The sequence below is a fragment of the Nostoc sp. genome (genome assembly GCF_036917675.1).
Classification (GTDB): domain Bacteria; phylum Cyanobacteriota; class Cyanobacteriia; order Cyanobacteriales; family Nostocaceae; genus Nostoc.
In genome coordinates, this window is record NZ_JBALCT010000051.1 from 115,344 (window position 1) to 173,014 (window position 57,671).

Below are 57,671 nucleotides of genomic sequence, written 5' to 3' on the forward strand. Positions count from 1 at the left end.
AAAAGTCACAAGCCATAGCTTCCATCAATGGCATATGAGAAATCTTACCGATCCGACAGACTGGGCAGGGGTAAACTCCATAATAGTCCAAAGATTGGGCTAAGATTTTGGAACTGGGCATAATGAAACTGATGATCCTAAAAAGTTGATCTGGTCAATGAGATTTGGGTAAGAATAATATATGGCGATCGGCAATTGTCTGCAATCAGTTTTCGCAAGGTGAGGTGACAAGTCAGGAGAATTATAATTTTAACTTCTCAATGCTGGCTTTTTGAACTTCTCAGGGACGGAAGTCACCGCTTACAGTTTTCTCTGATTACCTTGAGTTAGCTGTATTCTATTCATTAAAGAATGGTCATATTTTGAATTTTTAGATTTTTCATAATTGATTTTTGAGGATTTACACTATCCATTAGTCATGACACAACAATATTTGTTAACTTATATAACTATGGTGATATCTAATGACAAGTCACTTTCTTCGTCTAGGCAAACAACTAACTAGTACTTCAGCACACAATCAGAACAAGGCGTGATTTTGAATTGGGCCAAGCGTTACTACTACTTTGTCAAGCTAGTAATGAAGAGTTTGTAGTCAGGACTTTAGTGCTTACTACGAACTTGCTTAACCATCAATTTAAACTTGACAGAGTACTAGTCTTGACTCCCACAGTTGTAATGAGTCTATCGCTTTTTTATCGTTTGTGGGGGTCTTGACACCGCCTACTCTTCCTGTTTATATTACATAATATCGGTATATTTCTTAAGTTTTCCAGCAAAATCTCCGCAAATGCTTAACACAAATTCCTACTTTTATTTTTGGTTTAGGGTGGTTCACTGGGGATGAATCGAGTTTCCTAACGGAAACCGCCCGGTGAACCGCAGAGCCAACTCTGCGGTTTTTGTTTTTTTAAGGAGAATTTCATGGTCATGACTTATTTCAGTAGCTGGTTTTATGGCTTTTACTTTTGGCCTAGAGTAAGTTCCGGGTAAATAGCGTCATGCCAATGAATCAGAACGCGCCCGGAACTCTTCAAAGGTTCCGGGCTTTTTTGTTGCCAGTGGGGAGTGGGGAAGGAAGAATTTTAGATTTTAGATTGAAATTTAATCCAAAATTTAAAATCCAAAATCCAAAATTGAATTGCCCAATGTCCAATACTTAATTTTTTAGGAGAATAAAACCATGATTAATGCCAAACTTGCTGCACAATCTCATCCGAACCACCAGACAATCGTTAAACTTTCAGAAAAAGTCGCTTTTGGGGGCGAAGAACTGGTAATTATTGGTGGACCTTGCACCGTTGAAAGCTTAGAACAAATGGAGATAGTCGCCCAAAAGCTATCTACTGCATCCGTTCAGGGGTTACGTGGCGGTGTCTACAAACCCCGCACTTCTCCCTACGCGTTTCAAGGTATGGGAGAGTCAGGATTGAAGATTTTGGCTAAGGTGCGATCGCATTACAATATGCCAGTTGTCACTGAGGTGATGTCAATTTCCCAAATTGAAGTAGTCGCCGCCCACGCTGATATGCTTCAGGTTGGTAGCCGCAATATGCAAAACTTTGATTTGCTGAAAGCTTTGGGACAAGCTGGTAAACCAATACTGCTCAAGCGTGGTTTAGCAGCGACAATTGAAGAATTCGTCATGGCTGCTGAATATATCCTCAGCCACGGTAATCCTGATGTGGTGTTGTGCGAAAGAGGTATCCGCAGCTTCGATAATTACACCCGTAATGTCCTGGATTTAGGGGCAGTGGCAGCACTTAAACAAATAACTCATCTGCCTGTGATTGTAGATCCTTCCCATGCCGTCGGGAAACGGGAACTAGTGGCACCTCTGGCGAGGGCGGCGATCGCTTGCGGTGCAGATGGATTAATTATTGAATGTCACCCAGAACCAGAAAAATCTGTTTCTGATGCCCGTCAAGCACTTTCTTTAGAAGATATGGTGCATTTAGTTGAGAGTTTAAAGCCTGTAGCCCTAGCCGTTGGGCGCAGTATATCAGAAGCGATCGGGGCGGGTTTGTCACCTGCCCCGATTTTTTGTGCTGCTTAAATTTCAGTTGAGAGCGTAGTTTACCGCCGTAAGCATCGCTTAAATCTCTGAGTCAAAAGATTTATAGCGGTTCTCACTTGAGTGAGGTACAAGAACCCCACCCCCAACCCCCTCCCCGCAAGCGAAGAGGGGGCTATGATGTACTTCATGTCATTAGGAAACGCTATATTTTGGCTTAAGGACAAACTGCGATCGCTTTTACGAATACCTCCAGCTATTTAATAGTCGTAGCTTTCTTCAAGGCAGAAGCTGCTACAGATTGCGCGAAACACTTAAACGTCAAGGCAGAAGTTACTACAGGGAAGGCGGAAGCTGCTACAGACTACGCCAAACACCTAAACGTCAAGGCTGAAGTTACTACAGGGAAGACGGAAGCTGCTACAGACTACGCCAAACACCTAAACGTCAAGGCGGAAGCTGCTACAGACTACGCGAAACACTTAAACGTCAAGGCTGAAGTTACTACAGGGAAGGCAGAAGCTGCTACAGACTACGCCAAACACCTAAACGTCAAGGCAGAGGTTAATTTTTAATCACTAACTCTTGACTCCTTTCATTTTAGTTTCCCATAATTGCGATCGCCTGGGTTGGGTGCTTGGTGCGATCGCAAATTCCCAATCTCCAAACATCGAAGAGCCGTAGTGTGACACTTGAGAATGAAGGAAGTAAAATATTCCGTACAAGAGCTAGGTTAATGAGTATCAAAGGTGGATTCATCCAGTTTAAAGACTCGTTAACGGAGTTCAAAGGCTGAACAAGCCTTAGAATTGCAATACGCTTAAAATAAGTCTTTTTTCTCCCTCCGCTTCCCCTAACTCCTGCCTCCTTCATGCTCATATCAGTGTTGCTTAGAGAAATAAAGCCATGACTCAAGCTTTACGCAAACTAGTTACATTCGATGAATTTGTTACTCAGTACCCAGACAACCCACAAAGACATTATGAACTCCATGATGGAGTAATTGTTGAGATAGCACAACCAACAGGCGACCATGAAGAGGTTACAGGATTTTTGGTCAGAAAACTGAGTGTCGAATTTGACCGCTTAAATCTTCCCTATCTCATCCCCAAAACAGTATTCGTCAAACCACTTGAAAACGAATCAGCTTATTCACCAGATGTGCTTATACTAAATCAGCCTAATTTAATAAATGAACTTCTATGGAAAAAAGCATCTACTGTAAGTCAAGCCGCATCCATTCCTTTAGTGGTAAAGATAGTGAGTACTAATTGGCGTGATGATTACCACAAAAAATACGCTGACTATGAACAAATGGGAATTCCCGAATACTGGATTGTGGACTATGCCGCATTGGGCGGTAGGGAATTCATTGGTAAGCCAAAACAACCTACTATCTTGGTTTGCTGTTTGGAGGAAGATGAGTATCTAATTAATAAATTTCGAGGTAATGACCGCATCGAATCACCAACTTTCCCAGAGTTTAATTTAACCGCAGAACAAATTTTTCGCGCTGGTGTGGTCAGCTAATACCATTTTAAATTTTGGATTATCAAAGAAATAAATTTATACTTAATTTCAGCAACACTATCTAGAATTTCAATTATGTCTGACGCAATTATTCAATCTGAATTATTGGATGGCAAAGCTGATAACGAGCAAAACCTCTGTCAGATTCTCAGTGTACAGGAGTTAAGTCTTCTAAACGATCGCTCCAACAGCAAAGGGCTAGTTCAACTGGCTTTTCATCTCACTGTTATGGTTTGCAGTGGCTACTTGTGGGCAACGAATTTTGGTAATTGGTCGGTGGCTATACCAGCACTGGTAATCTACGGCTTCAGTCTGGCTTCGATGTTTGCACCGATGCATGAATGCGTTCACAGAACAGCTTTCGCTAACAATCGGTTGAATGATGCTGTAGCTTGGTTTTCCGGCTTGCTCTCATTTTACAACAGCACGTTTTTTCGTCGTTATCATAAGTGGCATCATCGCTACACTCGCGTTCCTGACAAAGATCCGGAACTAACTGATCTCAAACCGAGCAACCTGGGTAAATACTTGTTGATCATTAGCGGTTTACTGTGGTGGTGGGGTAAAATAGATGGGCATTTTCAGGTTGCAACTGGTCAATTTGATGATTTTCCATTTGTGCCAGAAGCAGCACGAGCCGAAGTTATTCGTTCTACACGTTGGCAGTTAAGTATTTATGCTGGTGCGATCGCTCTCTCAATTTTAGTTGGTCAGCCTTGGTTTTTACTCTATTGGCTGCTCCCCCTGTTTGTCGGTCAGCCGATTCTCCGGTTTATTCTGCTAGCAGAACATACAGGTTGCACTCTCGATGCCAATCTGCTTACAAACACGCGCACAACCCTAACCCTCTGGCCTGCACGATTTTTCATGTGGAATATGCCATTTCATGCAGAGCATCATTTGTATGCATCAATTCCGTTCCACGCCCTACCAAAAGCACATCAGCATTTGAGCAAACATCTTACCCGCATTGAATCTGGTTATCTGAAAGTCAACTGGCATATCATAACTAATTCGTAATTGGGTATTGGGCATTGGGCATTGGGCATTGGGCATTGGGCATTGGGCATTGGGCATTGGGCATTGGGCATTGGGCATTGGTTATTCTAGACTCGACCTTAACGCACCTTTATTAGATCATAAAGAATGATTAAGAAAAACGAGTATAGACAAAGATGATAAAAATGCTAGCTGAAAACTTAATGGGAATTGAGACAAGATTACAAATTAATTGGGTTTGGCTAAATGCCAGCTTACAGTTTGCTAGTTGGGGACTTATTTCACTTTTACTTGCTGAGATATTGAGAGACAGTTACCATGCTTTGTGTCACCAAGTCAATTGGCTTGCTAAATGGCACAACAAGCACCACATGGCCTATCGCCGCGATTTATCAATAGTTTCCCTGAAAGTTTATCAAGAATCCCAACTCTATCACGACATTTTAGAGTCGAGTCTACTGCTGGTGGTATTGGTAGTCATTGCCTTAATTGTCCAGCAAATGGGGTTATGGCTGGGAGTAGCTTATGCTTGCACCTTCTTATATGGCGCGTCTATACGGTATTTCCAGGGAAAAATTGATACCGACTATAACCACCTACCCGGACCTTTAGAAACAATTCCATCCATTTGGTGGGTGAATCGGTCTTACCATTGGCGGCATCATTTTGATGATGTCAACGCTTACTACAGTGGTGTCTTTCCCTTGGTGGATAAAATTCTTGGCACAGGACTATCTCTCAAGGGTAAAACCGTGGCTTTAACCGGAGCGTCAGGAGCGCTGGGACAAGCGTTAGCGGCTGAACTTGTAAAAAATAATGCTAAAGTCGTGGGATTAACTACTAATCCAGAAAAATTAGTAGAGCAAGTTGGGGTGAAAGTGGTTCCCTGGCAGTTGGGCAATGAAGCCAATCTGAGGGATAGTTTAGAGAAAGTAGATATTTTAATTATCAACCACGGAGTCAATGTCTATACCAGCCGCACACCGGAGGCTATCAACTCCTCCTATGAGGTGAATACCTTTTCAGCATTGCGGTTGATGGATATATTTTTGACAACTGTAACCGGACCACAAGCAAAAGCAACTAAAGAAATCTGGGTGAATACTTCTGAGGCTGAGGTGTCTCCAGCGCTGAGTCCGCTTTATGAACTCAGCAAACGAGCGCTAGGGGATATTGTTACCCTGAAGCGATTAGACGGGGATTGTGTAATTCGCAAGTTAATTCTTGGGCCATTTAAGAGTCAATTGAATCCCTATGGAGTGATGTCTGCACAGCAAGTTGCTCGTGGGATCTTATTTTGGGCACGGCGCGACTTCCGAAATATTATTGTGACAATAAATCCTCTTACCTATCTGCTGTTTCCCTTAAAGGAAACTAGTACATGGCTATACTATCGAGTTTTTAGCCGAACAGCGAAAAGATAAGATGCGTTATGGTACTGGTTTGGGGCTAGCGACGCCGAATAGCCCGCCGTAGCGATCGCATATCAGATTGTGGTAGAAAAACATCAGGGTAAAATTACTTGCCAATCTGAGTTAAATCCAGGTACGTTTTGGCAAGCTTTTTGAGAATAAAGAGAGAAACAAACTTATGGGACTTTTCGATCAAATTCTTGGTGCGATCGCTAATCCTAATCAACAGGGTAGCTTAGGTCAACTGGGAAGTATTGTTAACACTGTACAGCAGTTGAGCGAGCGCACAGGCACAGATCCGTCAACCATCCAATCAGTTTTGTCAATAGTGGGTGGTCAAGTGCGTTCTGCTTTACAAGACAAGCAAGCCACAGATGGTAATGAAGCCACACAAACTCTAGTGAATCAATATGCTGGTACTTCACCTAACCCCGAAGCCGTCGATTCGCTGTTTTCTCCTGAGATACAACAGCAGGTAGCTGAAATTGCTGCCCAGCGAACTGGGTTGGATGCTGGTATAGTTCAACAATTGCTCCCTTCAGCAATACCTTTGGTACTACATTTTTTACAATCAGGTGCAAATACTCAGAATCCTCAAGGTGGCCCAAATCCGGTACTGAATTCCTTCTTGGATGCTGACGGCGATGGTAATGTCGATATCGCTGATGCCATCCAGATGGCTAGTCGGTATATGAGATAGTAACAGTTCCTAACTCCTTCCTGTAGAGACGCGATTAATCGCGTCTCTACTCCTAATTTTTGTACAGACGCGATTAATCGCGTCTCCCCACTCCCCATATAAATCAGACAGTCTATGTCTAAATTTTTTGACTCTATTACTGAGGAGATGCAAGACTTAATTGCAGCCCAACACCTTTTCTTTGTTGGCTCTGCACCCTTGAGTCCTATGGGTCATGTTAACGTGTCTCCTAAAGGTCTAAGCTGCTTTCGCATCCTTTCTCCCCACCGAGTAGCTTACGTAGACCTTACAGGCAGTGGTAACGAAACCTCAGCCCATTTGCAAGAAAACGGGCGGATAACCTTTATGTTTTGCGCCTTTGAGGAACCCGCGTGTATCCTGCGTCTTTACGGTCAAGGAAGCACGATTTTACCGAGTTCTCCAGATTGGGACTCTCTGTACTCTCTGTTTTTGCCAATGCCTGGAACTCGTCAAATTATCGTCGCCGACATTGAAAAAATACAGATTTCCTGTGGTTTTGGTGTACCACTCTATGAATATCGAGGTCAGCGCCAGACTTTAGTAAACTGGGCTAGTAAAAAAGGCGAAGAGGGAGTTCGGGAATATCAACAGCAAAAAAATCTTGTTAGCATTGACGGTTTAGCAACACCACTCAGTAAATTATCTTAAATTTGACTCATGGATTATTTTATTCGTCCACTCACACACTCATTTTTCCTTAGTACGCGTAGGCAGACTTTGTTTGTGTAGCCGCGTTCGCGTCAGCGTGCCGGAGGCTCTATTCCATTCGCCAAGGCTTAAGTTGACACTCATGAGCATTGCTGTGCCCCTACGAGAAATTTATATATATCAGGGTTTGTGTGAAATGGTGTCACGACCAATTATTGCTTGGAACAAGTTTCCTAGTAAAGAGAAAAATGCCGAAACTAACACTAATAGCATTAAACTAGCAAGGGCAGCAAAGGGAGAGATGATGAATAAGAGTAACAGGGCAAACATCAAAATCGTTAGTAAAGTCTTATTCATCTTTTTTCACCTTTAAGAGTTGCTATTCTCAAGCTAACCAACTAAGTCATGAACTTGATCACACTCCATAGAAGGAATTAGTCTTACTTCTCTGGTTAGATTTTGCAACAAAATTGAGTACCAAAGTTTAATTTCTAAATCAACTATCTGTCACCTGCCCTCTGTTAGACTTAACCTGTCCGCGCTTACTTTTATAGTCAAGCCGCTTTCTTTGAGAACTACGAGTCGGTTTAGTAGGTTTGCGTTTTCTCGTCACCATAACTGCGCTTTGAATGAGTTCTTGAAGTCGTCTCAACGCTGACTCCCGATTGTTCTCTTGGCTTCGGTGTTCCTGTGCTTTGATTACCACAACTCCTTCTTGGGTGATGCGTCGATCATTCAGCTTTAAAAGCTGTTGTTTGTAATAATCTGGTAATGATGAAGCCACAATATCGAAGCGCAAGTGAATCGCAGTGGAAACCTTATTCACATTTTGGCCTCCCGCTCCTTGCGAACGAATCGCACTAATTTCAATATCACTCTGTGGAATAATAACTTTGTTGGAAATTTGCAGCATTACTCACAAGGCAAAAGAGGAACTTTGAAATTTGAGATAAAAATCCTTTACTCGGTTTGTTCAGGAAAATCTATTACTACATCTTGGTCTTCATTGTTGTTCAAATCCACCTCTAAAGTCTGTCCTTCTATTGTCACTTTATCACCCGGTACTAGTCGCCGCCCTCGTCGGGTTTCCAGCATACCGTTTACTTGGACATCGCCACCTTGAATCATCAGCTTGGCTTGCCCTCCAGTTGGCACTATACCCATCAACTTTAAAAATTGATTTAACTTAATTGTGTTGTCTCTAATTTTCTTCATAGTAAATAAAACTACATCACCTTAATTGTATCGTGGCGTTATCAAGGTAAAGATAAGATATTTCTTCAAATTTCTACCCAATAATTAAAGGCATCATTCGCTTTCGTTTTGGAAACGTCAAAGAGTAAGCCTAATATTTCAAAAATTGGTTTTTGTCGAAGATAAACTAGGCATAGGCATACCCCCTCTTTCCGAGATAGATCATAACAATATGTAAACATTTTTTGCAAATACTTGACATAAAGAAAAATTACGGCAAGCCGTACTAAAAACAGTCGAACATACCGTATGTGTGTTCGTGTCGTGTTTTGCTGATGGGAGAATTGCTTCTGGCAATTGAAGGAGCATTGGTCAAGGCTTTTACCCAATCCGATGTGAATATGTTGCTTCTATGCCCGCAGGTTGGTTATTAGTAATACACTCAATAAACTCAAGGCTGCACTAATGATAAACATAAACGTATATTCGGTAGCGCTGGCGATCGCACCGCTAAGAACCGAAGCAGCGATCGCTAATATTATCAATCCAAATGACTACAGAGCTTACTATAATCGGGGTTGTGCTTGTGGTATAAGTGGCGATAACTCTTGTGCCATTCGGGATTTTACTGAATCACTCAAACTGAACCCAACCAATGCTCAGGCTTATCTTAATCGGGGTATAGCCTACCATCAACTTGGTCACCAACAAGCGGCGATCGCAGACTTACAAAAAGCGGTTAAATACTTTGCCCAACAGGAAGAAACTACAACCTATGAAAAAAATTTCTTGTTACTGAAAAATTTACAGCAACAACTTTCATCCTTATCAGAAATTGCCCTGATTTCAAAATGGCAGCTTTTTCCAATCTCAACAAATTGATGAATTTTAGCGAGGAAAATCTACTGCTATTCAAAAAATTTTAAATTAATGTAAATAGTTGGTAGATTCGGTCGTAACTTTTTATAATGCCGAGCGTCATGTACCCAGTACAAAGCTATGTCTGAGAGTATTGCTGTACCCGTAGGGCGTCGTCTATTTACCTGAAAATTGCTGATTTTACTAATTGGCTGTGGTGGAGCGACGCCGAATAGCCCGCACTTCTCTACGAGACGCTACGCTCACCAGCCGCTCAGTGACCATCGTAGAAATCGCAATGACAAAACTGTAATACCAGTTTATTATCTATAATGTTGATCTACAAAATTGCCAGATATGGATTAACAAACTAGTCTGGAAGGTTCTTTTAGTGTGTTCAGGGGACTGGATCTATGATTAAGCTTGGTTTATTGGTACAGTCCCAGAATAACTCTTTGGGTATCGGAAAAGTTATGGAAATATCTGATACCAATGCAAATGTTGAGTATTTCTGCTCAATCGGGCAACGTCTCCAAAAAACTTTACCTTTAAATTCGCTCTCTCAAGTCAAGCTTGAACCCCAGTCTCGATGCTATATCAAGTCCGAAAGCCAGGATAAATGGCTAGTTGGCAGAATTTTCATCTGGGATGAAGATACAGAAATGTATCAAATTGATTTACCAGATAAGAAAACTGCAATTGTTACTGAAGAAGAAATTTACGTTCGTTGCAATTTACCCAACACAGACCCCATCCAAACTCTGGCGATGAAGGGTCATGAAACGCCCTACTTCCACGACAAAAGATTGGCTTTCATGAAATCCTTGATTAAGCAACGCGCTGTCAGTCGGGGGATGACGGGACTGATTTCGGCAAATATTAATCTTTATCCTCACCAAGTTGAAGTAGTCAGGCGGGTACTAGAAGACCCAATTCAACGCTACTTGCTAGCAGATGAGGTGGGACTAGGAAAAACTATCGAAGCGGGTGCGATTCTGCGTCAGTTCCTTCTTGATGAACCAAAAAAAGGTGCGGTGGTAATAGTTCCGCAATATTTGCTCAAACAATGGCGGACTGAGTTAGAAAACAAGTTTTACATCTCCCATTTTGGCAAACGGGTAGCGGTCCTGGCGGTTGAAGATATCCATAAAATCAACCTGAAAGCGAAGATAGGCTGCTTAATTTTAGATGAAGCTCATCACATCGCAGCAATGGCAACCTCTAAGGATGCAACAGTGCGCCAGCGTTTTCAGACTTGCAAAGAACTTGCTCATAAGAGCGATCGCTTACTTTTATTATCCGCCACTCCTGTTCTCAATCATGAGCAAGATTTTCTGGCAATGTTGCACTTGCTCGACCCGACAACCTATAAACTTGATGATTTAGCAGGTTTTCGTGCCAAAGTTGAAAGCCGTCAGGAAATTGGGAAAGTTCTGCTTTCTTTTAAAGAAGGTGCGGAGCCTCTTGTTCTCAAAAGCAACTTGCAGCAATTGCGAAACCTCTTTGCTGAGGATAAGTATTTACTGAAGCTGGCGGATGATTTAGAAAATTGTTTACAAGCAAATTCTAGTAACCAAGAGCAAATCGTCCAAGGGATTCGCATCCACGTCAGCGATACCTATCGACTACATCGGCGAATGCTTCGCAACCGTCGCGCTGCGGTGGAAGATGTGATATTTGACCGCAATTTTACGCCGAAAGAAGAGTATGATTTAGACGAGCGATCGCCTGATATCCACGAACTGATTAATCAATGGCGTAGTGCTGCTCCCCAGGAATTGGAGTATCAGCGAATTTTTCTGCTGTTATTCCTAGCTGCTGGTACTTGGTTAGGCATTTTAGAGCAGGTAATTGCCGCCCGTTTAACTGGTAAACCTCATGCTAAACTCATCCAGGAGTTTAAAGAAGATGATCTTCGCCTATTAAATACAACCCCCAAATTCTCAGGGGAAGAAGAGATTCTGCAATCCTTACTAAAAGTTATTCGTCAACCTCAAGAGGACGGAGAACGGACGGAAAATTTGAAAACTGTGCTGCTGAATCAGCTAGGTACTTACTTCAAAATTCCCGCAAACATTCGGAAGAATCAAAACGAATTCCTAACGAGAATACAGCAGAGAATTCGGAGGCCAATTACTGGCGATATTCTACCCAAATTTATTGTATTTACCAGTTTTGGGCAAACTTGTGCCGAAATTGTCCGGTATTTGTCTAATACCTTTGGTGCAGAGACAGTAGGCAGCCATCAATTTGGAGAATCACCTGACAAGGTTGAGGAAGGCATAAATAGGTTCAAGAATAACCCAAACTGCTTTATTTTAGTATGCGATCGCTCTGGAGAAGAAGGACGTAACCTCCAGTTTGCCGACTGGTTAATTCATTTTGACCTTCCTTGGTCGCCTAATCAATTAGAACAGAGAATTGGCAGACTTGACCGCATTGGCAGCAAAATTGGCATCCAATCCTGTGCCTTAATTGGCCCCTATTTGCCAGATAGCCCTCACAATGCTTGGTATAAAGTATTAAAAGATGGGTTTGGTATTTTCCAACAATCAATTGCCAGTCTCCAGTTTTATGTGGATGAAAAACTTACAGAATTAGAAACAGTTTTGTTTCAATCAGGAGCGGCTGGATTGTTAGAGATGATTGAGCCAATTCAGTCGCAAATTGAAGCGGAAATAGTAAAAATTAGCGAACAAAATACTCTAGATGAAATTGACGCTAATGATGAAATTGCCACCCAGTATTTTCAAGATTTAGATAATTACGATGCTTGTCATCTAGAAATTAAGCGAGCAATTGAAGGCTGGATTTGTGACGCGCTGGGATTCAGGGGACAAAATAACCCAGATTCATCAGAGATGCGACGTTATCAACCGACGACGCGTACCTTGGTTCCCATAAATGAGTTAAAAAACCGTTTTGCTGATAGTTATCTAGACCAATTTGGTACTTATAATCGCCGGGTAGCAAATCAGAATTCTGATATTAAACTCTTTCGGATTGGGGAAGGATTTGTAGAAGCACTCTTGAACTATATAAACTGGGATGACCGAGGGGAAGCCTTTGCGATGTGGCGCACTGATGCCTCTTGGGATGCTAAAGAAGGGATGGAGTGGTTCGGTTTCCAATGCAATTATGTAGTCGAGGCAAATTTAAGAATTGCCAAACAAGTTTTACTAGATAACAAACTAGATAATTCTCAATTCAAAAACTTGCAGCGACGTGTTGATGCTCTATTTCCGCCAATTATAGAAACTATCTATGTTGATGGTCGCAACGAGCAAATACGTGTTGTTGAGGATAGAGCAATCTTAAGTATTCTGCAACGTCCATATAAAGATAAAAACAATAATCAAGGACGAGATTACAATCTAGCAAAAGAACGCTTAGGAATTATTGATGATTTTGTTGACCCTAGTAAATGGCAAAATTTTTGCTATCAAGTGCGTAACACTTCTTCGGAATTGCTCTCCAATCGTCCCGATTTTATTGAATTGTGCCAAAGTTCTGCTACTGTTGCCCAAAAGAAATTAGCCAATCGAGTAGAACAATTACGCCTACGCCTGAATCAGCAAAGTTGGGATAATGCATTAGCTGAAGAATTAAAAATAGAAACTGCTTTAAATGCAGCCATTCTAGAGGGAATTCGCCAGCCGCTTCTGAGGCTTGATTCTGTGGGTTTCATTATTGTATCTGGGCGATCGCTTGTGCAATTTGAGTAATATAGTCTCTGCAATAATACCCACGCTAACCCCGCCTGCAAAGAGGGGTTAGATGGGTTTTTATTCTCGTTATCGTTCACACTTGTGGTTAAATTAACGTAAGCAGTTGACAATTGCAGCTAAAACTCGTGAGTTAGTTATAATAGGTAGCCTAACGCCTTTGCGTATTTCTACTCAGTCAAGTAAGGCAGAATTATGTTGGTCACTCACAAAATATGGAGATTCAGATAGTTCTTTACATTTATTCATTTCCCTCGTATCTGCGGGAACAGCCACGAGTTAAAATTGGCAGAACTTCTGGGAGTATTGATGCTGATCCTAAAGAATTAGCATTGCAGCGCATACGTGGACAGATTAGAACTTCACATGCAGAAGAACCAAAATTATTGGGTGCAGTCAAAGTTCCGGGCGAGTGGGTGGAAACAACAATTCATTCCCAATTGAGAATTCAGGGATATCATATTTCAGAAGCACCTGGAATCGAGTGGTTTAGATTTCCCAATCAAAAAGAATTACAGGATTTCCTAGATAGGATTTATCGAGCTGTAATCATTGATGATTTCTCAGAATTAGGTGGGGGACGAAGAGATATTGAAGGAGACTCATTCGATTCTATCGTTTCTGCATTTGGGGTAAGAAAGCTTAATGGTAGGGAGTTTAGGCGTGAGATCGAATTAGTCAGAGTCCTTGATGATGAACTATCTCCGCTTTATCCAGGCTTTCCTGAATGGTTCGATAGAACAATGAGCAGTTCAGATGCTGTTTTTAACGTAGCTTATAGAGATAGACAAGCTATTGGAGTTGCTATTTGGAAGCCGAAAGGGAATGGAATAGCTAAACTATCAACTCTTTTTGTTACTGAGAATTATCGACGTAGTGGTATTGGAAGAAACTTAATCTTAACTTGTTTTGAGCAATGGAAATCAGAACGAATTAGAAGAGCCTTTGTTACCACAGCCAGAGTCGAACTCGTTAAATTCTTTGAACGTTATGGGTTCTGGGTAGAAGGTATAGGGCGGGAAATATACCAACGTGAAGCTCATCAACCGGAATGGTTCTTAACGAAACTATTCTTTTACGAATCTGATAAGAGTAGTTTGGACGCAATAAATAAGGCAAAGATTCTATTTCCATCAATAATATCGACTTCTTATAATCCTGCTGGTAGAGAAGAAGTTGAACAAATTCAGCTTCACGATGCAACAGTTCAGCTAAGTGCTTATAATGGTAGTTTAATTAATCAATTCCCTCTCGATTCTTGGCTAAACTTGACTTATCCAGCAGAGTCAGTCTACACTCCTAAAACAGCTTATGTTATACCAATTCGCCCTCAATTCTTGATTCAGATATTTCAAGCTGGCAAGACGGTTTACTATGGACGATGTAGTTGTAAACAAGATGACATGAGAGGATCATTAATATTGTTTTATGCCAGCCATCCTATATCTGGTATAGTAGCGATCGCCAGAATTGTTAATCGATACATTGGAACACCCACTAAACTGTATAGTGATTTCGGTATGAAGGGTGTTCTCACCTTAGAAGAGATCGGTAGTAAGGAACAAGAACGACAGGCTGTTGAGTTCGACTTCCTAATGCCACTTAGTCAAGTAGTTCATCTAAATGACTTACTCAGTAATGGTGTTCTCAATGGCCCACCACAAACAATGCACAGCCTTGGTATAGAACGTTATAGAATAGCCGTTGAACTTGGAGGTTTTTATGCAGGTTAAATACATCAAAGCTCTAAGCATAAAGCGAATTTACGCTGAACGCATTATTGATGGTACTAAAAAAATTGAGTTGCGAAAACGCTCAATTGGGATGGAATTAGGTGATCTAATTCTTTTGTACGAAACAACACCTGATTCTATTATAAGGGGAGGTTTTGTGGCGGATAAAACTATATCCTTACCTGTTTCAAAGATGTGGAGTAAGTATCGCCACATTCTGGGAGTAGACAAAGAGTTCTATGATATATATTTTAAAAATTGTGAATTTGCATACGGGACTTTTATATATCAAAGCTTTATTTTTCCTTCAATTTCTCTGGAAGAAATACACGAAAGATGCCCAAATTTCACACCACCACAAGCCACAATCAACTGGCGTAAAGATTGGTACATTCAGTCCGAATGGATTGATGCACTTAATAAAGGAAGAAATCAGTTAATGCAGGAAGGAAGACTAAGTGAACAGTTGAGTTTATTTGCATTGCAATAAATAGAGTATATTAATTTTATTCTACTTTCGGTACTAAATGAAATGATCGCGGGAGCAATTTTTTAGAGTTGACGAGTAAACAAATCGTTATTTAGATTTAAAGCTCATCATTTTTGTTATTTTTTAAGAAAGAAACAATATGGTAAAACGTAAAATAATTTTCGTCGGTGGAGTGCATGGTGTTGGTAAAACAACCCTTTGTAAAAATATAGAATTAAGATTTAATATCGAACATTTTTCAGCAAGCAATCTGATTACTAGAGAAAAGGCAGAGGAACATCTTTGTAACAAACAAGTTGAGAATATTGCCGAAAATCAAGACATTTTAGTAAAAGCAATAAACAAGTATTTAAAAAATGACAAAACATATTTAATTGATGGGCATTTTTGCCTCTTAAACAAGGATAATGAAATCACTAAAATTCCATACTCCACATATGAAGGCATTTTTCCTAGTGCTATTATTGTTTTGGTTGAGGAACCTGAAAATATTTATACTCGTTTAAGCTCAAGAGACAGTATTAAACATGATCTAGCTCTGCTACGCTCTTTTCAAGAACAAGAAATTTATTATGCTGAGTACATCAAGGACAAATTAAACATTCCCTATCTAATATGTAATGCTACTAAGAGCGATGACAAAATATATACTTTTATTGAAGGTTTAGTGGCTCAAGCAGTATCGGAATGAGAATTTCCTCAGCCTTAGCATAATGAAACGTTCAAATCGCCTTGTTTGAATAGGAGCGATGGCGATCGCTTGTGCAATTTGAGTAATATTATGTGCGGTTAAATAGCCTTTTCGTCATAAATACGCTATTCGGGTTATCAATGTAGTCAGCGAAGGGGCCGCAATACTCGAACCCGTACCGTGTGTACAAGGCTCGTGCTAAGGCGAACTCTGGAATTGCCCCTGTTTCCAAATTCAGGCGATCATAACCACGCTGTTCAGCTTCTTTGATGATGTGTTCCAGAATCTTCGAGGCGACACCCCTACGACGATGAGCCTTAGCGGTACGCATTGATTTGACTTCACCACTTTTTGAAGAAAGTTCTTTCAATGCCCCGCATCCGAGTAATTCATCCCCCTCCCAAGCCGAAAATAAAATAATATTGGGTGAGCGCAATGCCTCTAAATCATAAGCATGAACGCTTCCAGGCGGGGTAATCTCATGCATACTTTGGAGATGTTCCTGTATAAAATCAGCGATCTTTTTACCTGTCAGGTCATCTTGGCGAATTTGCAATCGACTCATCTCCTTAATTTGCTAGAGAATTCTACTCGCTTAGGGGTATAGAGAATCTCGCGTCTGAGACGAAAGTTTTTATTGCGATAAGGTTATGTCTAGGTAATGTAATACATTTTCGAGTTCTGTCAATTGAACGTTGCGGTCGAATAGGAGCGATCGCGGTAGAAGAGGCTTGATAATTAACCATTCGGCATCGCTTAAACCACTTCGGTATAGTTTGCAATGCGGATTCAAGGGTCGCGGGTAGACGGCTCATCGACAACAAAATAACTATACTCGATTTAGCCTATAACGTGAGTAAAGCTAGATTTAGTTCTGTTTAGATTTTCTTTACGAATCAGATATCAGGACAGGTTATGACTATTCTCCACGCATTAATAAACGGTAAAGAAGCATTTGGCTAAGTTCATTCTGTTTATCCATTTCCAGAAGGATTATATCTCCATTTTTGAAAATAACTTGAAAGTATTTAGCATCAAGGTAATCGTCATTGTTTTTACCTTCATCCGCTACTTTTGTTTCCTGGATTTCTTTATACTTTAGGTAATATATATTGTCTTCTACGTCTATAACGTTAAATACTATCATCGTCCTTGATTGCTTTTAAGTTAAAGGTTACAACCTTGAGAATAAGTCGTAGAGTAACTCTAAGTCTGTACCCATTTGTTCAAAAGTAAATAACTTCTGGTGATGCAGAATTAGAACTTTTCACAATTTTTACTGGAGTTGAGAAAATTCTCCAGGCAAGAAATAGCTCAAATACCTTTACAGTAAGCGTTGTAAGGGCTTTTATTTAGAGTCAATCACTCTCTTTGTTTTAAGTTTTGGATGATGATTTTTTAACAAGCGCTCAAGAAATGGACTTCCAGAAAATAAAATAGACAAATATTTGACTGGTTTCAACTTTTAAAACATCCTCTAAGATAAATAGACCACGCGGTAGGGGCACAGCATTGCTCATTGGTATCAACTTAAGCCCAAACCCTTTTCAAACCTAATTTCCAGCCAGAGACTGAAAATGTTGCTTATTGGGCTGCTGCCGCAAGTAAACGTAAGAGCGTCTTCAAAGAAGATATGGATGCTACTCAACTAGCTGTGTTGATTATCATTGGTAGTCCTATTCCGAAAGGAACTTGTTCGATAGCTGTTATTACACAGATTCAGCAAGGTGGTTTACCACCGTAAGATGTCATAGATTGCAGTCACATATAGAGAGCGCGTAGGGCTGGGAAACTGAGATAAAATTAATTATATTTTTGACTTTACCTGAAAAATAAGTAAGTATTAACACTAGTGATACTGAAACCAAGTGATTATACTAAAAGTCGAAAATGAAACGTTCAAATCGCCTTGCTTGGATAGGAGCGATCGCACTAGCAGCGATCGTTTTACTTAGTTTGATCGCGGCTCCCAATAATACTAAACTTAACACTGGCTCTACTTATAATCGTGCCTCTGATGGCTATGGTGCTTGGTATGCTTTTATGCAACAGCAGGGAATTTCTATCAAGCGCTGGCAAAAGCCTTTTAGTGATATTCAAGAAAATAGCCCACTCACCATCCTACAGGTAGGCGGCTATCCAAGGGAGACGACACTGGATAGTCAAGAGCGTGAATGGGTAGAAAAAGGGAATACTTTGATAATTTTGGGTGCAGGGGCGCGGGTTACAGAAGCAGAGTTTAGCACTATGCAGAAATCTCCCCAAGGTGATATCAAAATTGATACACGTAGACGATATCAGAAAGCTAACTCCAAGCAAGTTGATTTAGGCGATCGCTTTGGTGCTGTTGTCTGGGAAGAAAATTACAAAAAGGGAAAGGTGATTTTTTCTACCACTCCTTATTTAGCCGCCAACGCCTACCAAGATTATTTAAGTAATTTCAAGTATCTAGCGAGCTTAGTAACGCAAAAAGGTAACACAGTATTTGTGGATGAATACATCCACGGCTATAAAGATGCCGATGTCAGGAAGAAAGAAAGCGAAGGAGATTTATCTAGCTTTTTTATAAAAACTCCCTTATTTCCAATATTAGTGCAAGTAGGTATCCTACTATTGGTGCTAATTTGGGCGCAGAATCGCCGCTTTGGTAAGCCAGTAGCTTTAGATACACCAGTTGTAGATAACAGCGAGGCATACATCCAAGCTTTAGCCGGAGTCTTGCAGAAAGCTGATACCACCGACTTTGTTTTACAGATGGTGGGTAAACAAGAACAACTACAACTCCAAAAAGCCTTGGGATTAGGGCAAGTACTTTTAGAACGTCAAGCCTTGATCAATTTCTGGATAGAAAAAACAGGTGCAAGTGCAGCAGAACTAGATGCAGTTTTAAAGCTACAATCTCGCAAAGAACCCATCAGTGAACGAGAGCTGTTAAGCTGGTTGGGGAAATGGCGAAGCATCAGGCTAATTCGTAATTCGTAATTAATTTTTTGGAATTAAGCATAATATTTCTGCGTTAGTTATTTATCAATAAAAAATATGAGCGAAACCCATTCTATCTTAATTCGCCTTGGTCAAGGTCTTAATCAAGTAGTTGTCGGACAATCTAGCCTAATACAACAACTTTTAGTGGCCCTGTTAGCGGGTGGACACGTAATTTTGGAAGGAGTACCGGGAACTGGGAAAACTCTCCTAGTAAAAGTGTTGGCGCAGTTAATCAAAGGGGAGTTTCGCCGGATTCAACTAACACCAGATGTTTTACCTTCAGATATTACTGGCACAAATATTTTTGACTTGAATAGCCGCAATTTCACTTTGAAAAAAGGGCCAATATTTACCGAAGTGCTGCTAGCAGACGAAATCAATCGTACTCCTCCCAAGACACAAGCGGCGCTACTGGAAGCGATGGAAGAGATGCAGGTAACGCTGGATGGTGAAAGTTTGCCCTTACCAGATTTATTTTGGGTGATTGCAACTCAAAATCCCCTGGAATTTGAGGGGACTTATCCCTTACCAGAGGCGCAGTTGGACAGATTTTTATTTAAGCTGGTGGTAGATTACCCCGATCAAGCTGCTGAAAAGCAAATGTTACTCAATCGTCAGGCGGGTTTTGCAGCACGGCGTTTGGATATTAGCCGTTTAAAACCAATAGCAACAGTCGCCGAGATTTTGCAAGCACGAGAAGCAGTCAAAGAAGTTAAAGTATCAGAAGCGATCGTTGATTATTTGTTGGCGTTGGTGAGAACATCGCGTCAATATCCTGATTTAACTTTGGGCGCATCGCCTCGCGCCGCCGGTGCTTGGTTGCAGACATCTCAAGCCCTAGCGTGGTTAGCTGCAAGAGATTTTGTCACGCCAGATGATGTGAAAGCAGTTGCATCGCCACTGCTACGTCATCGCCTCATTTTGAAACCAGAAGCAATGTTGGATGGTTTACAAATGGATGCGGTAATTGCGTCGGTAATTAATCAAGTACCAGTTCCCAGGTGAAAAAATTCTTTGTAAGGCTATACGAGTAAAGTTCGCGCCCAGAGTTGTCTTGTCGGGCTAAAAGACAAATGGGTGCGGCTTAACTGAGATAGTTGCCTACTTCTACTTTTGCTACTAATACTGCTTTCATAGTTAGCGATCGCCATATAGATATATCATTGACATCCAAGCATCTCAAACTTTATTAAGGTTATCAGGGATATGGAACAAATATTAAACGAATACTGTAAACAATTTAATCCTGGGCTGCTTCTCCTGAGTATGCCGACTGGTTCTGGTAAAACATACAATGTCCTCAACTTTATCTATTCTAATTACGAGGAATTTGCTGCTCAAAATAGAAAAATCCTATTTATTACCAACCTCAAGAAAAATTTGCCAATTTCCGAACTTAAAGAGCGTTTTATTACTGATGCAAAAGAAGATACTTTTAATAAATATGTTCTTTTTATTGATTCTAATATAGATACTGTAACTCAAAATCTATTCGCTGTTGATGATGAAATTCCTGATCAATTCAAAACAGAAGTTTATAAAAAATTAAAATTTTATATAAAAACACTCCAATATAGGCAACTTCCCAAAGAAATTAAAGATAGCCTTGAAACAGAAATTCGCAAAAATATTGAGCCAAAATTCCGAAAACCTATTATAGAAGCATTGAAGAATAATTTCAAAACAAAAAAAGCTTCAAAAATCTTCTGAATCAAAGGCTAGGAAAGAGTTCAAATATTTCATCTGAATTACGGAACTATCTTCTAAACAAACATAACATAAGGCTGATTTTTTCAAAACAGAAGGAAAATATTGAAGATTTATTTGACGCTTCTCTCAATATAAAATATTTCGGTGAAACTGAAAAAGAAGCATATTATTTCGTGGCAGATAGAAATGTAAAAGATTATTCTTTCAAAGATGCCTGTCATCTCCGTCAAATCGTTGCGTTAAATAAATCGAAACTGATATTCAGACAACTTCTTCAAACTATGGATGTTGATTTTGTCCGCACAGGGCAAAGTACCGTAATCCCTTTTCCATTTAAGTATATTAGGGAGTATAAAAATTTTGGATGTGCTAAATAAATGACTGTATTAATCAGTATAAATCAATTGTAATAACTCTTGGTTTGATACACTATACTTGTATTTCATAAAACTCTAATACACGGAAAAATATTTTATAAAGCTAAAAGTAATAATTACTATAGTTATAGTATTGCTCTGTAATTTTATCAGATGCAATCAAGCCACATAAAAATATCAATGTGAAAATGTGGTTTTAACTACGCTATTATATTGAATTAGTAAGATAAACTTGCTGTATGTATGTCCTCAAAATACTTGCCTTCATTTAGTAAAAAAACAGGCATAGGTAATGAACAAAGAAGTAGTCAAAGTAATATTATGGGAAGAAAATCAAAAAGATTTTCTCAAAAAGTTCTACGATCTCCAATTTACTCCCAGAGTAGGAGAGGAAGTTTACCTAAAAAAGGAGAGATGGAAAGTAACCAGAGTTGAGCATGATTTAGAAATTAGTGAGATTAATATCTACATGGAATTAATCAAAAAAGCCAAGCAGGAGAAATCATCTAATTCATAAATCTATCTATAGGATTCCTAAAATCTCAGTAACTCTTAATAAATAGCCGACGACAGCAAAGTGTCTGCCTCTCTCTCTCTGCCTGCAACAAATTGGTTGGCTCGACAGAATAGATTTTTGGCAGTGGCAGACATTACCTATTTAATACTGTCGTTACTGAAACCGAATTTTAAGAGGTAGGCGATCGCACTCCAGTAAATACTATGAGAGTACAACACTAGTTTTACCTCCAGAGGTTGATAAAATGAAACGAACACTCTATATTCCTGATGAGTTGTGGAAACAATTTGACCAATACTTAAAAGATCACCCAGAGCAAAACCCATCAAGTGTTGTACAGGCAGCATTGGCAGAAAAGTTACGCCCCAAAAATGGTTTAAGGTTACTATTCCTGGCAGAAATCGTGGAAAATGCCCCTCCAGACGCTTCATTACACAGGTAAGTTGAAACATTGTCAGTTTGAGCTATGGTGTCCAATGCTCCATACCCAATTTTGTCTGTGACGATACACTATAAAAGTAAAGAAATATAAATAAATTAAATTTTGCAACCGTGGAAAATATCACATTGGGGCAAAATGGCCCAGTTGTTACACCCTTGTGCATAGGCACTTGGGCTTGGGGTGATAAACTATTTTGGAATTATGGCGATCGCTACGGCCCAGAAGAGTTACAAGAAGCCTTTACAGCAGCCTTAGAAGCTGGTATTACCTTCTTTGATACTGCCGAAGTCTACGGAATGGGAAAGAGCGAGAAATTTTTGGGGCAATTTTTGCAACGGACACAACAACCTGTACAAATTGCCACAAAATTTGGTCCCCTACCGTGGCGATTTACAGCCCAATCCGTCTCTGATGCTTTAACTCAAAGCCTCAAACGCTTACAATTAGAGCAAATCGCCCTGTACCAAGTGCATTGGCCTTTTGCCTTCTTTTTAAGTCAAAAAACCTTGATGAATGCCCTAGCGGATGAAGTGAAGCTCGGCAGAATTGCCGCAGTCGGTGTGAGTAATTACTCAGCAGAACAAATGCGAGACGCGCATCAAATATTGGCAGCCCGTGGAGTGCCTTTGGCTGTGAACCAAGTACGCTATTCTTTACTCAGTCGCCAAATTGAAAGCCAAGGTATTATCACAACTGCCCGTGATTTAGGTGTGACTATTTTGGCTTATAGTCCTTTAGCACAGGGATTACTCACAGGTAAGTACAGTATTGATAGTGCTGAAATCCCCAGTGGTGCGAGGAAAATAGACTCGCGATTTAAGAAAGAAGGTCTGCAAAAAATTGCCCCAGTCATATCTTTGTTACGCAACTTCGGGGAAAAATACGATCGCACCCCAGCCCAAGTTGCTCTCAACTGGTTAATTGCTCAGGGTAACGTTATTCCCATTGCTGGGGTGAAGACAGCCGAACAAGTGCGGCAAAATGCTGGTGCTTTGGGCTGGAGATTAAACGAGGATGAAATTGGGCAGTTAGAACTAGTTAGTCGTCCTTGGCTGTAATAATTTCTAAACTACTCAAACACAGGGGGCCAAATTTCTGACACTACTAGCTCCCAACCTGGTAATAAGTCTGGTAGTGTCAGTTTGTCGTTGTCCTGCAAAACTATTGGTTCTTGGTTGAGTCGATAAACGGTGAGCGTCAATTTGTCAGGATCAATCAAAATACCAACCGTAGCTCCAAGTTGTAAGAATAGCTGAATCTTTTCTACTAATGGTTTAATGCGATCTGACTTAGATTTTATTTCTACCATCAAGTCAGGCACCAGTTCCACAAAGTCGCGCTTGCTTGTTTTTAGTCTATCAGCCCGAACAAAAGATACATCAGGAGCGCGGAGATTTCGTTTTTCGTTATCAGCTTCTTTGCCGTTTTCAGTTTCTAAGGTAGGCAAAATGAAACCCGCGCTAGAACCCGTTATCCATCCTAGTCTCTGTGGGCGTACCCAATTACCCATCTGCCGTGCAAACTCAGCACCTATTTCCTCTGACTCATAATCTGATGGGCCCATAACAACTATATTTCCGTCTACAAGCTCCATCTGCCATTCTGGATGCTCTGCTTGCAGTTGCTCTAGGTCTGGGATAGTGAACATAAGACCACGAAGAATGCATCTTTAATTGATCTTCCTACAAACCAATACGCTTGGGTTAGCCCTAAAAACCTTAAGTTGCGTAGGTTGGGTTGAGGAACGAAACCCAACAATTAACGCTTAATGTTGGGTTTCACTTCGTTCAACCCAACCTACGATTATCCTTAAGCCAAGCGTATTGTCCTATAAATTGGTAGAAAAAGTGACCCAAAAAGCCAAAAAGTCAAGAGCCAAAGTCAAAATATTGACTCTTAACTCTCAACTCTCCCATTTTAGATTTGGATTTTGGATTGAAGAAAAAATCTAAAAATCTAAAATCCAAAATTGATTAACTTTTAACTGTTAACTAAGAAGCTGATTCCCTAGCTGTAGGTGAACCTAGCTTTTTACTAGGGGATGCAGAAGACTCGTGTCCACTTGTCCGCAGTTTTGGCTTAGGAGAAGCATGTCTTTCTTCACCATTGCTGCTATCTGATTTCCATGCAGAACGGGGGCGATCGCTGGAAGATTCACGACGCTTACCCAGTCTGGGTTTGGGAGCGGAAGATTCCTCTTGGGGAATTTCCACGTCTGAGTTCAACCAAGCGGGACGAGTTTGATCGTAAGCGATTTGCAGTGCAGCTGCGGCGATCGCTTGAGCATCATATTCTTCAATCAGTTCGCTGACAATCGGCAAGAATGAAGCCAAACGCTCACCTGTCAAAGCTTCTCTCACCAGTTCTTGCAATTTCAGAATGTGTTTTGCTTCAATCTGGGCGCGTGTGGGAATCGTCAGCACTTGCCAATTTTGGCGGTTATGACGTTCAAATGTTTGTTGCTTGCGCCGCTCAAATGGCTGTACTAAAGAAATTGCTGTTCCTTCTTTACCAGCACGACCAGTACGACCAATGCGATGGACGTAGGTTTCTGCACTATCGGGTAAGTCGTAATTGATCACATGGGAGAGTTGATCGACATCTAACCCTCGTGCAGCAATATCAGTTGCTACCACCCAACGGACTTGACGGTTACGGAATCTGAGTAATAAGCGTTCCCGCGCTTGTTGGGACAAGTCACCGTGGTATTCATCGACACTATGACCAGCAGATTGTAACTGACTGGTGAGTTCGGCGGCTGTGCGTCTGGTGCGGACAAAGATTAAAGCTGTTTCTGGATCTTCCATTTCCAGAATCGGCTGTAAAGCTTTGGCTTTTGTCCAGTGGCGGGGGATCAGATAAGCTACCTGATTAATCTTGTTGGGAGAGGCTTTTGGCTGCTCAACGGTGACAGTTGCAGGCGATCGCAAAAATTTGTTCACCAACATCCGAATCGATGGTGGCATTGTGGCTGAGAATAAAGCTGTTTGGCGATCTACGGGCGCTTGAGAGAGGATTTTCACCACATCGTCAATAAAGCCCATACTCAACATTTCATCGGCTTCATCCAACACAAACCACTTCACTTGATCGAGCTTTAAACAGCCGCGATCGAGCAAATCGATCACCCGTCCTGGGGTGCCCACTACCATGTGAACGCCACGTCTGAGTTGTAACATTTGGCGGTCAATTGATTGACCACCGTAGATTGCTAACACCCGCAATCCTTCATCACCGATGAACTGAGCGATCGCATCGTGAACTTGCATTGCTAATTCACGAGTTGGTGTTAAAACTATAGCTTGCACGGCTTTTTGATTAATATCCAGCCGCTCTATGATTGGCAGTGAAAATGCTGCCGTTTTACCTGTTCCAGTTTGAGATTGGCCTACCACATCACGACCAGCTAGCAATTGGGGAATTGCCTGTATTTGAATGTTAGTCGGTTCGGTAAAACCGATTTTTTCTAGTTGTTCGACACGTTCTTGGGAAATGCCTAATTCTTGAAATGAAAGAGTCATTAATTCTCCTAAATTTTTTGTAAGGATTTTTGGATTAGTCATTAGTTATTAGTCATTAGTCAGCCTGCAGAGTCTTAGGGGAAACCCTCCATGAGGAAATACTTCACCAGAAGGGCGAACCCGTAAGGGTCATTTGACAAAAGACAAATGACAATTTAGTTATTGACTACTTGACCATAGAGGTCGTATGTATCAGCGTGGTGAATCGCTATTGGCACGATGGTTCCTAACTTTGCCTGACCTTTGACATATACCAGACCATCGACCTCTGGGGAAAATCTACCTGAACGACCGATTAATTCACCACTTTCAGGATTTTCTTGCTCAATCAGGACATCAACTATTTTGCCTACTTCCTGTTGATTTTTCTTTTGGGAAATCGGTTGCTGGAGTTCCATAAGTTGGTATTGGCGCTCATCCATCACCAATTGGGGCAAATGATTTGGTAACTTATAAGCTGGGGTTCCTTCCTCAGAGGAAAAGGTGAAGACACCAACATGATCGAATTCATGCCGTTGAACAAACTCTAGTAGATGCTCAAAATGCTCGCTTGTTTCTCCTGGGAAACCAACAATAAATGTTGTCCGCAATACGGCTGTTGGTAGCGCCGTTTTGATGCGATCTATAATCCCATCATTTACACGTCCTTGCCAAGGACGATTCATCGCGCGGAGGATCTCTGGATGAGAATGCTGCAAGGGCAAATCCAGATAAGGCAAGACGTTGGGTGTTTCTTGGATGGCCGCTATCACATCTGGGGTCAGTCCCGTGGGATAAGCGTAATGCATTCTGATCCACGGTATATCTACTTTCCCCAAAGCGCGAAGTAATTCGGCTAATTTTGGCTGACCGTAAATATCTAGACCGTAATTAGTGGTGATTTGGGAAATTAGAATAATTTCCTTTACCCCTTGACTAACTAACTGCTCCGCTTCGGCGACTATAGATTCAATAGTACGCGATCGCTGGTTCCCTCGAAGATGAGGAATTATACAAAATGCACAACGATAATCACATCCTTCCGCAACCCGCAGGTAAGCTACGCCCTCGGTTGTCGTGCGATAGCGCGGTGTAGTTTCGTCGGCAATGTAGGTTGGTTCAATACTAACCTGTTTGACCCGCTCGCCAAGTTCAACACGCTCAATTACATTTACAATTTTGTGATAATCGCCAGTACCCACAACGGCGACTGCTTCTGGCAACTCCTCCAAAAGTTGTTCTTGGAAGTGTTGCGCCATACAGCCAGTGATTACGATTTTTTTGTTTGCCTCTGCCAGTTCTACCAAAGTTCTGACAGATTCAAGTCTCGCTGCTTCAATAAAACTACATGTATTAACAATAACGTAATCTGCTAACTCTTCGTTTGTATCTACACCGTAGCCTGCTTCTACAAGCAGTCCTAGCATGTGTTCTGTATCAATTCGATTTTTCTCGCAGCCCAGGTGAGAAATGGCAATTGTTGGCTTGTCACCCATATTTTGAATATATCTTCATTTTTTTCTTGTAGTCAAACATTCTGGCGCTAACTTTGCTTTTTTGCTATCAGAATCCTCATCAAAACAGTACAGTGGCAAATTCCCACTGTCAGCAACTGTCCGTCAACTTATGACCCTATCAATAATAAAAATAGAGGCCATGTTATGATATTCCTATCAATCTGTTCCCCAGGGTAAACTGAAGTGTCTTTGGGTACATTTGACACTTGTAATGTTTTTTAACAGTTCGCCTATTGGTATTTTAGATTACCGCAGCGTGTGCGTTGTTAACCTACCCATCGGGGAGCCGCCCAAAGGGCTTGTTGTGAGAAGTCGCTACCCTCAGGGAAATCGACGAAAGCGACTACGCCTATAAAGCAGTAATGCTACCCTGGCGATTGGCAAGTCCTACGACGGTGCGCGGACCAGACGCCTAAACCACGGAAAGCTGCCTTGCATCTAATGAGTGGCAAACTCCTCTTGTAGCCAGATTTTATCTTAACATATCTTATGGGAGGTTTCACGCCAATTTCCATCTGAGGAAGGAGGCAGTAGACCAACTATCATAAAACACATTTGACTAATTAATGAAAAGTCAAGAGTCAAGGGTTAAGAGGAGCCAGTCAAGTGCGTATTTTCCCGACCTTAAGGGGAGTAGCGTTGAATTGGCGTTCAATAGTCAAAAAATTCTGGACTCTGGACTCCGCGAGGCGGATTAAAGAAGTGGACTTATATCAGATATTTAAAACTCGCTCACCGATTATTGGCGTGGTTCATCTGCTACCGCTGCCTACTTCACCCCGTTGGGGAGGTAGCCTAAAAGCGGTGATTGACCGTGCCGAACAAGAAGCCGCAGCCCTAGCAAGTGGAGGGGTTGACGGGCTGATTGTGGAGAATTTTTTCGACGCGCCGTTTACCAAAAACCAAGTCGATCCAGTGGTTGTGAGTGCCATGACCATCGTGGTGCAACGGATACAAAATTTGGTGACTTTGCCCATAGGCTTAAATGTTTTGCGAAACGATGGCAAAAGTGCAATGGCGATCGCTAGCTGTGTGCAGGCGCAATTTATCCGCGTCAACGTTCTCACAGGAGTGATGGCAACCGATCAGGGATTAATTGAGGGAGAAGCCCATCAATTACTCCGCTATCGACGAGAGTTAGGCTGCGATATTAAAATCCTCGCCGATGTGTTGGTGAAACACGCCCGTCCTTTGAGTTCTCCAAATCTCACAGTCGCCGTCAAAGACACCATTGAAAGGGGTTTAGCAGACGGAGTTATTTTATCTGGCTGGGCTACTGGTAGCCCTCCTAACTTAGAAGATTTGGAACTAGCTTGTGGTGCAGCAAATGGCACGCCAGTATTCATTGGTAGTGGGGCTAATTGGGAAAATATTGATACATTGATGCAGGCAGCAGATGGTGTAATAGTTTCCAGCTCCCTGAAACGTCACGGACGCATAGAGCAACCAATTGATCCAATTCGCGTCAGTCAATTTGTTGAGGCTGCCCGTCGCAATTGGAACTCCAAAGGTGAAAGCAAATCAACAGAACAAGTAAAGTTACATTCTTAAATGGGGCATGGGGAGCAAGAATTTTAGATTTTAGATTTTGGATTTTAGATTGAACTTTAATCCAAAATTTAAAATCCAAAATCCAAAATTGAATTGCCCAATGCCCAATGCCCATTAACCAATAACCAATAACAGTTTATGATTCGCCGCCGTTCTACTCCTTGGATTCATAAATGGTCACGTCCATTGATTGCCGCGATCGCTGGATGTGGTGCCCTGATAACAGGTTATCTCACCATAGAAAAGTTAACAGGAGGCAATGCAGCTTGTGTGGCACAGGCTGGTGTCAAGGGCTGTAATGATGTGCTTTCCAGTCCTTGGGCAACGGTTTTTGGCCAGCCATTAGCCTTGTTTGGGTTTTTGGCATACACCAGTATGGTGATATTTGCTTTGGCTCCCTTGGTATTCAACTCCGGGGAAAACAATCGCCGCAAACAATTGGAAAATTGGACGTGGTTGCTGCTGCTGGCGGGTGCGATCGCTATGTCTGTCTTTAGCGGCTACTTAATGTACGTGCTGGCATCTCAAATTAAAGCTATTTGTCCTTACTGTATCGGTTCAGCTTTGTTCTCTCTGAGTCTTTTGGTACTGACGATTATCGGTCGGACTTGGGAGGATATTGGACAAATCTTTTTTACTGCCATTATTGTCGGGATGGTGACGCTGATTGGTACTTTAGGCGTATATGCTGGCGTGAATAAATCAGATATTACATCGGGAACTCCTGGACAACCCGTACAGATTAACTTTATTCCCAAGGTAGAGCCTAACCCAGCATTCGGTTGGGAAGTTACCACTACTTCTGGTGAGGCAGAAATAGCTCTCGCACGCCAGCTTGCAAAGGTAGGCGCGAAGGAATACACTGCTTACTGGTGTCCTCACTGCCATGAACAAAAGCTGCTTTTTGGTAAAGAAGCCGAGGAAATAATCAACAATGATGTTAGGGTAGAGTGCGCTCCCGATGGACTCAAAGCTCAAACAGAACTGTGTAAAGCCGCAAAAATTGAAGGCTTCCCCACTTGGATCGTCAATGGTAAAAGCTATAGCGGAGTCCAAAGCTTAGAGGAACTAGCGAAAGTTTCTGGTTACACGGGACCTCGTAACTTCAAGTATTTCAAGTAATTGACAGGCTAAGATTGATAATTAATTTTTCACCTCTACTATGTCTCAAAACCACAACAGCAATTCCCGAAGATTGCCCAAAATTAGAACCATAATTTTCTACATCTTCGCTGTCACTGCTGTTTTAGTAGTAGCCTTTCCTTGGCTGTACGAAATTAAAACCAAGGCTGGGATCGACATCTTACCTGAACGCCACGCTGGAACCTTTTTTGAAAAACATACACACGGACTTTTCAAGTGTAAGTGGCTTTATCCTTACCATTGCGATCGCCCCCAAGGTTAAGTAGGGGAATTGAACAAAAGCATGACTAAGAGCGTATACTTTGATTTATTTTTACAACACTTGGGAGCTACCTGGGGATGTAATTATTAATATGTACTGATAGCCACAAAAGTCCCAGTTGCAGTTTGTCAGATAATTGGCCTTAACAGCAGATTGTAACAAGCTCCTCTGTACAGATTATTGTAAGGGCACAACAATGTTGTGCCCTTACCTGTGTACCTCGTTTACCTGAAAAACGCTGTATAGTAAAACATCACAAATACCACGATGTCTTGAAGAATCTTGCTGATACCAATTCTATATGAGGCTGCGCTTTATTCACGTAGGGGCAATTCATGAATTGCCCCTACAGCCTGTAGTTTTGTATCAGTCTTATGGGCGCATCTTCAAACATAAATGCTATGAGTTGAAAGAACTCTTATAAACTCTATTTAGCTTCGGCTTGAGCCATTTTAGTTAGATAATTAATAGCTATAGGAAATAGAGAATGAATCAGCAGCTAGGCAAGGGTTTTGTGAAGTTAATCATAGTGGAGATTTCCACCAATGATCTGTCTGTACAAGTGTGTGGACTTGCCAATTTGGGTCTGCTTGAGGATAATCTAAACGGTAGTGTCCGCCTCGACTTTCGGTTCTAAAAGCAGCACTTTTGAGAATTAAATCAGCCACATCTAATAAATTGCGGGTTTCTGCCCAAAGTCCCAATTGCCGTTGAACATCTGGTATGTCAAAACTAGCTGGTTCTGCTGGGCGTAAAGCAAACAAGAATTGACTTAAAGGCAAGATAGCGAAATCTTGCTGCCAAGATTCAATAGTAGCGATCGCACTTTCCAACCCTGATTCTTCCCGACAAATACCAGCACTTTCCCATACTAGACGCGGTAACTTCTCCCTGAGTGCTTCTAGCTGTGCTTGCTGGATGTGCCACTCACTGGCATCAACACTAAATTTTCGTAATGGCAGCACTGGGGTTTCTGATGGCAGCCCAATACTTTCCAACTCAATATTAGCCATCTGGGCCCCAAACACAATACATTCCAGCAGGGAATTACTGGCAAGGCGATTTGCCCCATGCACCCCAGTACTAGCGGTTTCACCCACGGCGTACAAACTGGGGATATTTGTGCGATTCATCAGATCCGCGACAATTCCACCCATCCAATAATGGGCAGCTGGCGCTACAGGAATTGGTTCATGGAAGACATCAACGCCCCAATGCTGACAAACTTTGATGATGTTTGGAAAGCGGTGACGAATCTTGTCGGCGGGGATGGGGCGCATATCCAACCACACATGGGCAGTCGCCAGATCAAGGGCGGTACGTTGTAAATGGCTGAAAATTGCTCTACTGACCACATCTCTGGGTGCTAGTTCCCCCGCAGGGTGGTAGTCAAAGGCAAAACGCCGCCCTTCGTTATCGACAAGGTGTGCGCCCTCGCCGCGTACAGCTTCGCTAATCAGAAAGCGATCGGCACCAGGTTTAGTCAGGGCAGTGGGGTGAAATTGCACAAATTCCAAATCGCGGAGGATCGCCCCAGCCCGATATGCGATCGCTACCCCATCACCCGTACTTACGGCCGGGTTAGTGGTTTGGGCAAATACCTGACCGCCGCCGCCAGTTGCCAGTACCACAGCACCAGCTTTTACCCAGGTGATTTTACCTTGATAAAACAGGCTAATTCCCTGACAGCGACCAGTTTCGGGTTCAATCCACAAACTCAAAGCCAAAGCTTGCTGAATAACTTGAATATTCTGGCGACGTAATACTTGGTCGGTGAGGGTGGTGGTAACTTCCCTGCCTGTGGTGTCGGCGGCGTGGAGAACGCGGTTGCGAGAATGGGCAGCTTCTAAAGTTAAAGCCAAGGCTTGGCCATGACGGTCAAAAGCAACGCCCAAGTTAACTAGCGATTGAATGCAGTTAGGGGCAAGTTGGGCGAGAAATTCTACGGCGGTGCGATCGCATAAACCTGCACCAGCCCGGATCGTATCTTCAATGTGCAGCGTGGGAGAATCTTCCGGGGAAACTGCTGCGGCAATGCCACCTTGCGCCCAATCACTGGCGGACAAAGCAACAGTTTCTTTGGTAATCAAGCCGACTCGCAAGGACTCTGGTAGACACAGCGCTGTGTATAGTCCAGCTGCACCAGCGCCGACTACTAAAACATCAAATTGGCTAGGAATATCTATCTGAGGCAAGGTAATGGGGGAGGGGGAAGTGAGGAGACGCGATTAATCGCGTCTGTACAACAGGAGACGCGATTAATCGCGTCTGTGGGAGGGGGAAGTTAGGATTTAGAAGTGAGGAGTTTTGAATTTTTAACTCCTAACTCTTAACTCCTGTAGAGACGCGATTAATCGCGTCTCTACTCCTAACTCCTAGTTCTCCCACTCCCTAGAATTAGGAGTGGGCTGCTATTTGCTACATTAACTGTAATTCAGTTATCTGTAGATACCGTTGTTAAAGCGATCGTCTCCTTCATTGAAGGCAGGCTCTACTTCTGTGACGGTAAATTTATCGAAGTTGGTTTGCAGGGTTTGTTTTTGGCGATCGCTCAATCCTGGAAGATCCAATATATCCTCTACATTTTTGTAAGGAGCATTGGTGATGATTTTCTTAGCCAGGGTAGGATAAAGCCCTGGATATTGTTGAAAAGCTCGGACGTTGGTATTATTCAAATCAATTTTTTTACCAAATTCCGTTCCTAGTTTAGCGTCTGCCCGATTCTGCCGCTCAATTGCTAGAACGGGGACTTGGGGAAAAGCAAAACTGTTGAAACTAGCAGCTTGGGCTATTTGAGTGGTTCCTAACCATCCCCAGCAACTAAGTAACAAACTAAACACTGTTAATAAACGCGCTAATCTTTTCACGATTTTTCTACCTCTTTCCATCAAACAGAAATAAAAGTTTTAAGCTAACAGTGGTCATTAGTCATTAGTCATTAGTCATTCGTGAGAGCGCCAAGGACAAAGGACAAAGGACAAAACCTGATAGCTTAATCAACACAGCAGTCATCAAAAACTAATATACAGCGTATTAATATCCACAATATTTGCCGTTACTGGGTTTGACTCTACTTTTGCCAAAAATCTTCATCGTGGTTAGAGTGCTTACATAGCTGCAATAGCGTTGCATCCATGATTCTGTAGCATTTACAGCTAGACGAAATCTTTCCGGGATGGCTGATTCTGGCGATGTCTAATACCGAAAACTCTACCAAAAAAGACTTGATGATGATGGACTCTTATGTAATATTTCTTAACTGATTAATCATTTACAGGATCATTCTTGATGTGCTGTAGATTGGGCTGGGAAAAGTTTCGGTAACAGATGCAACCTCCTGCCTTCTTTACGCTGCGATCGCAGCTAATAAAAATAGGCTGTCTACCAAAATTGTGCTTAAAACTGCGCCACTAAAGGCATACCAGTGTCTTTGATTTCGACCTAAAGGTAAAATCCCGACTGTCAACAGCACTAAGGCGAGAATTATAGCCCAAGTTTGTCCCCAAGGCGTTTGTACTTGCGTTAAGGCATTTTGTAAGATTTGTGGTGCTAAATCTGCATCTACTCTCATAATTTGCCGCCAACAGGGCATCAAATCTACTATATAAAAATATACATCTGTTAAAACTGTACCGAGTAAAGAACCTAAATAAAACCAGTTACCCACCTTGCCCCAATTCTTCGCCAAACACCAGCAAGCAAACGGTAAACCGATAAACTCTACTGGCAGATGCCATAAAGGTTCCCAACGTAACCAGCCCCAGTAAATCGCTCCTGCTAACCAACTCCAGCTAAACCCGAAGAGCAAATCCCCCCATACATAAGTTGCAGGACGTGACATTAACCTAAAACTTAGCCACACCCAAAATCCTGTCAGCGCTAAACTTAGACTTGGTAGCGATCGCACTATTGGCGCTTCTACAAATACTGGCACTGTTACCAAAAACACCGCCGCAGCAAACACTAACCAAGTTTGTCTCTTAGAAATAGATAAGGGAACAGAGAGAGAAGAGGAAAGTGTAGATTCCAATCGCCTGATCCCCTTCTGCCCAATATCAGCTAAATCCAACTCGGTATCAATAGAAGGGGTAGAAGCAGTGTAGGAGGATAGTGTATTATTAATCAAAGTTTTTAATATTTGTTACTAAACTTCATCTTATTTAAGATATCACATTTTAGAATCCCCCCCAGGGGCATTGTAATTATACTGAAATTTCGGGGAGCGCTGGCGCAAACCAAACAAAACATTCTGCGGCAGATTAATCCATTAAAGTTGCGCTATTTACAGAACACCTTTGTAGTCCCTTGTAAATGGGGTAATACAGAGAGGTGAGTTCGACAGATCATGTAGTAACCGCCTAATTAGCGTAAATATTGAAATCTCTTAGAGGTTTTACATAGTAAAACCGTCCCTCTCCGACTCGGAGAGGGACAGACTTGAACTTTAGTTTAAGTCAGGGAGAGGTTCATCGAACTCACGTTAAATATTAAAGTTTGATGAATTGGCAAAATTGCGTTGACTTATTGAGGTGGGTGTAAGAACATGGTCAGCGTCTTCGATGATGTTATTGATCAGTGAAATTGAATTTTCTACAAGATTGGGTGCAGTGGAGAGTATATAAAGTAACATCATCAGCTAAACAATGCTCGTAATCATGTCTAGAACAGGAAAAAGGTATTAATTGCATATGGAGTTTATTCAAGCTTTTATTTTGGGCATTGTTCAAGGTATTACAGAGTTTTTACCGATTAGCAGTACTGCCCACCTTATAATTTTTACCAAGGTATTTGGTTGGAAAGAATTAGGTTCTAAAGATTTTGTTGATGCAATTCAATTTGGCAGTGTTATCGCAATTTTGGGGTATTTTTGGTCACTGATTTACAGTATTGTCAAAGGTGGAATCGAAGCAATAAAAGACAAAGACTGGCAACGTGAGGAGTGGAAAATTCTTGTTGGTATTGTAGTAGGAACAATGCCTGCCTTAATTTTCGGCTTTCTTTTGAAAGATGTTCTACCGGAGAGTGCATTAATTATTGCTATCATGTCGATCATCATGGCACTTGTACTAGCTTTGGCAGAAAAAATTGGCACTCGCAAGCGAGGTTTTGAGTCATTACAGATTCGGGATGGGATTTTAGTTGGATTGGGACAAACACTTGCTTTGATTCCGGGCGTTTCTCGTTCTGGTTCGACGTTGACGACTGCCTTATTTTTAGGATTAGAACGCGATACAGCAGCGAAATTCTCATTTTTGTTAGGGTTTCCAACTCTTACCATTGCTACGCTGTATAAAAGTTTGAAAATATTCAAGTTGTTTCAAGCCCACCAGTTGCCAGATAACATTGTTGGATTGTTAATTGTAGGGATTATTTCAACCTTTATTTTTTCCTACCTATCAATTGCATTTTTGATCAAATACCTAGCAACCAAAAACACTTTGGTTTTTGTTTGGTATAGATTAGCATTCGGTAGTGCTATTTTAGCTGCGATCGCAGCAGGTTGGAAAGGATAATTCCATAATAGTCATTAGTCATTAGTCCAAAGCAAATGACTAATGCCCCATGCCCAATGCCCAATGCCCCATGACCAATGACTACCATTAACCCTGCCCGAATTACCAAAGTTCTTCCAGACTCAATAGCCGCAGAGATTGGCTTTGAGTCGGGGGATGCGATCGTTGCTATCAATGGTACACGTCCCCGCGATTTAATTGATTATCAGTTTTTGTGTGCTGATGAAGTTTTGGAATTAGAAGTTTTAGACGCTGCTGGTAAAACTCATAGCTTGGAAATCGAAAAAGATTACGATCAAGACTTGGGGCTAGAATTTGAAACTGCCCTATTTGATGGCTTAATTCAGTGCAATAACCGTTGCCCATTTTGTTTTATCGACCAACAGCCACCAGGTAAGCGTACCAGCTTGTATTTAAAAGACGACGATTACCGTCTGAGCTTTTTGTACGGCTCTTATCTTACCCTTACGAATCTACCAGAAAGAGAATGGCAGCGCATTGAACAAATGCGCTTGTCTCCGTTGTATGTTTCTGTTCACGCCACCGAACCCGAAGTTAGAATTAGACTGCTAAAAAATCCGCGTGCGGGACAAATCTTGCAACAACTCAAGTGGTTTCAAGAAAGGCGACTACAAATTCATGCTCAAGTAGTTGTTTGTCCTGGTATAAATGATGGCAAACATCTGGAAAAAACTCTCAAAGATTTAGCGTCCTTTCATACTAGTGAAGTGCCTGCGGTGGCATCAGTGGCAGTTGTGCCAGTTGGGTTGACACGGTTCCGGCCTCCAGAAGACGAACTCATACCCGTAACTAGAGAAAAAGCCCAAGAAGTGATTTCCCAAGTGCGATCGCTCTCACAGCAATTTCGCCAACAATTCGCCTCCAGCGTTGTTTGGTTAGCCGATGAGTGGTTTTTGATTGCAGGTGAGGAATTACCCAGTGAATCTGAATATGAAGAATATCCTCAAATTGATAACGGAGTTGGTTCAATTCAATTATTTCTCAAACAATTTGCCACCGTTGCGGCAGAATTACTACCGCCAAAAGTTTATCCTCAGAGGAAATTAACTTGGGTAGTGGGCAACGCCGTAGAAAAAGCATTTCAACCGATTTTGAAACGCTTAAATTTTGTTGAAGGTTTAGAAGTCAATATGCGTGCTTTATGTAGTGATTATTGGGGACAAACTATCAGTGTAACCGGATTATTAACTGGTCATGATTTGCTTTTAAATTTAGAAGGACAAGATTTAGGTGATGGTATTTTACTACCGAATATCATGTTAAAAAATGGTGAATTAGTCTTTTTAGATGATATGAGTATTGAGGAATTAGCTGAGAGACTAAATACAAAAATTTTGCCAGTAGCAGGAGTTGAAGATTTAATTAAAACGTGTATTTTCAATTCTGTTCAGGTTTAGTTATCAAAGTTCAGTTATTTCTCGGAGGTAATTTATTGTTATCCTGGATGATAAATAAGAAGTAATGCTTAATAAATAATCCACTGAGGAGTCAGGAGTGAAGAATCAGGAAAAATCTCGTAAAAAGGTAAATTCAGAAATAAAAAAAGCCGGATTATTCATTTTAAGTTTAAATTTTTTAATTTTAAATAATTTTAGTATTTTGCCAGTAACTGCGGCGACTGAAGAACCTGTATTGAGCGTAGTGTATGGCCAAGAAAATGCAAATCAATGGACAGGGATAAGCGATCGCTTACAGGCAATCGGGGTGAAATATTGTGTAATTCCCCTAAATGATGTCAAGAGTGCGGCAGATTGGGGCGATCGCCGGGTATTATTTATGCCAAATGTCGAGACATTAACGCCAACCCAAGCGATCGCTCTAGAAGAATGGATGAGTAGGGGAGGGCGGTTGATTGCTAGTGGGCCTGTAGGTAATCTCTCATCGCCAGGAGTGCGCCAGTTATTGCGATCGCTTTTGGGAGGTTATTGGGGATTCAGCCTCAGTGATACAGAACAGATTAAACCCGCAAAAACCGATATTCCAAAATGGGCAAATCAAACTGAACTCTTTGGCAAAGTGCGCGGCGGCGTGATGATTCCTAATGATATGGGCAGTGAATCTCCTGCTGTTTGGAATTCCAAAGATAATCCCGCCGCAGTAGTGACAACTGAGCGTTCCACCCTTTTGGGCTGGCGCTGGGGAACAAATACAGCCTCAGGCGCCGAGTTAGATAATGCCTGGTTAAAAGCTGCTCTCAACCACTATTTGACAGCGCCAGCGCCATCGAATCGCATGAAAAAAGTAGCAGGAGGTTCCCAAAACTGCTCTACAACGGTGGCGGTGGCGTCAAGGGAGCAGGGGGAAACAATTCAAAATTCAAAATTCAAAATTCAAAATTACTCCGCCACTTTGCCACTCTCTCCCTCCCTCCCTGCTAAAACTGCGACTGCTCCCATACCTAGAGCGCTGATTACAGTCAAACCCCCAAATTCCGAGGCTATTGATCAGTTGGAACAAGCGGTGCGTCTGGATGTTGCACCCAACTCCAATCAGCCGATTGATAATAACGAAGCGATCGCTCTCCAGCAGGAGCTAGAAAATCTGATTGGTCGGGTGGAAAGTGCTAATTTAGCGGTATTAGCTGATGCTGCTAATGAAGGCGTTGGAATATCTGAGCAAAAGCAGTCCTCTAGGAATCTGGACACCTACACCCCCCAATCTGTCAAGGTGCAACCGACGCAATTGGCCTCAACTAAATTGGGAGGGCTAGTCAGAAGTAAAGATCAAACCTTGGCACAGGTAAGGGTAATTGCCAAAAACTTACCCATATTGATTGCCCAAAAAAACTACGCTCTGGCTCGTCAGCAGTGGCTGGTAGCGAAGACGATTTTATGGCAGCAGTTTCCTGTTGATCGGAGGCAGGCTCAACCAGAAATTCGGGCAGTTTGGTTAGATCGGGGGACGATTGTTCGCGCTGGTAGCAAGGCGGGACTGGCACAGATTTTTGATCGCCTAGCCCAAGCTGGGATTAATACCGTCTTCTTTGAAACTGTTAATGCTGGCTATACCATTTATCCGAGCCAAGTCGCAAAAGAACAAAACCCATTAATTCGTGGATGGGACCCACTGGCAGAAGCAGTGAAATTAGCCCATGAACGCGACATAGAATTACACGCTTGGGTTTGGACTTTTGCTGCTGGGAACCAACGGCACAATGAAATTATCAACGTTAATCCTAATTATCCAGGGCCTGTACTGGCGGCTCATCCCGATTGGGCAAACTACGATAACCTGGGCAACATGATTCCCGTTGGGCAGACTAAGCCATTTTTTGACCCAGCCAACCCCGAAGTGCGGCAGTACTTGCTCAAGCTGTATGAGGAAATCGTCACTCACTATAACGTCGATGGTCTACAGCTAGACTACATTCGCTACCCCTTTCAAGACCCATCAGCAGGTCGAACTTACGGCTATGGCAAAGCTGCAAGAGCGCAGTTTCAGCAACTTACTGGTGTAGATCCGATAAATATTTCCCCTAGCCAACCAGAACTGTGGCAAAAGTGGACGATATTTCGCACCGCGCAAATTGATAGCTTTGTTGCCCAAGTATCACAGCAGTTGCGACAAAAACGACCTAATTTGATTTTGTCGGTTGCAGTATTTCCTCTGCCAGAACTAGAGCGGATTCAGAAAATTCAACAAAATTGGGAAACTTGGGCCCGGCGGGGAGATGTAGATTTAATCGTTCCCATGACTTATGCTCTGGATACTTCTCGCTTTCAACGACTAGCCCAACCCTGGATTGCCTCTAAAGAATTGGGAGCTACATTGTTAGTACCGGGAATTCGCTTACTTTCTTTGCCAACAATCGGGGCATTCGATCAACTCCAGTTGGTAAGGGATTTGCCAGTTAGTGGTTATGCACTCTTTGCCGCAGAAAATTTTAACAACGAGCTACAAAAACTCTTTATTAGCACCCAAGGTAGGATTCAATCCACAAGAAGTGAACCGATTCCTCACCGCCAGCCTTTTCAAACTGCCGCCATCCGTTACACCGCGCTGCAACGGGAATGGAAATTTGTTTTCCAAAATGACCAACTACAAAGACCTGCTCAGACAATATCAGATTTTAACAACCAGGCAGAAGTTTTAGGCAGTGCTTTAAATCAGCTTGCTGCTTCCCCTTCTCCTAGTAAGTTAATAGTGGCGAGAGCCTCTTTAACTCGGTTCCAGTCTCAATTTCGGGTATTGATGAGCCAAGAGGTTAAGTCAAATTCCTATCAAGTCAAAGTTTGGGAAAATCGGCTTGTAACTATAGAAAGGCTATTGCGTTACGGCGAACGGCGGGGGCAGTTGCGTCCTTAGTGAAGAGGTAGGGGAGACAAATCAATTCAAAATTCAAAATTCAAATTTTGCCAGACTAACCAATATATATTAAGTGGCTACGTTACGCGCTTTATACCACATAGCCACAATTACATTTTTGAACCTCGCATGACTAGAAGTCACGCGATTCCTGCTTCAACGATCTCTGCCTGAATTGCTCCAGGTCTTACAAGTTCTCCACAGGCGTTTAGAGCCTCCGGGATACCCACGGTGGCTGTTAAAATTCTCAACCCCTCACAAAAAATATTTAAACTTGCATTCACGTCTCTCAAGTTGTAGTTATCACAACTAGGGCAAGACCATTCACGCAACTTTAAATCCAAAACTTGTGGATTAATAAAACCACAATGATTACAAGTTTGAGATGAGGGATAAAAAGTACCAACTTTCTGCACAATTCTGTCGTGCCACAAAGCTTTATATTCGAGCATGGTAATAAATTTTGACCAACTAGCGTCTGAAATGCTCAAGGCTAATTTGTGATTCTTAACCATGTTGGCAACTCGTAAATTTTCGATACAGATAACAGTGTTTTCTTTGATTATACGAGTTGACAGCTTGTGCAGAAAATCATCTCTCAAATTCGTAATTCTTTCGTAGCTTCGAGCCAGCTTGATTTTCGCTTTGACTCTATTACTACTACCTTTTACACTGCGGGATAGTTTTTTGTGGTATGAGCGTAACTTGCGAGTTTGAGTTCTATAATATTTGGGATTGTCTACTGTTTCATTATTGCTAGTAACGAGATAAGACTTAATTCCCAAGTCTAAGCCAATATTTTGACTAACTTGAGGGTATTTCTGTATTTCTGTTTCGCACAAAATACTAGCAATGTATTTACCGCTATTCGTGCGAGTGATGGTAACGTTTACAACATTACCAATAATGTCTTGGGATTTGTGAAACCTTACCCATCCTAGCTTTGGAAGTTTTAAACGATTCTCTATTAGTTGAATGTTGCTGTTGGTAAAATTGGTCTTGTAAGATTGTTTGCATCCGTGTTTATTTTTGAATTTACGAAAGCCTACACCCTTCTTGCCTTTAGATTTTTTTAAATCAGAAAAGAAGTTTTTGTACGCTGTTTCTAGATTCTTGAGCGAGTTTTGTAGAGCAAACTTATCTACCTCTTTGAGCCATTCAATCTCTTTTTTAAGTAAAGTTAACTGCTGACTGCAAGCGTTATAATTTAACGTTTTTTGTTCAGCGCTGTATAGCTCTTTTCTCAGTGCCAAAAAGCGGTTATACACAAATCTTGCACATCCAATAGTCTTGTTAATTAAGACTTCTTGACTGTGGTTAGGAATGAGTGTAACTTTAAATGCTTTCTGGATGTAAGACAACTTTTTAAATGCGTTAAATACATTTTAATTCTAACACGAAGTCACTCAAATATGGAGCGCCTAACTCATGACTATAAGTCACGAGTGTGTGGCTTGCAGAAATCAAATATCGCTTGTTTCCGGGAGCCAGTCTTCATCCAACACTAACTCTAAAGAATATGGACACTTTTCTGGAAACACAGAAATTAACATCCCCGTTTGCTTGGCTGCTTGGTGACGTGCCCTTTGATAACTTTCCTCAAGTTGCTCTGTAGGATAGCTGTATTTCTGTATGTTTTTTTCAGTCCTCAAAAATCTTCATCGTCAACAAAAAATTCGGCATCGTCTTCCAATCGAGAATTACCCTGCCCAATACCAGCAAGTCCCCACAGAGGTTGCAGCAGTGCCATACCAATTAACCCTACACCAGCACTAAAAGCCAGCACTAAACCCATTGGTATCTGAATCGATTGGAATGTTAAGAATTTTAACGATACGGGTGTGGCATTTTGGACTGAAATAATTGCGATCGCTATTATCCAAACCGCTACAACTAAAGATGTGAAAAAAGGAGCTAAAGTTTTCATACTTTGATTGAAGTGAAGAGTTAGGAGTTAGGAGTGAGGAGTTATTAATTTAGAACTCATAACTGTTAATAGGAGTTCTAAGTTAAGAATTGTTAATTTACAACTCTTAACTCCTTTTTGTTATGCCTCTAATTTAGCAATGACACTCTCTAACTCTTGCGCGATTTGGGTGAGTTTTTCGGGAGTGTTGGTTTCTAAATAGACGCGTACCAGTGGTTCTGTACCGGAAGGACGCAGTAAAATCCAGCTACCTTCTTCTAAATAGAGCTTAATACCGTCTTTACGCCCCACTTCCTTGACTTTAATTCCTGCTACCTCTGTAGGCGGATTTTCGGTAAAAGAGTCGATGACCGCGGTTTTGTGCGCCTCTGTGAGGTGCAAGTCTAGGCGGTTGTTGTAAAGAGGACCATCGGCTTGGGCGATCGCTTCTTTGACAAGTTGACTTAAGGGTTTGCCTTCGTATGCGATCGCCTCTGCCACCAGCATATTGGCTAATATCCCGTCTTTTTCGGGAATATGCCCAATAATACTCAAACCGCCTGATTCTTCTCCACCAATTAATACAGCAGTTTCGCGCATTTTTTCGCCGATGTATTTAAAACCTACTGGTGTTTCATAAATTTGCAGCCCATTTTTAGCCGCGAAATTATCCAGCAAGTGAGTTGTTGCCACAGTGCGGACTATAGCGCCAGTTTTACCTTTGTTTTTGATTAAATGACGTGCTAGAACTAACAGCACAGTATTGGGTGTGAGAACGGTTCCTTGTTCATCAACAATCCCAAAGCGATCGCTATCTCCATCCGTCGCCAAACCCAAATCAGCGCGATCGCGAAGTACTGCTTCCACTAACTCAACTAATTGTTCTCCTTTGGGTTCTGGCATTCCACCCCCAAATAAAACATCCCTCCAATTGTGGAAACTTTCTAACTGAACGCCACTATGTTGCAAAACTTCATCTAAATAGCCGCGAGAAGTAGAATAGAGGGCATCGTACTTTACCTTTAAATTAGCGCTTCTGATCCGTTCTACATCAAGTAGGGTGTAGATAAATTGTAGGTAATCAGGTTTCGGATCGAAAATTGAAATTGAACCTGATGGGCTGCTCCCAGGCAACTCATCCGATGCATTTTCTATATTTGCCACAATAGTATCAGTAATCTCTGGAGTGGCAGGCCCAGCATAATCGGGTATATATTTAATTCCACAGTAGGGTGCTGGATTATGGCTAGCAGTAAACATCAACGCCCCAGCAGAATTTAAGTGACGGGCGTTGTAAGCAATTACTGGTGTGGGGCAATCTCGATCAGTAATTTTGACAGTCCAACCTAAGTCTGCCAGTACTTGAGCTGCTGTTTGGGCAAACTCGTCAGCTAAAAAGCGAGTATCGTAGGCAATAAGTACTGGTCTGTCTTTTTTATAGGCTGTTTCCAAGTAAGTGGCAATTGCCCTTGTCACTTTCCGCACATTCAGGAAAGTAAAGTCATCGGCAATAATTCCTCGCCATCCATCAGTGCCAAATTTTATCTTGCTGGACATTTTTGCCACTTGCTCCCGTACATTATCAGTAGTATAAAAGCTTCGCGCAAAGCGTGTGTAGCAGCAAGTATCCCCCGAAGTTCTTTTCTAAGGAAGCCTTAACTGAAACTTCTCCCTACCGTATTTTCTCTCACTGTTTCTGAGCAATGTCAACCCCCGATCGACCTTTTGCCAGTTATCACCTTTGGTCTCTAGTTGCCCCAGCGACTGGGCAAGAACGCTGGCATTGCCAGATGAGACGGGGGTTTATCAAAGCACGGCAACACGAACCACAAGTCAAAGCGCTTTTAGCGCAAGCCACCGCACCCCAGCGAATTGGCATACTTGCCCAAAAAGGCGTTTATGAGTTTCATCATCACAGGCATCTGTTGAAGCAATCAGATGGTGTAGAAAGAGTTGCACAGCTACTTAAATTAGCCAACTCCAGCGAGCAAGTCCAGCAACGCGTGCTGCAAATTTTGAAAAAATATCATGATGCTCCGTTGCTTTTGGATAAAGATATTATCCAATTAACTCCGGGTGATGAAGGGTTTCCTAAAGCGATTTTAATTGAACAAGAAGATTATTGCTTTCGCTTATATGCAGCTATGGACTGCATTTTCATTGAGAGCGATCGCACTTTACATATTTTAGATTTTAAAACTGGTAAATCGGCTTTTGACCGACGACAGGCATTAGTTTATTTACTAGCTGCTCGTTATCTTTACCCTGGACGAAAAGCTGTTGCATCATTTTATAATTTGGAAATATCTAAAAAGTCTGAGTTAATTAGTATTAATAATAATAGTGAGTTAGAATCCTTAAAATTTGAGTTAGCTAATGTTGCCCACAAGCACCAGCACGATTTACAAAAATATCAGGATGAAAATAGTAATTTCAGTAAAATTTTTCCTCCAAATCCTGGATCTCACTGCCGTTTTTGCCCATTTAATTCAATCTGTGACTTTGCCGATTTTAAGCAGCATCAATCATCTCCACTGCCCAGTTTAAGAGTTAATAGCTAGTTGCGAGTGAGGAACTCGGCGATCCCCTCTGGGGATTAGGGGTAATGAGGAAGCAGGGGGAGAATAACTAATGTCCAATGCCGTAATTCAAAAAGATGGTAATTCTTTAAGAATCGTAAACCGAATATCATTAATTCTCAAAGCGATGCCTACGGCAAATACTGCGTCCTACGCACCCAGCTAATTTGAACATTACAGCAGTTTTTATATAGATACAACATACGCATCTAGCCACATTCCCCACTCCCTACTCCCCATAACCTGCGATACACTACTCTGGTAAATATGACTAGAGAGTTGGTGAGGTTTGCAGATGACAAACGAAAAACTGTTGCAAATTATTGAAAAAGCTGCCCACGAAAAGGCAACAGAGCTATACCTCAATCACAATCAACTCAGCAGCCTACCGCCAGAAATCAGCCAACTCTCCAATCTGAGAAAACTAGGCTTATGGAACAATCAACTGAGTAGCTTGCCGCCAGAAATCAGCCAACTTTCCAACTTGACAAGGCTAGACCTCGCTAACAATCAACTCAGCAGCCTGCCGCCAGAAATCAGCCAACTCTCCAACTTGACTGAGCTAGACCTCAATCAAAATCAACTCAGCAGCCTGCCGCCAGAAATCAGCCAACTCTTCAACCTGAGAAAGCTATACCTATGGGGCAATCAACTGAGTAGCCTGCCGCTAGAAATCTGCAAACTCTTCAACCTGACGGAGTTATACCTCAATGAGAATCAACTGAGTAGCCTGCCGCCAGAAATCTGCCAACTCTCTAACCTAAAAAACCTATCCCTCTCTAGCAATCAACTGAGCAGTCTGCCGCCAGAATTCAGTCAACTCTTAAACCTGACGGAACTATACCTCGATGACAATCAACTGAGCAGCCTGCCGCTAGAAATCTGCCAACTCTCTAACCTGGCAGAGTTAGACCTGAGTAACAATCAACTGAGCAGCCTGCCGCTAGAAATCTGCCAACTCTCTAACCTGACAAAGTTATCCCTTCGTTTCAATCCACAATTGACCTCGCCCCCACCTGAGATTTGTGAAAAAGGAATTGGAGTTCAGGAGATTTTCACTTATATTAGAGAAAGCTTAGAGGAGCCAGAAATTCAGGCTATTTTTGCCTATTCTCCAGAAAGGTTAGAAAGTAAATTGTGCAAATTGGAAATTTATACAATTGCCTTTGAAGCGGCAATGAAAATTTTTGAAATATCAAACAAGTTTCCTGTCCATGAACGGTATTCTTTAACTGACCAAATTCGTCGTGCTTCACGTTCTGTATGTGCCAAAATAGCAGAAGCTTGGCAGAAACGGCGTTATGAGACAGGATTTATCGCTCAATTAAACGATTGTGAAGTCGAAGTATCTGCAACTCAGACTTGGATTGAATTTGCCGTCAAATGCAACTACATGGATGTGCAGAGAGGAAGAGAACTTCACGGAAGTTACAACAAAGTTTTATCTGGTCTGGTGAATATGATTAATCATCCATCACGTTGGTTAATAAAACATTAATCTCCCCTGAAGCTTCTGCGCGATCTTGAATTGTAGAGACACAATTCATCAACTATTCCTTAAACCAGTAGCAATGGTTTTAAGAGCATTTAAATAACTCCATAGACAGAGGAAGCATCTAAAACAATTACTTAGCATTCCAACATATACTAGTAACGTATATTTGACTAGAATTAAGGTGTTATAGTGATTCTCGTTTGGATACCTTCTGCGGTAGGATAGCACAGATGTCATAGGTGTCAACTTAAGCTCAAACCCCTTTAAAACCTCGTTTCCAGCCAGAGGCTGGAAATGCGTCTCCTGGCGGCTCTGCCGCCAGCAAGGGAGGCGGAGCCTCTAGAACGGCATTCCCAGTCTCCGACTGGGAACGAGACAGTCTCTAAAAGCTAGTTATAGACTGGTTTTTACGTTAAGTTGACACCAATGCACAGATGTACGCCCCTACCAAGGACACGCGAGTTTAGCTATAAGTTAATATCTACCGTTTTACTGGTATTAGAAAAATGAGGTTTAAAGACTGGGCGACTAGAGTACTAGTAATCTCGCTGATGTTCATGGCTTTAATTGTAGTGCTGCTAATTGGACGAACGGCAAAATTACAAAATAATCCGATAACATACCATAGATCCAAGCCACAGGTTACAGCCTGGAGTCAATATCCACAGGCGCAATTCCAATCAGCGAAAGAGCCAGAGAAGAAATCTCAACGTGTTCTCAAGTCCCCAGTTAAGACTAATAAGGCTGTAGCAAGATACGTAACTACTCAAGCTTTTGCACGCTACAGACCTAATTATCAAGTTGCTTCAGTTGACCCAAGTAACTATGGAGAACGGTACGCCCTAGATGTTAACGGTGTTCGTGTCAGCAATCAACCGATTATCGTCCTCCATGAAACTGGTTATTCTGCTTCCAGTGCCGTTAATTTCTTTCAAGTAGCCCATAACGATGAAAGTGTGCAAGCAAGTTACCACGCTTTAATCAAGTTAGACGGAACGGTGGTTTATCTAGTACCGCCAGAAAAGCGAGCTTTTGGTGCAGCTAACTCCGTATTTGATAGTCCTGATGGAGTGGAAACTGTGCAGACTAATCCACATTTGCCTCCGTCTGTGAATAATTTTGCTTATCACGCTTCTTTGGAAACACCGCCAGATAGTTATGACAGTAGCAGCCAACAAACCCATAGCGGCTATACTGAGGCTCAATATCATTCTCTTGCTTGGTTAATTGCTCAAAGTCAAGTAAGAGACGATCGCATTACTACCCACCGTCTAGTAGACCGTTCTGGTAAAAAAGTTGACCCGATAAATTTTGATGGTCATAAATTTCTCAACTTACTTAATACTTATCGTCAGGTCAGACCAATCTATAGAGTAAGTAAATAATTTATTCGTAAGGTGCGTTACGCTACGCAATGACACACCTTATAAAATTTATTGAAGCTATTTGCTAAAGCTATAAATTTGCTGCTTTTCCAAGCGATCGCTAATCGATGAAGGCAGTGTACCATCCGGGAATGTCTCTCGATCTAGTTGGACTTGTAAATTACTCAAAGGATCGCAACCAGAAGAAATCATAAATTCTAGTTTCTGGATGTAAGGCAAAGTTGCGAGGTTGTCCAAAATCTGGAAGATTGCCTGTATATAAGGATGACCACTTTGCTGATACCAATCACAGCTAGCAACTTTTGGTTGATCAAAACCTAAGTGTACTGTTAAAGATGGCTCGTCAAATAAGGCGATCGCTAAAGGACGCGCCTCTTCCTGTAACAATAGATCATTAATTCTCGCTAAGTGTCGCATTTTCTCTAAGCGCTCATAACGTTCCGTCACCGCTTCCGGGTCATCTTGCCAGTGAATTGCTACTGTCACCAAATAAGTCTGTAACAACATATGACCCAGCTTTTTCGCCTTTGTCGCCAGGTAATAGGAATTGTAATCGGTTGCCTCAATCAATAACGGCAAGCGATCGACTACTTCCAACCCATAACCCTTGACTCCAGCAATTTTACGGGGATTATTGGTAATCAGGCGGATCTTTTTGATGCCCAAGTCCATGAGCATTTGTGCCCCCATCCCGTAGTCTCGCAAGTCGGCGGGAAATCCCAAACGCTCATTTGCTTCTACTGTATCTAGCCCCATATCCTGCAATGAGTAGGCTTTCAGCTTGTTAATCAAGCCGATTCCCCGTCCTTCTTGGCGCAGGTATACAACTACACCTTGACCCGCAGCCTCAATCATTTTCAGTGCGGCTTCTAATTGCATCCGACAGTCGCAGCGCAAAGAACCCAAAGCGTCACCAGTTAAGCATTCTGAGTGCATCCGCACCAGCACCGGCTCATCTTTGAAGTTAGCTGGATCGCCCTTGACAATTGCAACGTGTTCTGTATTATCCACAGTATGACGGTAGGCGTAAATTTCAAACTGGCCGAATTCACTAGGCAGCTTAGTAACAACTTCTCGATACACTAGGCGATCGTGCTGTAGACGATAACTAATTAAATCCGCAATACTAATAATTTTTAAGTTGTGACGTTTAGCATATTCAACTAACTGCTGCAACCGCGCCATTGAACCATCGGGGTTTTGAATTTCACAAATTACCCCGGCTGGGTATAGCCCTGCTAGTCGAGCCAAGTCCACGGCTGCTTCTGTATGTCCTGCGCGTTTGAGTACGCCTCCCTCTTTAGCCCGAATCGGGAAAATATGACCAGGACGACGTAAATCTGTAGGTTTTGTGGCTGGGTTGAGAGTAACCTGGATAGTGCGGGCGCGGTCTTCTGCTGAGATGCCTGTGGTAACGCCCAATTCTGGGCCAGCATCAATACTAACAGTGAAGGCAGTTTGGTTAGTATCTGTAATGTTGCTGACCATCAATGGTAAGTCTAGCTCGTCTAGGCGATCGCCAGTCATTGCCAAACAAATCAGTCCTCTAGCTTCCACCGCCATGAAATTAATCGTGTCGGGTGTGGCAAATTGGGCAGCACAGATTAAGTCGCCTTCATTTTCCCTATTTTCATCATCTACCACTACAATGACACGACCAGATTTTAGGTCTGCTAAAGCGGCATCAATCGAATCAAATTTAAAAGCTTGGGTAGTATTAGGCTGTGACACAGAAAGATTTCCAGCTACCAACGTAAATTTTTTTTACAATTTCCTCTTTTAAATTGTAGCTCCTTTACAAGGCAGAGAATTAGACTAGCAATGATTTGATAACGTGGCAAAAATTTTTGCCATTAAAATTGGGGTCAAGGGTCAATTAACTAAATTTTATATAGACTTTGGACTCTTGACTTTGGACTCTGGCTCCCCAAAACCAAGTGGAGGGGTTTGGGCGTTTTGTGGGCTGCGCTAGTCGCTGATATTGTTGATAGCTGAGAACGAATTAACCATTCATGGGATAAGGATTTCAGATCATGGACAAATTTAGACGCGTACCCGTTGGGATTGTTGGCGCGTCGAGCTATGGCGGAGTACAGTTAGTACGATTACTCATGGATCATCCAGAAGTCGAACTGGTTTATTTAGGCGGTGAGAGCAGTATCGGGAAATCCTTTGGAGATATCTACCCACATCTGGCTCATGCGGCTAACCTGCCAATAGAGGGTGTAGAACCAGAAATAATTGCTCATCGCTGTGAAGTAGTTTTCCTGTCTTTACCAAATGGTCTGGCTTGCCAAATCGCGCCTAAACTGTTGGAAAAAGGATGTAAAGTACTAGATTTGAGTGCAGACTATCGGTTCAGTGATTTGACAACTTATACAAATTGGTATGGTACTGAGAGAAGCGATCGCAATATTGCAGCTACAGCAGTTTATGGATTACCAGAACTTTATCGCGATCGCATTGCCGAAGCTCAACTCGTTGGCTGTCCTGGTTCCTATGCCACTGCTAGTCTTTTGGCACTTTTGCCACTCTTAAAGCAAGGCTTAATCAAACCAGAAACAGCGATTATCGATGCCAAATCTGGCACATCTAGCAGTGGACGGCAACCTCAAACCAACTTATTACTAGCTGAAGCAGACAACTCCATAGCAGCTTTCAATGTCGGTCGTCACCGTCATACTCCAGAAATTGAGCAAATTTGCAGTGACTTAGCCGGTCACGAACTCATGATCCAATTTACACCCCACCTAATCCCAATGGTGCGCGGTATTTTGGCAACGATATATGCGACACTGAGCGACCCTGGTCTGGTGCGAGATGACTTAATCACAATTTTCTCAGCCTTCTATCGCAACTCTCCTTGGGTAAAAGTCTGCGGTAGCGGCGTTTACCCCCAAACCAAATGGGCTAACGGCAGCAATCTTTGTTACATCGGTGTAGAAGTTGACCCGCGCACAGGTCGCGTGATTGTGATGTCAGCAATTGACAACCTAATTAAAGGACAGGCGGGCCAAGCGATTCAGTGTATGAATCTAATGATGGGCTGGGATGAAACTTTGGGGTTGCCCAAGTTAGGGTTTTATCCTTAATTGGGCATGGGGCATGGGGCATGGGGCATTGGGAAGAATTCTGCTTCAGTCCCCAGTCCCCAGTCTCTACTTCGGCCCTAAACCTACAGCACCAGCATAAACGGCGCGATCGCCTAGTTCATCTTCAATTCGCAGCAAGCGATTATATTTTGCTACCCGTTCGCTGCGACAGAGGGAACCTGTTTTGATTTGACCGGCGCGGGTTGCTACGGCTAAATCAGCGATCGTTGTGTCTTCTGTTTCACCAGAACGATGGCTAATTACTGAACGGATACCGTTACGAGTTGCCAAATCAATTGTTTCCAAGGTTTCGGTGAGTGAACCAATTTGATTGAGTTTAATCAAAATGGCATTAGCGGCTTTTTCCTGAATGCCTCTTTGCAAGCGGGTGGCATTGGTAACAAACAAGTCATCTCCCACCAACTGCACCCGCGAACCTAACTTTTGGGTCAGCAATTGCCAACTTTGCCAGTCTTCCTCATGCAAGCCATCCTCAATTGATACAATTGGGTATTGATCAACTAGTTGCGCGAGGTAATCAATAAACTCAGCCGGGGCGTGAGGTTTCCCATCGTAAACATACTGACCATTCTTGTAAAACTCACTAGCTGCCACATCCAACGCCAAAGCTACTTCTTCCCCTGGCTTATAACCAGCTTTCTTAATGGCAGCAACTAGTAATTCTAAAGCCACCTGATTAGATTCTAGGTTAGGGGCAAAACCGCCTTCATCGCCCACACCAGTAAGCAAACCCTTTTCATCTAATACTTGACTGAGGGTAGCAAACACCTCGGCACCCCAGCGTAATGCTTCCCGGAAGGAAGTTGCGCCAATTGGGACAATCATAAACTCTTGAAAATCTACGTTGTTTGATGCGTGTGCGCCACCGTTAATCACATTCATCAATGGCACTGGGAGCAAATTCGCTAAAGGGCTACCCAAATAGCGATATAGAGGAATATCTAGAGATTCAGCGCCAGCTTTAGCTGCTGCTAGGGAAACTCCCAAAATCGCATTCGCCCCCAAACTGGATTTGTTAGGAGAACCATCTATGGCGATCATTGTCCGGTCTAGCAGTTCTTGGTTGAGGGCATCTAACCCTAACAATTTTGGCGCAAGTGCTTCTCTAACGTTTTGTACTGCCTTGAGTACGCCTTTGCCCCCATAACGACTTTTATCGCCATCACGCAGTTCGTGAGCCTCAAAAGTGCCAGTAGAGGCACCACTGGGAACCTGCGCCAGTCCGACAACACCGTTAGCTAAATGCACTTCAGCTTCAATTGTCGGTCTACCGCGTGAATCAAGAATTTCACGGGCTGCGATCGCAACAATTGCAGTATCTAGAAATTTACTCATCTGTACTTTATCCTTTATTCGAGTGTGTTACGCATATAGTCCAGTTGCCTAACCCAATCGTTAGCATAGGCGGTTAAGAGGCTTTCTCGGCTGAGATTAAAGAAGATTTCCATTATTAGGGATCGGGATCAATGCCAAAAATGGGTAAGGGAATGTTTATCCTGTCCTTTACCTTTTAATTCTTTCTGCGATCGCATTTTTACCTTAAGACTTTCAGCTAGGTAAAATGTTGGCAGAGAATAACACTAAATCAATTACAGAGAAAAGGTCAATATGCGATTACTACACACAATGCTGCGGGTGGGCAACCTTGAAGAGTCCTTAAAGTTCTACTGTGAACTTCTAGGAATGAAACTACTGCGCCGAAAAGATTATCCAGGGGGAGAATTTACCCTAGCTTTTGTGGGCTACGGCGATGAAAGCGATAACGCGCTGATCGAACTAACCTACAACTGGGGAGTAGAAAAGTACGAATTGGGTACTGCTTATGGTCACATTGCCCTTGGCGTTGATGATATTTACGCTACGTGTGAAGAAATCCGCAATCAGGGCGGTAAAGTCGTGCGCGAACCAGGGCCAATGAAACATGGTTCGACAGTAATTGCTTTTGTGGAAGATCCAGATGGGTATAAAGTTGAACTGATTCAACTGGGAAATCAAGGGTCAGCAGTCAAACAGGAATCACAAGAGCAACTTGTGAGTCAATAATTCTGATAAGGGATTTCCAAAAAATAAATCATCCCCTAGGGTGGAATGTCACTTACTTAAGCTGGATTTAGATCCCTGAATTATTCAAGAATTCGGGGATCTCGGCAGTAAGTTTTACTTAAGAGCGATCGCAAAATCTACACCGATGTCTTGAAAAGTTGAGCTACATACGGGGAGATTGATTCTTCCCGCAAACAGGTTTCTCATGTCAGTAAACCCAGATAGGCGAGACTTTTCGCTTTTTGCCTCCCCTTTTTAGGCGGGTTACGGGATCTTCTTTGCGTAAATCCTATTAGTATTACCCCCATACTGTCGTTGATGAAGCGATCGCTCCAATAGTACATCTGCCAAAGTCCGCTCAGAACTGTATTTTCGTTTTAAATTAGAAAATAGGTAATAGATCAAACTATCATCAATTACTAATCCCAAATTGCCACCAGAGATACACACGGATATACGCTGAGAATGTTTGGATAATTATCTGGGTACTAAGGAGTAGGGTTACAACCACTCCCCATTATCCCTTATCCCCAGAGGGGACTCCAGCTTCCTCACTCCCGTACAGACGCGATTAATCGCGTCTCTCCCACTCCCCGCTCCCTTAATAATCCCCAATCCCTAAACTAAAAATCAAAATTCCAAAATTCTAAAGATGCAACCTACAGATCCGAATAAATTTACTGATAAAGCCTGGGAAGCAATTGTTAAATCTCAGGATATAGTCCGTGCTTATCAACAACAGCAACTAGATGTTGAACATTTAATTATTGCCCTGTTAGAAGAACCCACTAGTCTAGCAATACGTATCCTGGCTCGATCTGAGGTCGATCCAATCCGGTTGCAACAGCAACTAGAAGCCTTTACCCAACGTCAGCCGAAAGTTGGTAAAAGTGATCAGCTTTACCTTAGCCGTAATTTAGATGTTTTACTAGACCGAGCTGAGGAAGCTAGAGCCAGGATGAAAGACTCCCATATTTCCGTGGAACACATAGTCTTGGCATTTGCTGAAGACGATCGCATTGGACGAAAGATACTCAAAGGCTTCAGTGCGGATACAGCTAAACTAGAAACTACTATCAAAACCATTCGCGGTAGCCAAAAGGTGACAGATCAAAGCCCAGAATCCCGCTATGAAGCATTACAAAAATTTGGCCGAGATTTGACAGAACAGGCAAAAGCTGGGAAACTCGACCCAGTAATTGGACGGGATGACGAAATTCGGCGGGTAATTCAAGTATTGTCTCGTCGTAGCAAAAATAACCCCGTCTTGATTGGTGAACCTGGAGTGGGTAAAACTGCGATCGCCGAAGCTTTGGCACAGCGAATGGTAAATGGTGACGTTCCCGAATCTTTGAAAAACCGCAAACTCATTTCTTTAGATATGGGTAGTTTGATTGCTGGGGCAAAATACCGGGGTGAATTTGAAGACCGTCTGAAATCTGTTCTCCGGGAAGTTACGGAATCTAACGGTGACATCGTACTATTTATTGACGAACTGCATACCGTAGTCGGCACCGGTTCCAATCAACAAGGGGCGATGGATGCGGGAAATCTGCTCAAACCAATGCTGGCGCGGGGAGAACTGCGTTGCATTGGTGCCACTACCCTCGACGAGTTCCGCAAGCATATTGAGAAAGATGCTGCCCTAGAACGCCGCTTTCAACAAGTATTTGTGGATCAGCCAAGTGTGGAAAATACTATTTCCATTCTGCGGGGATTGAAAGAACGCTATGAAGTTCATCACAATGTCAAAATTTCTGATTCGGCTTTGGTAGCAGCAGCAACCCTGTCAGCACGTTATATTAGCGATCGCTTTTTGCCAGATAAAGCGATTGATTTGGTAGATGAAGCAGCAGCACAGTTGAAAATGGAGATTACCTCTAAACCAGCAGAATTGGAAACCATTGATCGCCGCCTCATGCAGTTAGAAATGGAAAAGCTGTCATTAGCTGGCGAAGAAAAGGGTACCGCCCAAACGAGAGAACGTTTGCAGCGAATTGAGCAAGAAATCGCTAATTTAACGGAAAAACAGCACACATTTAATGAGCAATGGCAAGGTGAAAAGCAGCTATTGGAGGCGATAAGCGCCTTAAAGAAAGAAGAAGATGCCTTGCGTGTGCAAATTGAACAGGCGGAACGCGCTTATGACCTAAATAAAGCTGCTCAACTGAAGTATGGCAAATTGGAAGGAGTACAACGCGATCGCGAAGCCAAAGAAGCGAACTTTTTAGAAATTCAAAACCAAGGTTCCACGTTGCTGCGAGAACAAGTTACTGAAGCCGATATTGCCGAAATCGTCGCCAAATGGACAGGAATCCCCGTCAATCGTTTGTTGGAATCGGAACGGCAAAAATTACTGCAACTAGAAAGTCATTTACATGAACGAGTTATTGGGCAAGAGGAAGCTGTAGAAGCGGTAGCAGCCGCAATTCGCCGCGCCCGTGCGGGGATGAAAGACCCCTCGCGTCCCATTGGTTCATTTATGTTCATGGGCCCCACAGGTGTGGGCAAAACCGAACTCGCCCGCGCTTTAGCTCAGTTTCTCTTTGATTCTGATGATGCCTTGGTGCGCTTAGATATGTCTGAGTATATGGAAAAACACTCAGTTTCCCGTCTGGTGGGAGCGCCTCCAGGATATGTAGGATATGAAGAAGGCGGTCAACTTTCCGAGGCGATTCGCCGCCGTCCCTACTCAGTGGTGCTGCTGGATGAAGTGGAAAAGGCACACCCCGATGTGTTCAATATTTTATTGCAGGTATTAGATGATGGGAGAATTACTGACTCTCAGGGAAGGACGGTAGATTTTCGTAACAGCGTTATTGTGATGACCAGTAACATTGGTAGCGAACATATCTTGGATGTATCCGGTGATGATTCCAAATATGAAACGATGCGGAAGCGAGTAATGGAAAATTTGCGATCGCATTTCCGCCCCGAATTCCTCAACCGCGTCGATGATATTATTCTCTTCCATACCTTAAATCGCACAGAAATGCGGCAGATCATCCGCATTCAACTGAAGCGGGTAGAAAGTCTTTTGCGCGAGCAAAAAATCTTGTTTGAAATATCGCAATCAGCCTGTGATTACCTTGTCGAATCAGGTTATGACCCAGTTTATGGTGCCCGCCCACTCAAACGGGCAATTCAGCGAGAAGTAGAAAACCCCCTCGCCACCAAGTTATTGGAAAATACTTTTATCTCTGGAGACACGATTATCATTGACAAAAATGAAAACGGTCTGTCTTTTAACAAAAAAGTGCTGGTGAAGGTATCAGTACCACAGATTGCTACATAGTTATAGCGGTTCTCAATTGCGTGAAACAGAGAACATTTGTAGGGGCGCACAGATGTCATTGGTGTTAACTTAAGCTAAAACTCCTTTAAACCCTCGTTTCCAGCCTCTGGCTGGAAACGCTCCTCATTGCGGCTCTGCCGCTTTTCAAGGGGCGGAGCCTCGCATTAGGCAGCAAAAAGTTAGCGATCGCACCAAACCGTACTATGATCGTTTGGCGTTAGAAAAGATATCAGTAATATTTTAGATAGTAGTTTCAACTACTGGCGTTTAGACCTGCGTTCAAAATCGGGAGTCGGAAGTAGGGAAATCCGAATCAGAAAATGGGGGCAAACAATGTTTAAAAAACGTGCGTAGGCGCAGCCCGTCGTAGACATCGCCGAAGCTATCTTGTGAACTACCCCGCCGTCTTACGGCGGGGCTTCCCAATTCATCGGGAATAGCCATCTATTACTCCGTAGCAAAAGACAAGTCTGACATTCCCTCCTCTTGTCAGGAGTCCTGGTTCCCAAGACCCAAATCTTTTTCTTGCAACATATACCTGTTAGCTTGGTTTTCGCTTGTGGCATTGATGGTCAAGACAGTGCATATCTTACCAGAAAATCCTGGGGATTCGTCATGCATCCAGAATTTGTTTTTGCAAAGCAAAAAATCAATTCCAGATGCAATCCTCAAAGCTTGGCTCACAATCCCCATCTTCAAGGTACCCCTAAGACGGGGACTTCCGCGATTAGTTAAAATCCTAATTGGTATCACGTCTTTCTGTGTTCTCCGGGTTTATCCTGGAAAATAGACGACTAGGCTGTATTAGCCACTATCATCATTTCAGATACTAACATTGAAGATTACCAATCATGCTAGAACAAGGCACTATCAGTATTCATACTGAGAATATTTTCCCAATTATCAAGAAGTCGCTCTACTCAGATCACCAAATCTTCTTGCGGGAACTGGTATCCAACGCGGTAGACGCCATCCAAAAGCTGAAAATGGTATCCCGCGCCGGAGATTATGCTGGAGATATCGGCGAACCGGAAATTGAAATCGCCATTGACAAAAATAACAAAACTCTCTCGATCTCCGATAACGGTATTGGGATGACCGCAGATGAAGTTAAGAAATATATCAATCAGGTTGCCTTCTCTAGTGCTGAAGAATTCATTCACAAGTATGAAGACAAGTCAGATCAACCCATAATCGGTCACTTCGGTCTTGGCTTCTATTCCTCCTTCATGGTGGCGCAAAAGGTAGAGATTGATACTCTTTCATATCAAGAAGGAGCGCAGGCGGTTCACTGGAGTTGCGATGGTTCCCCAGCTTTCACCCTAGAAGATTCGCCCCGAACAACTCGTGGTACTACTATTACTCTCAGCCTGCAAGGAGAAGAGGAGGAATTTCTAGAAAATGCACGGATTAAGAATCTTGTCAAGACCTACTGCGATTTCTTGCCAGTACCGATAAAACTTGAAGGTGAAGTATTAAATAAGCAAAAAGCACCGTGGCGAGACTCTCCGAGTAATCTGAGTCAAGAAGATTATTTAGAGTTTTACCGCTACCTGTATCCTTTTCAGGAAGAGCCTTTGTTGTGGGTACATCTAAATACTGATTATCCCTTTATCATCAATGGCATTCTCTATTTTCCCAAAATGAGGCCGGATGTAGATGTTACAAAAGGGCAGATCAAGCTATTTTGTAATCAAGTTTTTGTTAGCGACAACTGCGAAGAAATTATCCCGCAATTTCTGATGCCGATGCGCGGTGTAATTGATAGCACTGATATTCCTCTGAACGTATCGCGCAGTGCCTTGCAAGGCGATCGCACCGTGCGGAAAATTGGTGATTATATTGCCAAAAAAGTAGGCGATCGGCTTAAAGAACTTTTCCGCGATCATCGTGAACAATACATTAGCGCCTGGAAGGATCTTGGTACTTTTGTAAAATTCGGCGTTCTCAACGATGAGAAATTCAAAAAACAAATTGAAGATATCATTGTCTTCCGC

The 57,671-nt window shown here is 42.4% G+C and carries 50 protein-coding genes and 1 pseudogene (2 of these 51 cut by a window edge); 31 read left to right on the forward strand and 20 right to left on the reverse strand.

Going from position 1 to position 57,671, the window contains the following annotated elements; translation table 11 throughout:
• Positions 1-121 carry the beginning of a hypothetical protein gene (locus tag V7K31_RS18540; protein WP_335095920.1) on the reverse strand. Its footprint begins 374 nt before the window's first position, so only the first 121 of its 495 coding nucleotides appear in the window; its start codon is at positions 119-121; its stop codon lies beyond the left edge, outside the window.
• 1,062 nt (positions 122-1,183) lie between these two features.
• Here V7K31_RS18540 and aroF point away from each other — a divergent pair.
• The 6 genes from aroF to V7K31_RS18570 all read left to right on the forward strand — a co-directional run bounded on the left by aroF (position 1,184) and on the right by V7K31_RS18570 (position 7,324).
• Positions 1,184-2,056: a 3-deoxy-7-phosphoheptulonate synthase gene (aroF, locus tag V7K31_RS18545; RefSeq protein ID WP_335095921.1), complete on the forward strand. Its 873-nt coding sequence runs from the start codon at positions 1,184-1,186 to the stop codon at positions 2,054-2,056.
• A gap of 864 nt (positions 2,057-2,920) precedes the next feature.
• On the forward strand, positions 2,921-3,544 hold the full coding sequence (locus V7K31_RS18550) for a Uma2 family endonuclease (RefSeq protein WP_335095923.1): 624 nt from the start codon (positions 2,921-2,923) through the stop codon (positions 3,542-3,544).
• Positions 3,545-3,619: 75 nt separating this feature from the next.
• On the forward strand, positions 3,620-4,564 hold the full coding sequence (locus tag V7K31_RS18555; protein WP_335095926.1) for a fatty acid desaturase family protein: 945 nt from the start codon (positions 3,620-3,622) through the stop codon (positions 4,562-4,564).
• A 155-nt stretch (positions 4,565-4,719) separates the two neighbouring features.
• Positions 4,720-5,967, forward strand: a complete 1,248-nt coding sequence (locus tag V7K31_RS18560) for a bifunctional sterol desaturase/short chain dehydrogenase (protein WP_335095928.1) — start codon at positions 4,720-4,722, stop codon at positions 5,965-5,967.
• 166 nt (positions 5,968-6,133) lie between these two features.
• Complete coding sequence (locus V7K31_RS18565) at positions 6,134-6,655, forward strand: DUF937 domain-containing protein (protein ID WP_335095931.1); 522 nt, start codon at positions 6,134-6,136, stop codon at positions 6,653-6,655.
• A gap of 114 nt (positions 6,656-6,769) precedes the next feature.
• The gene (locus V7K31_RS18570) at positions 6,770-7,324 is read left to right on the forward strand and encodes a pyridoxamine 5'-phosphate oxidase family protein (RefSeq protein WP_335095932.1); all 555 of its coding nucleotides are present in this window, start codon (positions 6,770-6,772) and stop codon (positions 7,322-7,324) included.
• 180 nt (positions 7,325-7,504) lie between these two features.
• Here the strand turns inward: V7K31_RS18570 and V7K31_RS18575 are convergent, their stop codons facing one another.
• From V7K31_RS18575 to V7K31_RS18590, 4 genes are all read right to left on the reverse strand, one after another.
• The gene (locus tag V7K31_RS18575) at positions 7,505-7,681 is read right to left on the reverse strand and encodes a hypothetical protein (protein WP_335095933.1); all 177 of its coding nucleotides are present in this window, start codon (positions 7,679-7,681) and stop codon (positions 7,505-7,507) included.
• Between the two features lie 139 nt (positions 7,682-7,820).
• Complete coding sequence (arfB, locus tag V7K31_RS18580) at positions 7,821-8,237, reverse strand: alternative ribosome rescue aminoacyl-tRNA hydrolase ArfB (protein ID WP_335095936.1); 417 nt, start codon at positions 8,235-8,237, stop codon at positions 7,821-7,823.
• 47 nt (positions 8,238-8,284) lie between these two features.
• Positions 8,285-8,539 (reverse strand): RNA-binding S4 domain-containing protein, encoded by a 255-nt coding sequence (locus V7K31_RS18585; protein WP_334829755.1) that lies wholly within the window; start codon positions 8,537-8,539, stop codon positions 8,285-8,287.
• Between the two features lie 65 nt (positions 8,540-8,604).
• Complete coding sequence (locus tag V7K31_RS18590; RefSeq protein WP_335095938.1) at positions 8,605-8,760, reverse strand: helix-turn-helix domain-containing protein; 156 nt, start codon at positions 8,758-8,760, stop codon at positions 8,605-8,607.
• A 223-nt stretch (positions 8,761-8,983) separates the two neighbouring features.
• On the opposite strand from V7K31_RS18590, the gene V7K31_RS18595 reads away from it, so the two are divergent.
• The 5 genes from V7K31_RS18595 to V7K31_RS18615 all read left to right on the forward strand — a co-directional run bounded on the left by V7K31_RS18595 (position 8,984) and on the right by V7K31_RS18615 (position 16,015).
• The gene (locus tag V7K31_RS18595) at positions 8,984-9,400 is read left to right on the forward strand and encodes a tetratricopeptide repeat protein (protein ID WP_335095940.1); all 417 of its coding nucleotides are present in this window, start codon (positions 8,984-8,986) and stop codon (positions 9,398-9,400) included.
• A 389-nt stretch (positions 9,401-9,789) separates the two neighbouring features.
• The gene (dpdE, locus tag V7K31_RS18600) at positions 9,790-13,101 is read left to right on the forward strand and encodes a protein DpdE (RefSeq protein WP_335095941.1); all 3,312 of its coding nucleotides are present in this window, start codon (positions 9,790-9,792) and stop codon (positions 13,099-13,101) included.
• Between the two features lie 215 nt (positions 13,102-13,316).
• Positions 13,317-14,834 (forward strand): GNAT family N-acetyltransferase, encoded by a 1,518-nt coding sequence (locus V7K31_RS18605; protein WP_335095944.1) that lies wholly within the window; start codon positions 13,317-13,319, stop codon positions 14,832-14,834.
• On the forward strand, positions 14,824-15,324 hold the full coding sequence (locus V7K31_RS18610) for a DUF3850 domain-containing protein (protein WP_334941183.1): 501 nt from the start codon (positions 14,824-14,826) through the stop codon (positions 15,322-15,324). Before V7K31_RS18605 ends, V7K31_RS18610 begins: the two co-directional genes overlap by 11 nt.
• 139 nt (positions 15,325-15,463) lie before the next feature.
• The gene (locus tag V7K31_RS18615) at positions 15,464-16,015 is read left to right on the forward strand and encodes an ATP-binding protein (RefSeq protein WP_335095945.1); all 552 of its coding nucleotides are present in this window, start codon (positions 15,464-15,466) and stop codon (positions 16,013-16,015) included.
• Between the two features lie 88 nt (positions 16,016-16,103).
• On the opposite strand, the gene V7K31_RS18620 is transcribed toward V7K31_RS18615, so the two are convergent.
• Together V7K31_RS18620 and V7K31_RS18625 are read right to left on the reverse strand one after the other, a co-directional pair.
• The gene (locus tag V7K31_RS18620) at positions 16,104-16,580 is read right to left on the reverse strand and encodes a GNAT family N-acetyltransferase (RefSeq protein ID WP_335095947.1); all 477 of its coding nucleotides are present in this window, start codon (positions 16,578-16,580) and stop codon (positions 16,104-16,106) included.
• 354 nt (positions 16,581-16,934) lie between these two features.
• Entirely contained in the window at positions 16,935-17,162 is a 228-nt protein-coding gene (locus V7K31_RS18625) for a hypothetical protein (RefSeq protein WP_335095949.1), read from the reverse strand.
• 743 nt (positions 17,163-17,905) lie between these two features.
• Between V7K31_RS18625 and V7K31_RS18630 the strand changes: the two genes are divergently transcribed.
• From V7K31_RS18630 to V7K31_RS18655, 6 genes are all read left to right on the forward strand, one after another.
• On the forward strand, positions 17,906-18,997 hold the full coding sequence (locus V7K31_RS18630; RefSeq protein WP_335095952.1) for a DUF4350 domain-containing protein: 1,092 nt from the start codon (positions 17,906-17,908) through the stop codon (positions 18,995-18,997).
• Between the two features lie 57 nt (positions 18,998-19,054).
• Positions 19,055-20,005: an AAA family ATPase gene (locus V7K31_RS18635; RefSeq protein ID WP_334829748.1), complete on the forward strand. Its 951-nt coding sequence runs from the start codon at positions 19,055-19,057 to the stop codon at positions 20,003-20,005.
• Between the two features lie 201 nt (positions 20,006-20,206).
• Positions 20,207-20,710 (forward strand): DEAD/DEAH box helicase family protein, encoded by a 504-nt coding sequence (locus tag V7K31_RS18640; protein WP_335095953.1) that lies wholly within the window; start codon positions 20,207-20,209, stop codon positions 20,708-20,710.
• A gap of 669 nt (positions 20,711-21,379) precedes the next feature.
• Positions 21,380-21,604: a hypothetical protein gene (locus tag V7K31_RS18645; RefSeq protein ID WP_335095955.1), complete on the forward strand. Its 225-nt coding sequence runs from the start codon at positions 21,380-21,382 to the stop codon at positions 21,602-21,604.
• 244 nt (positions 21,605-21,848) lie between these two features.
• Positions 21,849-22,046, forward strand: coding sequence for a hypothetical protein (locus tag V7K31_RS18650; RefSeq protein WP_335095956.1), 198 nt, complete (start codon positions 21,849-21,851; stop codon positions 22,044-22,046).
• Between the two features lie 110 nt (positions 22,047-22,156).
• Complete coding sequence (locus V7K31_RS18655; RefSeq protein WP_335095958.1) at positions 22,157-23,104, forward strand: aldo/keto reductase; 948 nt, start codon at positions 22,157-22,159, stop codon at positions 23,102-23,104.
• An 11-nt stretch (positions 23,105-23,115) separates the two neighbouring features.
• Here V7K31_RS18655 and V7K31_RS18660 read toward each other — a convergent pair whose 3' ends face one another.
• From V7K31_RS18660 to rimO, 3 genes are all read right to left on the reverse strand, one after another.
• The gene (locus tag V7K31_RS18660; RefSeq protein ID WP_335095961.1) at positions 23,116-23,694 is read right to left on the reverse strand and encodes a Uma2 family endonuclease; all 579 of its coding nucleotides are present in this window, start codon (positions 23,692-23,694) and stop codon (positions 23,116-23,118) included.
• Between the two features lie 343 nt (positions 23,695-24,037).
• Positions 24,038-25,567, reverse strand: a complete 1,530-nt coding sequence (locus tag V7K31_RS18665; protein ID WP_335096091.1) for a DEAD/DEAH box helicase — start codon at positions 25,565-25,567, stop codon at positions 24,038-24,040.
• A 155-nt stretch (positions 25,568-25,722) separates the two neighbouring features.
• Entirely contained in the window at positions 25,723-27,042 is a 1,320-nt protein-coding gene (gene rimO, locus V7K31_RS18670) for a 30S ribosomal protein S12 methylthiotransferase RimO (protein WP_335095963.1), read from the reverse strand.
• A gap of 723 nt (positions 27,043-27,765) precedes the next feature.
• On the opposite strand from rimO, the gene btpA reads away from it, so the two are divergent.
• The 3 genes from btpA to V7K31_RS18685 all read left to right on the forward strand — a co-directional run bounded on the left by btpA (position 27,766) and on the right by V7K31_RS18685 (position 30,019).
• On the forward strand, positions 27,766-28,614 hold the full coding sequence (gene btpA / locus V7K31_RS18675) for a photosystem I biogenesis protein BtpA (protein ID WP_335096092.1): 849 nt from the start codon (positions 27,766-27,768) through the stop codon (positions 28,612-28,614).
• Between the two features lie 138 nt (positions 28,615-28,752).
• Complete coding sequence (locus V7K31_RS18680; protein ID WP_335095966.1) at positions 28,753-29,736, forward strand: vitamin K epoxide reductase family protein; 984 nt, start codon at positions 28,753-28,755, stop codon at positions 29,734-29,736.
• A 40-nt stretch (positions 29,737-29,776) separates the two neighbouring features.
• Positions 29,777-30,019, forward strand: coding sequence for a hypothetical protein (locus V7K31_RS18685; protein WP_335095967.1), 243 nt, complete (start codon positions 29,777-29,779; stop codon positions 30,017-30,019).
• Positions 30,020-30,543: 524 nt separating this feature from the next.
• Here V7K31_RS18685 and nadB read toward each other — a convergent pair.
• The 3 genes from nadB to V7K31_RS18700 all read right to left on the reverse strand — a co-directional run bounded on the left by nadB (position 30,544) and on the right by V7K31_RS18700 (position 34,145).
• Complete coding sequence (gene nadB / locus V7K31_RS18690; protein ID WP_335095968.1) at positions 30,544-32,214, reverse strand: L-aspartate oxidase; 1,671 nt, start codon at positions 32,212-32,214, stop codon at positions 30,544-30,546.
• Between the two features lie 243 nt (positions 32,215-32,457).
• Complete coding sequence (gene psbU, locus V7K31_RS18695; protein WP_334941149.1) at positions 32,458-32,886, reverse strand: photosystem II complex extrinsic protein PsbU; 429 nt, start codon at positions 32,884-32,886, stop codon at positions 32,458-32,460.
• A gap of 479 nt (positions 32,887-33,365) precedes the next feature.
• Positions 33,366-34,145, reverse strand: coding sequence for a DUF3120 domain-containing protein (locus V7K31_RS18700; protein ID WP_335095970.1), 780 nt, complete (start codon positions 34,143-34,145; stop codon positions 33,366-33,368).
• 562 nt (positions 34,146-34,707) lie between these two features.
• Here V7K31_RS18700 and V7K31_RS18705 point away from each other — a divergent pair.
• The 3 genes from V7K31_RS18705 to V7K31_RS18715 all read left to right on the forward strand — a co-directional run bounded on the left by V7K31_RS18705 (position 34,708) and on the right by V7K31_RS18715 (position 39,858).
• Positions 34,708-35,532, forward strand: a complete 825-nt coding sequence (locus V7K31_RS18705) for an undecaprenyl-diphosphate phosphatase (RefSeq protein ID WP_335095973.1) — start codon at positions 34,708-34,710, stop codon at positions 35,530-35,532.
• Between the two features lie 77 nt (positions 35,533-35,609).
• Positions 35,610-36,950, forward strand: coding sequence for a TIGR03279 family radical SAM protein (locus tag V7K31_RS18710; protein WP_335095975.1), 1,341 nt, complete (start codon positions 35,610-35,612; stop codon positions 36,948-36,950).
• A 97-nt stretch (positions 36,951-37,047) separates the two neighbouring features.
• A complete protein-coding gene (locus V7K31_RS18715) occupies positions 37,048-39,858 on the forward strand; it encodes a glycoside hydrolase family 10 protein (RefSeq protein ID WP_335095977.1) in 2,811 nt (936 codons plus the stop codon).
• A gap of 140 nt (positions 39,859-39,998) precedes the next feature.
• On the opposite strand, the gene tnpB is transcribed toward V7K31_RS18715, so the two are convergent.
• From tnpB to V7K31_RS18735, 4 genes are all read right to left on the reverse strand, one after another.
• Complete coding sequence (gene tnpB / locus V7K31_RS18720) at positions 39,999-41,219, reverse strand: IS200/IS605 family element RNA-guided endonuclease TnpB (protein ID WP_335095980.1); 1,221 nt, start codon at positions 41,217-41,219, stop codon at positions 39,999-40,001.
• 102 nt (positions 41,220-41,321) lie between these two features.
• Complete coding sequence (locus V7K31_RS18725; RefSeq protein WP_335095982.1) at positions 41,322-41,510, reverse strand: DUF29 family protein; 189 nt, start codon at positions 41,508-41,510, stop codon at positions 41,322-41,324.
• Entirely contained in the window at positions 41,507-41,785 is a 279-nt protein-coding gene (locus V7K31_RS18730) for a LapA family protein (protein ID WP_335095984.1), read from the reverse strand. The genes V7K31_RS18725 and V7K31_RS18730 overlap by 4 nt, the downstream gene beginning before the upstream one ends.
• Positions 41,786-41,905: 120 nt before the next feature.
• A complete protein-coding gene (locus tag V7K31_RS18735) occupies positions 41,906-43,321 on the reverse strand; it encodes a phosphoglucomutase/phosphomannomutase family protein (protein ID WP_335095985.1) in 1,416 nt (471 codons plus the stop codon).
• A gap of 146 nt (positions 43,322-43,467) precedes the next feature.
• Between V7K31_RS18735 and V7K31_RS18740 the strand changes: the two genes are divergently transcribed.
• The 4 genes and pseudogenes from V7K31_RS18740 to V7K31_RS18755 all read left to right on the forward strand — a co-directional run bounded on the left by V7K31_RS18740 (position 43,468) and on the right by V7K31_RS18755 (position 47,223).
• A complete protein-coding gene (locus V7K31_RS18740; RefSeq protein WP_335095986.1) occupies positions 43,468-44,325 on the forward strand; it encodes a PD-(D/E)XK nuclease family protein in 858 nt (285 codons plus the stop codon).
• 313 nt (positions 44,326-44,638) lie between these two features.
• Positions 44,639-45,340: pseudogene (locus tag V7K31_RS18745) on the forward strand (leucine-rich repeat domain-containing protein); the annotation flags it as partial.
• A 138-nt stretch (positions 45,341-45,478) separates the two neighbouring features.
• On the forward strand, positions 45,479-45,841 hold the full coding sequence (locus V7K31_RS18750; RefSeq protein ID WP_442941320.1) for a four helix bundle protein: 363 nt from the start codon (positions 45,479-45,481) through the stop codon (positions 45,839-45,841).
• Positions 45,842-46,344: 503 nt separating this feature from the next.
• Positions 46,345-47,223 (forward strand): peptidoglycan recognition protein family protein, encoded by an 879-nt coding sequence (locus V7K31_RS18755; protein ID WP_335095987.1) that lies wholly within the window; start codon positions 46,345-46,347, stop codon positions 47,221-47,223.
• A gap of 57 nt (positions 47,224-47,280) precedes the next feature.
• Here V7K31_RS18755 and ribBA read toward each other — a convergent pair whose 3' ends face one another.
• Positions 47,281-48,954, reverse strand: a complete 1,674-nt coding sequence (ribBA, locus tag V7K31_RS18760) for a bifunctional 3,4-dihydroxy-2-butanone-4-phosphate synthase/GTP cyclohydrolase II (protein ID WP_335095988.1) — start codon at positions 48,952-48,954, stop codon at positions 47,281-47,283.
• Between the two features lie 302 nt (positions 48,955-49,256).
• Between ribBA and argC the strand changes: the two genes are divergently transcribed.
• The gene (gene argC, locus V7K31_RS18765) at positions 49,257-50,315 is read left to right on the forward strand and encodes an N-acetyl-gamma-glutamyl-phosphate reductase (RefSeq protein ID WP_335095990.1); all 1,059 of its coding nucleotides are present in this window, start codon (positions 49,257-49,259) and stop codon (positions 50,313-50,315) included.
• A gap of 66 nt (positions 50,316-50,381) precedes the next feature.
• Here the strand turns inward: argC and eno are convergent, their stop codons facing one another.
• The gene (eno, locus tag V7K31_RS18770) at positions 50,382-51,671 is read right to left on the reverse strand and encodes a phosphopyruvate hydratase (RefSeq protein ID WP_335095991.1); all 1,290 of its coding nucleotides are present in this window, start codon (positions 51,669-51,671) and stop codon (positions 50,382-50,384) included.
• 273 nt (positions 51,672-51,944) lie between these two features.
• Between eno and gloA the strand changes: the two genes are divergently transcribed.
• Positions 51,945-52,379 carry a lactoylglutathione lyase gene (gene gloA, locus V7K31_RS18775; RefSeq protein ID WP_335095993.1) on the forward strand — a complete coding sequence of 145 codons (435 nt, stop codon included), beginning with the start codon at positions 51,945-51,947 and terminating at the stop codon, positions 52,377-52,379.
• Positions 52,380-53,031: 652 nt separating this feature from the next.
• Positions 53,032-55,674, forward strand: coding sequence for an ATP-dependent chaperone ClpB (gene clpB, locus V7K31_RS18780; protein ID WP_335095996.1), 2,643 nt, complete (start codon positions 53,032-53,034; stop codon positions 55,672-55,674).
• Positions 55,675-55,953: 279 nt separating this feature from the next.
• Here clpB and V7K31_RS18785 read toward each other — a convergent pair whose 3' ends face one another.
• Positions 55,954-56,118, reverse strand: a complete 165-nt coding sequence (locus V7K31_RS18785; RefSeq protein ID WP_335095999.1) for a hypothetical protein — start codon at positions 56,116-56,118, stop codon at positions 55,954-55,956.
• A gap of 407 nt (positions 56,119-56,525) precedes the next feature.
• Between V7K31_RS18785 and htpG the strand changes: the two genes are divergently transcribed.
• Positions 56,526-57,671: the 5' portion of a molecular chaperone HtpG gene (gene htpG, locus V7K31_RS18790; RefSeq protein ID WP_335096000.1), read on the forward strand. 846 nt of this gene lie beyond the right edge of the window; only the first 1,146 of its 1,992 coding nucleotides appear in the window; its start codon is at positions 56,526-56,528; its stop codon lies off the right edge, out of view.

Bases quoted from the DNA above. Each gene is read 5' to 3' on its own strand.
- aroF (WP_335095921.1), top strand. From the start codon at position 1,184: ATGATTAATGCCAAACTTGCTGCACAATCTCATCCGAACCACCAGACA.
- V7K31_RS18550 (WP_335095923.1), top strand. From the start codon at position 2,921: ATGACTCAAGCTTTACGCAAACTAGTTACATTCGATGAATTTGTTACT.
- V7K31_RS18555 (WP_335095926.1), top strand. From the start codon at position 3,620: ATGTCTGACGCAATTATTCAATCTGAATTATTGGATGGCAAAGCTGAT.
- V7K31_RS18560 (WP_335095928.1), top strand. From the start codon at position 4,720: ATGATAAAAATGCTAGCTGAAAACTTAATGGGAATTGAGACAAGATTA.
- V7K31_RS18565 (WP_335095931.1), top strand. From the start codon at position 6,134: ATGGGACTTTTCGATCAAATTCTTGGTGCGATCGCTAATCCTAATCAA.
- V7K31_RS18570 (WP_335095932.1), top strand. From the start codon at position 6,770: ATGTCTAAATTTTTTGACTCTATTACTGAGGAGATGCAAGACTTAATT.
- V7K31_RS18575 (WP_335095933.1), bottom strand. From the start codon at position 7,681: ATGAATAAGACTTTACTAACGATTTTGATGTTTGCCCTGTTACTCTTA.
- arfB (WP_335095936.1), bottom strand. From the start codon at position 8,237: ATGCTGCAAATTTCCAACAAAGTTATTATTCCACAGAGTGATATTGAA.
- V7K31_RS18585 (WP_334829755.1), bottom strand. From the start codon at position 8,539: ATGAAGAAAATTAGAGACAACACAATTAAGTTAAATCAATTTTTAAAG.
- V7K31_RS18590 (WP_335095938.1), bottom strand. From the start codon at position 8,760: ATGTTTACATATTGTTATGATCTATCTCGGAAAGAGGGGGTATGCCTA.
- V7K31_RS18595 (WP_335095940.1), top strand. From the start codon at position 8,984: ATGATAAACATAAACGTATATTCGGTAGCGCTGGCGATCGCACCGCTA.
- dpdE (WP_335095941.1), top strand. From the start codon at position 9,790: ATGATTAAGCTTGGTTTATTGGTACAGTCCCAGAATAACTCTTTGGGT.
- V7K31_RS18605 (WP_335095944.1), top strand. From the start codon at position 13,317: ATGGAGATTCAGATAGTTCTTTACATTTATTCATTTCCCTCGTATCTG.
- V7K31_RS18610 (WP_334941183.1), top strand. From the start codon at position 14,824: ATGCAGGTTAAATACATCAAAGCTCTAAGCATAAAGCGAATTTACGCT.
- V7K31_RS18615 (WP_335095945.1), top strand. From the start codon at position 15,464: ATGGTAAAACGTAAAATAATTTTCGTCGGTGGAGTGCATGGTGTTGGT.
- V7K31_RS18620 (WP_335095947.1), bottom strand. From the start codon at position 16,580: ATGAGTCGATTGCAAATTCGCCAAGATGACCTGACAGGTAAAAAGATC.
- V7K31_RS18625 (WP_335095949.1), bottom strand. From the start codon at position 17,162: ATGATAGTATTTAACGTTATAGACGTAGAAGACAATATATATTACCTA.
- V7K31_RS18630 (WP_335095952.1), top strand. From the start codon at position 17,906: ATGAAACGTTCAAATCGCCTTGCTTGGATAGGAGCGATCGCACTAGCA.
- V7K31_RS18635 (WP_334829748.1), top strand. From the start codon at position 19,055: ATGAGCGAAACCCATTCTATCTTAATTCGCCTTGGTCAAGGTCTTAAT.
- V7K31_RS18640 (WP_335095953.1), top strand. From the start codon at position 20,207: ATGGAACAAATATTAAACGAATACTGTAAACAATTTAATCCTGGGCTG.
- V7K31_RS18645 (WP_335095955.1), top strand. From the start codon at position 21,380: ATGAACAAAGAAGTAGTCAAAGTAATATTATGGGAAGAAAATCAAAAA.
- V7K31_RS18650 (WP_335095956.1), top strand. From the start codon at position 21,849: ATGAAACGAACACTCTATATTCCTGATGAGTTGTGGAAACAATTTGAC.
- V7K31_RS18660 (WP_335095961.1), bottom strand. From the start codon at position 23,694: ATGTTCACTATCCCAGACCTAGAGCAACTGCAAGCAGAGCATCCAGAA.
- V7K31_RS18665 (WP_335096091.1), bottom strand. From the start codon at position 25,567: ATGACTCTTTCATTTCAAGAATTAGGCATTTCCCAAGAACGTGTCGAA.
- rimO (WP_335095963.1), bottom strand. From the start codon at position 27,042: ATGGGTGACAAGCCAACAATTGCCATTTCTCACCTGGGCTGCGAGAAA.
- V7K31_RS18680 (WP_335095966.1), top strand. From the start codon at position 28,753: ATGATTCGCCGCCGTTCTACTCCTTGGATTCATAAATGGTCACGTCCA.
- V7K31_RS18685 (WP_335095967.1), top strand. From the start codon at position 29,777: ATGTCTCAAAACCACAACAGCAATTCCCGAAGATTGCCCAAAATTAGA.
- V7K31_RS18705 (WP_335095973.1), top strand. From the start codon at position 34,708: ATGGAGTTTATTCAAGCTTTTATTTTGGGCATTGTTCAAGGTATTACA.
- V7K31_RS18710 (WP_335095975.1), top strand. From the start codon at position 35,610: ATGACTACCATTAACCCTGCCCGAATTACCAAAGTTCTTCCAGACTCA.
- V7K31_RS18730 (WP_335095984.1), bottom strand. From the start codon at position 41,785: ATGAAAACTTTAGCTCCTTTTTTCACATCTTTAGTTGTAGCGGTTTGG.
- V7K31_RS18735 (WP_335095985.1), bottom strand. From the start codon at position 43,321: ATGTCCAGCAAGATAAAATTTGGCACTGATGGATGGCGAGGAATTATT.
- V7K31_RS18740 (WP_335095986.1), top strand. From the start codon at position 43,468: ATGTCAACCCCCGATCGACCTTTTGCCAGTTATCACCTTTGGTCTCTA.
- V7K31_RS18755 (WP_335095987.1), top strand. From the start codon at position 46,345: ATGAGGTTTAAAGACTGGGCGACTAGAGTACTAGTAATCTCGCTGATG.
- argC (WP_335095990.1), top strand. From the start codon at position 49,257: ATGGACAAATTTAGACGCGTACCCGTTGGGATTGTTGGCGCGTCGAGC.
- eno (WP_335095991.1), bottom strand. From the start codon at position 51,671: ATGAGTAAATTTCTAGATACTGCAATTGTTGCGATCGCAGCCCGTGAA.
- gloA (WP_335095993.1), top strand. From the start codon at position 51,945: ATGCGATTACTACACACAATGCTGCGGGTGGGCAACCTTGAAGAGTCC.
- clpB (WP_335095996.1), top strand. From the start codon at position 53,032: ATGCAACCTACAGATCCGAATAAATTTACTGATAAAGCCTGGGAAGCA.
- V7K31_RS18785 (WP_335095999.1), bottom strand. From the start codon at position 56,118: ATGGCTATTCCCGATGAATTGGGAAGCCCCGCCGTAAGACGGCGGGGT.